Origin of the sequence: Sporofaciens sp. SGI.106 (genome assembly GCF_050314255.1) — a bacterium.
GTDB lineage: Bacteria > Bacillota > Clostridia > Lachnospirales > Lachnospiraceae > Claveliimonas.
Genome location: NZ_JBNPMZ010000026.1, coordinates 1 through 40,436, shown reverse-complemented (window position 1 = coordinate 40,436; position 40,436 = coordinate 1). Strand labels below are relative to the sequence as shown.

The 40,436-nt window shown below is 40.1% G+C and carries 38 protein-coding genes and 1 tRNA gene; 11 read left to right on the top strand and 28 right to left on the bottom strand.

What is annotated here, in order from left to right; all coding sequences use genetic code 11:
* Positions 1 to 386 precede the first annotated feature (386 nt).
* The 7 genes from istA (ACQRCC_RS14180) to ACQRCC_RS14150 all read left to right on the top strand — a co-directional run bounded on the left by istA (ACQRCC_RS14180) (position 387) and on the right by ACQRCC_RS14150 (position 6,003).
* Positions 387 to 1,496, top strand: coding sequence for an IS21 family transposase (gene istA, locus ACQRCC_RS14180; RefSeq protein ID WP_427851414.1), 1,110 nt, complete (start codon positions 387 to 389; stop codon positions 1,494 to 1,496).
* A gap of 159 nt (positions 1,497 to 1,655) precedes the next feature.
* Positions 1,656 to 3,194, top strand: coding sequence for an IS21 family transposase (gene istA, locus ACQRCC_RS14175; protein WP_427851413.1), 1,539 nt, complete (start codon positions 1,656 to 1,658; stop codon positions 3,192 to 3,194).
* A 6-nt stretch (positions 3,195 to 3,200) separates the two neighbouring features.
* Entirely contained in the window at positions 3,201 to 3,977 is a 777-nt protein-coding gene (istB, locus tag ACQRCC_RS14170; RefSeq protein WP_154433269.1) for an IS21-like element helper ATPase IstB, read from the top strand.
* A gap of 88 nt (positions 3,978 to 4,065) precedes the next feature.
* Positions 4,066 to 4,470, top strand: coding sequence for a hypothetical protein (locus ACQRCC_RS14165; RefSeq protein ID WP_427851412.1), 405 nt, complete (start codon positions 4,066 to 4,068; stop codon positions 4,468 to 4,470).
* Positions 4,467 to 5,273, top strand: a complete 807-nt coding sequence (istB, locus tag ACQRCC_RS14160; protein ID WP_427851411.1) for an IS21-like element helper ATPase IstB — start codon at positions 4,467 to 4,469, stop codon at positions 5,271 to 5,273. The genes ACQRCC_RS14165 and istB (ACQRCC_RS14160) overlap by 4 nt, the downstream gene beginning before the upstream one ends.
* Positions 5,266 to 5,520, top strand: a complete 255-nt coding sequence (locus tag ACQRCC_RS14155) for a hypothetical protein (protein WP_427851410.1) — start codon at positions 5,266 to 5,268, stop codon at positions 5,518 to 5,520. Before istB (ACQRCC_RS14160) ends, ACQRCC_RS14155 begins: the two co-directional genes overlap by 8 nt.
* Positions 5,521 to 5,565: 45 nt before the next feature.
* Positions 5,566 to 6,003, top strand: coding sequence for a hypothetical protein (locus tag ACQRCC_RS14150; protein ID WP_427851409.1), 438 nt, complete (start codon positions 5,566 to 5,568; stop codon positions 6,001 to 6,003).
* 589 nt (positions 6,004 to 6,592) lie between these two features.
* On the opposite strand, the gene rfbB is transcribed toward ACQRCC_RS14150, so the two are convergent.
* From rfbB to ACQRCC_RS14065, 17 genes are all read right to left on the bottom strand, one after another.
* Positions 6,593 to 7,618, bottom strand: a complete 1,026-nt coding sequence (gene rfbB / locus ACQRCC_RS14145; RefSeq protein ID WP_427851408.1) for a dTDP-glucose 4,6-dehydratase — start codon at positions 7,616 to 7,618, stop codon at positions 6,593 to 6,595.
* A gap of 15 nt (positions 7,619 to 7,633) precedes the next feature.
* The gene (gene rfbA / locus ACQRCC_RS14140; RefSeq protein ID WP_427851407.1) at positions 7,634 to 8,518 is read right to left on the bottom strand and encodes a glucose-1-phosphate thymidylyltransferase RfbA; all 885 of its coding nucleotides are present in this window, start codon (positions 8,516 to 8,518) and stop codon (positions 7,634 to 7,636) included.
* A gap of 132 nt (positions 8,519 to 8,650) precedes the next feature.
* Entirely contained in the window at positions 8,651 to 9,178 is a 528-nt protein-coding gene (locus ACQRCC_RS14135) for a dTDP-4-dehydrorhamnose 3,5-epimerase family protein (protein WP_427851406.1), read from the bottom strand.
* Between the two features lie 62 nt (positions 9,179 to 9,240).
* Positions 9,241 to 10,158, bottom strand: coding sequence for an NAD-dependent epimerase/dehydratase family protein (locus ACQRCC_RS14130; protein WP_427851405.1), 918 nt, complete (start codon positions 10,156 to 10,158; stop codon positions 9,241 to 9,243).
* A gap of 14 nt (positions 10,159 to 10,172) precedes the next feature.
* Entirely contained in the window at positions 10,173 to 11,573 is a 1,401-nt protein-coding gene (locus ACQRCC_RS14125; protein WP_427851404.1) for an NDP-hexose 2,3-dehydratase family protein, read from the bottom strand.
* Between the two features lie 147 nt (positions 11,574 to 11,720).
* Positions 11,721 to 12,752 (bottom strand): Gfo/Idh/MocA family protein, encoded by a 1,032-nt coding sequence (locus ACQRCC_RS14120; RefSeq protein ID WP_427851403.1) that lies wholly within the window; start codon positions 12,750 to 12,752, stop codon positions 11,721 to 11,723.
* 16 nt (positions 12,753 to 12,768) lie between these two features.
* Positions 12,769 to 13,719 (bottom strand): glycosyltransferase family 2 protein, encoded by a 951-nt coding sequence (locus ACQRCC_RS14115; protein ID WP_427851402.1) that lies wholly within the window; start codon positions 13,717 to 13,719, stop codon positions 12,769 to 12,771.
* A 17-nt stretch (positions 13,720 to 13,736) separates the two neighbouring features.
* The gene (gene murJ, locus ACQRCC_RS14110; protein ID WP_427851401.1) at positions 13,737 to 15,269 is read right to left on the bottom strand and encodes a murein biosynthesis integral membrane protein MurJ; all 1,533 of its coding nucleotides are present in this window, start codon (positions 15,267 to 15,269) and stop codon (positions 13,737 to 13,739) included.
* A 51-nt stretch (positions 15,270 to 15,320) separates the two neighbouring features.
* Positions 15,321 to 16,481 carry a hypothetical protein gene (locus tag ACQRCC_RS14105; protein ID WP_427851400.1) on the bottom strand — a complete coding sequence of 387 codons (1,161 nt, stop codon included), beginning with the start codon at positions 16,479 to 16,481 and terminating at the stop codon, positions 15,321 to 15,323.
* A gap of 4 nt (positions 16,482 to 16,485) precedes the next feature.
* On the bottom strand, positions 16,486 to 17,571 hold the full coding sequence (locus tag ACQRCC_RS14100) for a glycosyltransferase family 4 protein (protein ID WP_427851399.1): 1,086 nt from the start codon (positions 17,569 to 17,571) through the stop codon (positions 16,486 to 16,488).
* 23 nt (positions 17,572 to 17,594) lie between these two features.
* Positions 17,595 to 18,593 carry a glycosyltransferase family 2 protein gene (locus ACQRCC_RS14095; protein ID WP_427851398.1) on the bottom strand — a complete coding sequence of 333 codons (999 nt, stop codon included), beginning with the start codon at positions 18,591 to 18,593 and terminating at the stop codon, positions 17,595 to 17,597.
* A gap of 13 nt (positions 18,594 to 18,606) precedes the next feature.
* A complete protein-coding gene (locus ACQRCC_RS14090) occupies positions 18,607 to 19,701 on the bottom strand; it encodes a polysaccharide pyruvyl transferase family protein (protein ID WP_427851397.1) in 1,095 nt (364 codons plus the stop codon).
* 3 nt (positions 19,702 to 19,704) lie between these two features.
* Positions 19,705 to 21,399 (bottom strand): sugar transferase, encoded by a 1,695-nt coding sequence (locus ACQRCC_RS14085; protein ID WP_427851396.1) that lies wholly within the window; start codon positions 21,397 to 21,399, stop codon positions 19,705 to 19,707.
* 14 nt (positions 21,400 to 21,413) lie between these two features.
* The gene (locus ACQRCC_RS14080) at positions 21,414 to 21,791 is read right to left on the bottom strand and encodes a VOC family protein (RefSeq protein ID WP_427851395.1); all 378 of its coding nucleotides are present in this window, start codon (positions 21,789 to 21,791) and stop codon (positions 21,414 to 21,416) included.
* A gap of 11 nt (positions 21,792 to 21,802) precedes the next feature.
* A complete protein-coding gene (locus ACQRCC_RS14075) occupies positions 21,803 to 23,761 on the bottom strand; it encodes a polysaccharide biosynthesis protein (protein WP_427851394.1) in 1,959 nt (652 codons plus the stop codon).
* Positions 23,762 to 23,802: 41 nt separating this feature from the next.
* Positions 23,803 to 24,300, bottom strand: coding sequence for a VanZ family protein (locus ACQRCC_RS14070; protein WP_427851393.1), 498 nt, complete (start codon positions 24,298 to 24,300; stop codon positions 23,803 to 23,805).
* 496 nt (positions 24,301 to 24,796) lie between these two features.
* Complete coding sequence (locus tag ACQRCC_RS14065) at positions 24,797 to 25,225, bottom strand: helix-turn-helix domain-containing protein (RefSeq protein ID WP_427851392.1); 429 nt, start codon at positions 25,223 to 25,225, stop codon at positions 24,797 to 24,799.
* A 99-nt stretch (positions 25,226 to 25,324) separates the two neighbouring features.
* Between ACQRCC_RS14065 and ACQRCC_RS14060 the strand changes: the two genes are divergently transcribed.
* Both ACQRCC_RS14060 and ACQRCC_RS14055 read left to right on the top strand, forming a co-directional pair.
* Positions 25,325 to 25,582 (top strand): hypothetical protein, encoded by a 258-nt coding sequence (locus ACQRCC_RS14060; RefSeq protein WP_427851391.1) that lies wholly within the window; start codon positions 25,325 to 25,327, stop codon positions 25,580 to 25,582.
* Positions 25,579 to 26,385 (top strand): hypothetical protein, encoded by an 807-nt coding sequence (locus tag ACQRCC_RS14055; RefSeq protein WP_427851390.1) that lies wholly within the window; start codon positions 25,579 to 25,581, stop codon positions 26,383 to 26,385. The genes ACQRCC_RS14060 and ACQRCC_RS14055 overlap by 4 nt, the downstream gene beginning before the upstream one ends.
* A gap of 82 nt (positions 26,386 to 26,467) precedes the next feature.
* Here the strand turns inward: ACQRCC_RS14055 and ACQRCC_RS14050 are convergent, their stop codons facing one another.
* From ACQRCC_RS14050 to ACQRCC_RS14015, 8 genes are all read right to left on the bottom strand, one after another.
* A complete protein-coding gene (locus ACQRCC_RS14050) occupies positions 26,468 to 26,776 on the bottom strand; it encodes a hypothetical protein (RefSeq protein ID WP_427851389.1) in 309 nt (102 codons plus the stop codon).
* 260 nt (positions 26,777 to 27,036) lie between these two features.
* Complete coding sequence (locus tag ACQRCC_RS14045) at positions 27,037 to 27,594, bottom strand: hypothetical protein (protein ID WP_427851388.1); 558 nt, start codon at positions 27,592 to 27,594, stop codon at positions 27,037 to 27,039.
* A 20-nt stretch (positions 27,595 to 27,614) separates the two neighbouring features.
* Positions 27,615 to 28,844 (bottom strand): nucleotide sugar dehydrogenase, encoded by a 1,230-nt coding sequence (locus tag ACQRCC_RS14040; protein WP_427851387.1) that lies wholly within the window; start codon positions 28,842 to 28,844, stop codon positions 27,615 to 27,617.
* A 33-nt stretch (positions 28,845 to 28,877) separates the two neighbouring features.
* A complete protein-coding gene (locus ACQRCC_RS14035) occupies positions 28,878 to 29,963 on the bottom strand; it encodes a GDP-mannose 4,6-dehydratase (protein ID WP_427851386.1) in 1,086 nt (361 codons plus the stop codon).
* A gap of 16 nt (positions 29,964 to 29,979) precedes the next feature.
* Entirely contained in the window at positions 29,980 to 31,857 is a 1,878-nt protein-coding gene (locus ACQRCC_RS14030; protein ID WP_427851385.1) for a polysaccharide biosynthesis protein, read from the bottom strand.
* A 44-nt stretch (positions 31,858 to 31,901) separates the two neighbouring features.
* Positions 31,902 to 32,018 (bottom strand): LPXTG cell wall anchor domain-containing protein, encoded by a 117-nt coding sequence (locus tag ACQRCC_RS14025; RefSeq protein WP_427851384.1) that lies wholly within the window; start codon positions 32,016 to 32,018, stop codon positions 31,902 to 31,904.
* 10 nt (positions 32,019 to 32,028) lie between these two features.
* Positions 32,029 to 32,538: an antiterminator LoaP gene (gene loaP, locus ACQRCC_RS14020; RefSeq protein ID WP_427851383.1), complete on the bottom strand. Its 510-nt coding sequence runs from the start codon at positions 32,536 to 32,538 to the stop codon at positions 32,029 to 32,031.
* 367 nt (positions 32,539 to 32,905) lie between these two features.
* The gene (locus ACQRCC_RS14015) at positions 32,906 to 35,461 is read right to left on the bottom strand and encodes a bifunctional diguanylate cyclase/phosphodiesterase (RefSeq protein WP_427851382.1); all 2,556 of its coding nucleotides are present in this window, start codon (positions 35,459 to 35,461) and stop codon (positions 32,906 to 32,908) included.
* 198 nt (positions 35,462 to 35,659) lie between these two features.
* Here ACQRCC_RS14015 and ACQRCC_RS14010 point away from each other — a divergent pair, with 198 nt between their 5' ends.
* Together ACQRCC_RS14010 and glgD are read left to right on the top strand one after the other, a co-directional pair.
* Entirely contained in the window at positions 35,660 to 36,799 is a 1,140-nt protein-coding gene (locus ACQRCC_RS14010; RefSeq protein WP_427851381.1) for a glucose-1-phosphate adenylyltransferase, read from the top strand.
* A gap of 2 nt (positions 36,800 to 36,801) precedes the next feature.
* Positions 36,802 to 37,917: a glucose-1-phosphate adenylyltransferase subunit GlgD gene (gene glgD / locus ACQRCC_RS14005; RefSeq protein WP_427851380.1), complete on the top strand. Its 1,116-nt coding sequence runs from the start codon at positions 36,802 to 36,804 to the stop codon at positions 37,915 to 37,917.
* Positions 37,918 to 38,574: 657 nt separating this feature from the next.
* Here the strand turns inward: glgD and ACQRCC_RS14000 are convergent.
* The 3 genes from ACQRCC_RS14000 to ACQRCC_RS13990 form a co-directional block, all read right to left on the bottom strand.
* Positions 38,575 to 39,495, bottom strand: coding sequence for a nucleotidyl transferase AbiEii/AbiGii toxin family protein (locus tag ACQRCC_RS14000; RefSeq protein WP_427851379.1), 921 nt, complete (start codon positions 39,493 to 39,495; stop codon positions 38,575 to 38,577).
* Positions 39,482 to 40,105, bottom strand: coding sequence for a DUF6088 family protein (locus tag ACQRCC_RS13995; RefSeq protein WP_427851378.1), 624 nt, complete (start codon positions 40,103 to 40,105; stop codon positions 39,482 to 39,484). Before ACQRCC_RS13995 ends, ACQRCC_RS14000 begins: the two co-directional genes overlap by 14 nt.
* A 167-nt stretch (positions 40,106 to 40,272) precedes the next feature.
* Positions 40,273 to 40,344, bottom strand: a tRNA-Asn gene (locus ACQRCC_RS13990).
* Positions 40,345 to 40,436: the final 92 nt, after the last annotated feature.

Here is a 40,436-nt window from a genome sequence, read left to right as displayed (position 1 = left end):
TGAGATAAATGTCTCATGCCTACCGATAATATATTACCATATTCTTTGACTTTTTTCAAGCCGGGTGCAAGAGTGTGAGAACAGGGTGCACGATATATTCTTCACTGCTGCATGATATATTCTTTAACGCTGCATGATATGTTCTTCACTGCTGTGCTTATTCTGCACTGCCGCACCATATATCAAAACGATACCCACACGCTAATGTAGATTTATAATGAAAACTGATCCACTTTTTCCACTGAAAATTGACCCATCATCTATCCGGAGGATGACCGTCACGGTCATCAATCAGTGAGAAAAATTTACATTGAAAATTGACCCACCCATTGCTGGCAAATATAATCCTTTCGTCGCAAAGCAAGCGGCAGAAAGGAGGAAAGGATGTGTACAAATTGCAACAATGGGCAGCTGTTCAGGAACTGTATCTGAAGCACCAATCGATCCGAAGCATAGCCAGGACGCTAGGTATTTCCCGGAATACAGTAAAAAAACTGATCAAGATGAAAGAACAGCCAAAGTATCATCGCAGCAAGAGCAGCACAAAGATCGATGCGTACAAGGACCAGATGATCGAATGGAGAAGTGCCCCGAACAACTTTAACGGGACAAGGATCTTCCGGGAACTTGAAAAGCGGGGCTATACCGGAAGCATCGGGCCTGTGTATCGGTATCTGGCTATCATAGATGAAGATACGGAAGGACACATATCTTCGAAGGCGACAGTTCGTATCGAAACGCCGCCTGGTGATCAGGCACAATTCGACTGGTCTGAGTATGAAGTTCCGGTCGCCGGAGTATTTACGAAGGTCTACTGCTTTTCGATGATTCTTGCTGCATCCAGAAAGAAAGTGGTCTGCTTTTCACTAAAGCAAGACGCAGACGCCATTTATGAGGCGATTCAGGAACTTTTTGATCAACTTGGAGGTGTTACGCTTGAGCTATTGATCGACAATCCTAAAGCGCTGGTCGAAGAAAACGACCCGAAAAGCGAGGAGGAAATCAAATACAATCCTTACGCATTACTGCTGGCAAAGCACCTTTCCATTGAACTGAATGCGTGTCCGTGCTACTGGCCAAGAAAAAAAGGAAAAATTGAACGACCGTTTAACTACATCGAGGAACAGTTCATAAAGGGTAATTCATTCGCATCAATGGAGGATCTCAACACAAGAGGGAAGAAATTCGTGAATGAATGGTGTGACGATGTTCATACGACAACCAAACGTATCCCGAATGAGGTCTACGCGATGGAGGAGCGTGCAGTTCTGAGGCCTGTACCGGATAAACATTTTCGTATCAAGGAACTTCAGAAGCGTATCATAAGCCCGGATCTGTTCATCAGCGTCGACGGAAGCAAGTACACTGTTCCTGCGAAGTACGCGCTAAAAACCATGTATTTCCGGGTCGTGTATGGATTTCGGATTGAGATCTACGACAAGAATAAAAAACTTGTCCTGACACTGGAAAAGTCCAGGGACAAAGGATCTGAATAATCCGGGGTGAAATCCATCACCTGTCCGGCGTATGGAAATCGCTAATCCGCTTAATTGGAAATCGCGTTTCCGTTAAATAGGAAATCGATTTATCTATAAAAACCTTATAATGAGCTCATGCACCAGTTGGTGTAAATTCATTGTAAGGAGGTCACAATTATGACCAAGTACAGAGAAATCATTCGCCTTACTGGCCTGGGATTCTCACAACGCGATATCATGGCTAGTTGTGGTGTCGCACAAAAAACTGTCGTCAAAGTCCAAAAACGTGCCAGAGAATTAAAACTTTCATGGCCACTTGATGAAGCAATGACTGACACAGAGCTTCAAAAGCTCATGTTCTCTAAAGAGAACAAGGTATCGCCTAATAAACGTATGCCTGACTACGACTACATCCGCAAGGAGCTACTTCGTAACGGAGTAAGTAAAAAGCTCCTGTGGACTGAATACATGGAGGATTGCCGTGCCAATGGCGAAGAACCACTCATGTATTCTCAGTTCTGCTACCACATCCAACAGGATGAGCAGAAACATCGTGCTACCATGCATATCAACCGGAAACCCGGTGAACAGGTTGAAGTTGACTGGGCAGGGGATCCTGCAACAATCATTGATCCGGATACCGGAGAAATCATGAAAGCCTACATATTTGTTGGTGTAATGACTTACAGCCAGTATACATACGTGGAAGCATTTCTGGATATGAAGCAGAAATCATGGATTAATGCTCATGTCCATATGTACGAGTACTTTGGCGGTGTTGCCAGGATTCTCGTACCGGATAACTGCAAAACTGCAGTTGTTCACAATGGTGGACTTAAAGACCAGCAGATTAATGAAACCTATCAGGAAATGGCTGAACACTATGGCACCGCTATTATTCCGGCACGTGTCAGAGCTCCCAAGGATAAGCCGAATGCTGAAGGAACGGTAGGAAATATCTCTACCTGGATAACAGCAGCACTTCGGGATGAACAGTTCTTCTCCCTTGCCGAATTAAATCGTGCAATCAGAGACAAGCTCGAACTGTTCAACCAAAGGCTCTTTCAAAAGAAAGAGGGTAGTCGGCGAATCTTATTTCTTGAGGAAGAAAAACCATTGCTGGCACCATTACCTGCTACCCGTTTTGAACTGAGTGACTGGAAAACAGCCACCGTCCAGTTCAATTATCACATATCTGTGGACGGAATGCTATACTCAGTTCCTTATGAATATATCAAAAAGAAAGTTGATGTGAAGGTAACAGATACCACTATTGAAATTTTCTACAATCATAACCGCATTGCTTCCCATCGTCGTCTGAAAGGACACCCTGGGCAGTACAGCACTATCACGGAACATATGCCGGAAGACCACCAGAAATATCTGGAATGGAACGGTGACCGGTTCCGCAAATGGGCTGAGCGGATTGGCATAAATACATACACTGTGGTTAATGCAATACTGACCTCCAAAAGTGTGGAACAACAGACCTACCGAAGTTGTATGGGACTTCTAAAGCTTGCTGAGAAATACTCAGATGCATTGCTTGAAGCAGCCTGTAAAAAAGCTTTATCCTATACATCCTCACCCAGTTACAAGAGTATTAAAAACATCCTTGTGACAGGTTCTGTAAAACCAGAATCAGAAACAACTGAATCCAAGACCACACATAAAGCACATGGCATCACAAGAGGTGCCGATTACTATCGGAGGTAAGCACATATGACAAATCAGAGTACAATAGACAAATTAATTGAAATGCGCCTTACTACTATGGCAGATGCATTTCGCAACCAGCTGGAGGATCCTAAATTTAATGAAGTACCATTTGAGGACCGCTTTGGTATGCTGGTGGACATCGAATACAGCAATCGCAAAAACAATCGTCAGAAACGACTGATCCGTAACGCTGGATTCGACCAGCCGGAAGCAAATATCATGGATATCAACTACACTTCCGGCCGCAAGCTTAACAAGGATCTTATTAACCGGCTTGCAACTTGCGAGTATATATCTGAACACCGGAATCTGTTTATTACCGGTGCTACAGGCTGTGGTAAGACTTACATGGCGTGCGCCTTTGGCATGGAGGCATGTAAGCGGTATTACAATACCAAGTATGTCCGTCTTCCAGATCTGCTTATTGATCTGGAAATAGCAAGGACAGAAGGTAACTATCGAAAGGTCATGGCTAAATACGCTAACCCGTTGGTTCTCATTCTTGATGAATGGCTTCTTCTAAAACCAACAGAAACCGAGCAGAAAGATATCTTTGAACTTCTTCATCGCAGACGCAAGAAATCATCTACGATTTTCTGCTCTCAGTATGAATTCGAAGAATGGTATGAACAGCTTGGCGGTGATGATAGTCCTCTTGCAGATGCAATCATTGACCGCATTGCCCATGACAGCTATCGCATCAACATTACAAGCATTGATGCTGAACATGATCGATCAATGCGAGAGGTATACGGCTTAGATAAAGCATTACGCGAGTAAACTCGCATGAGATGATTTCCACTTTCCGGACATCTGATTTCCAGATTTCCGGAAGTGCGATTTCATCGCACAAGAATATTCAGGATCGGTGGTAAAGAATCCGGAACACTATGCCGACATTGCGCCAAGGACCAGTACATCTATACCGCAGATACGTAGAGATTTCACCGAAGCATTCAGCAACGGCAAGCTCTATCTTGATGCAGCAGAAAAACAGTTTCAGCAGCCTACGCACTATGCACGGAAGATTCTGGAACTACTCGATGTTTATGATGCAGGTCTTCTGGATGAATACATCGGGATTGCTGTCAAAGAGAATAAGCTTGGCGTGCGGGAGTTCAGACAGCTGGTCAAGGAAAAGACGCGAGGATTACTGGCTGCGAGAAATACTTCTGCTGAAACCTGTCTGATAAGCAATAAAACTGAAGATCCTACCGGTCTGACACGTAATACAAGCTACTATGAAGGGATTGGAAAGGAGCCGGGCAGATGACAGATACCGAAACAGATAACTACATCTACCAGACAATGAAGGCCTTCAAGCTTGTAGATATGCGTGACAGGTATCCGGATGCGATTGAAGCAGCCGAGAAGGAACATCTGTCATACAGAGACTTTCTTAAAAACCTTCTTGATATCGAGGTGGATGGAAAGACACGACGCCGGACGGAACGACTCACGCATCAGGCCAGCTTTGAATCACCCAAGAGTCTCGAGGATATCGATTACAGCTTCAATGCCAGCCTTGACCATGACCAGATCACATCGCTGGGACATCTGGATTTTCTGAAGAGACATGAAAACATCATCATTATCGGACCGCCTGGTGTCGGTAAGAGCATGATTGCGACCGGTATAGGAAGGAAAGCATGCAAAGAGGGATACAGAGTTCTGTTTGTTAATGCCAAGGAACTGATGGATGATCTTTCAGAGGATGTACAGAAAGGGACACTGCGAGACAAGCTGAAGGCACTGGCAAAGGTTGACCTTCTGATCCTCGATGAATTGTCTTATCTAAAGATGGATAAAGAAAAAGAGAGCCTTTTCTTTCAGATCGTGCGACAGCGATACGAAAAGAGCTCCCTCATCATAACAACCAACCTGCCGCTTGGCAGATGGGATGAATTATTTACCGGCCAGCTGGCCGCGACAGCTATCCTGGACCGTCTCGTCCATCACTGTCATGTGATGAGTATAACAGGAGACAGCTACCGCGTCAAAGGGCCAAAAGATAACGTATCAACAAAGAACTGCTCCGATCAGCGGAGCGATATGGGGAATAAAGACCATGGATAACCATAAATACAACGCGGAATATCCTGAGATCACGCAGCCTGATCTTGATGATCAGCTTCAGGACTATGAAGAATCCGTGAAGATGGATGAGGCACTCTCTCAAACGCCGGCTATCGTACGAGAGGAGCTTCGTAGATGTCACAGGGAGATATGTCACCTCCACGATTTTGTCTATGCACAAGGAATTGGTGAAATGGCAGACAAGTATCTGGCGGAAACGGCTGACTCAGAAGTACCGTTTGAATAACTAACAACCATCTCTTTTATTTCTGATAGGCTGGAAGGAGAACAAATGATCACAGTACCAGAAAAGGCATTTCCTGAAATTGTGGATCGATATAACAGCGGAGGGCGTTCCGCAGCTAACGATTACATTCGGGAAGCATACAAAATAAAGCATCCATACTTCGTAATCGACCGCATCAAGAAAAGCGGCAAGTATCAGTATGAAGCATCAAGTGACCGATTTATTGCGCTCGAAAAGACAGAGCACAGTCCAGAAGGTTTGTTCATGAGCCTCGATGACCTGTGTGAAAAGCCATTGGCTGAGGATAAAGGTAATTCTTTCAACAGTCCCGGAACCGAAACTATGGACAAACTGATCCGTAGTCTTCTCAGTGACAGACTTATGCAACTCAGCAAATACATAACCATCGATTCTGCGAGCAGGACTGTCATGATAGACAGAACGACGCTTCTGGCCGATGGCTACCGGATCTCGATGCACTAGGTGGGTCAAGATTCAATGTGAATTTTCTGTTTTACAACAAAAAGTGACCCGCCTTAGCCAGCCAGCTAACGGGGACTAAGGTGGGTCAACTTTCAACGTAAATGTGGGTCAATTTTACTTGACAATCAACAGCTAATATTGGGTTCATAAGAAAGAGGTTCATAAGAAAGAGAAGCCCAAAAGAAAATATTCTAAAGAAACATTCTAATGGGCTTCAATAGTAAGCGGTTTATATCCACACGCTACTTCTCATCCACACTTCAGTACCCCACTCTCTTTTCTTCCCACCATACCACACAAGGAAGTGTATAAGAATAGAATAAAAGCAGGTGTGGAAGAAAAGAAGAAAACACAGGGGATGAGAAGGGATTAAGTACATTTCTACGGCGTGCTAAACACACCATCTTCCTCATTCCAACTCAACTACTCTACCCGCTTCGGCTGCTTTTTTATGCTATTATGGGCGAAAATTGGATGACAGAAACGCTCGAAAATTGAGAGATTACTGACATATCGAAAACACCTTTGTTTACACATATTTACTCGTCAACTTTTTTGCTGTCAGGAAAAATGACACCAGTACGCTTATCTATCTATTCCCGTACATCTGCTCGTAGTAGTTCATGTACTCACCAGATGTACACTCTGCCATCCAATCCATATGGTCCTTATACCACTGGATGGTAAGCTTGATTCCATCTGCAAACATTGTAGTAGGCCCCCATCCAAGTTCTCTGTTTGCCTTTGTTGGATCAATGGCATAGCGTTGGTCATGCCCTTTTCGGTCTGCTACGTATGTAATAAGGCTCTCAGGTTTCCCGAGTTCCTGCAGAATAATCTTCACAATTTCTATGTTTGCCTTCTCGTTGTGGCCACCAAGATTATAGACTTCTCCTACCTTGCCCTTCTCCAAGACTGCAAGAATTCCATGGCAGTGATCCTTTACATACAGCCAGTCACGAACGTTAAGTCCCTCGCCATAAACTGGGAGCTTCTTATCCTGACTTGCATTATTGATCATCAAAGGAATCAGCTTCTCCGGGAACTGATATGGGCCATAGTTATTGGAACAGCGGCTAATAGTAACCGGCAACCCGTAGGTTCTGTGATAAGCCTGGACCAGCAAATCCGCAGATGCCTTAGAAGTTGAATAAGGCGATGATGTGTGGATTGGTGTATCTTCCGTGAAGAAAAGGTCAGGTCTGTCAAGCGGTAGATCACCATAAACCTCATCTGTGCCAACCTGATGGAATCTCTCCACACCATACTTACGGCATGCGTCCATCATTACCTGAGTGCCTAGGATATTCGTCTCAAGGAAGATACCGGGATTCTCAATAGAGCGGTCCACGTGAGACTCTGCAGCAAAGTTGACCACAATGTCGGGATGCTCTTTTTCAAAGATTGCAAATATTCCTTCTCTATTTCTAATATCTTCTTTGTAGAATACAAAGTTTGGGTTAGTAAGTGCATCGTTAAGCGTGTGGATATTCGCGGCATATGTAAGAGCATCCACACAGACTACCTTCCACTCAGGTCTTTCTTCTAGCAGAAGATATACAAAGTTCGATCCAATAAATCCGGCACCACCGGTAACAAGTACTGTTTTATTCATCGTTCTATCCTCTTATCATCTCGGCATCTTACCATCCGCAACCATTCTCAGATGATGGCCATAGGGGGATTTGCCGTATTTCTCAGCAGCACTCAGTAACTGCTCTTTATCAATCATTCCGTATCGATATGCAATTTCTTCAGGAGAAGCCACAATGATTCCCTGCATATTCTGGATTGTCTGAATGAAGCCTGCTGCCTGCATCAAGCTATCCATCGTACCGGTGTCAAGCCACGAGAATCCTCTTCCCATGATGTCGCAATCCAACAAATCCTTCTCCAGATACATTTGGTTAAGAGCAGTAATTTCAAGCTCACCTCGTGCACTAGGCTTTACTTGTTTAGCCATTTCACTTACACCTGATGAGTAGAAGTAAAGACCTGTAACTGCGTAGTTAGATTTAGGCTTGGCAGGTTTCTCTTCAATAGAAAGCGCCTTATAGTTCTCATCAAACTCGACAACGCCAAAGCGCTCCGGATCATTCACATAGAACCCAAAGACAGATGCTCTACCTTCTTCTGCTCTCTTGGCAGCGCTCTTTAGCATATTACCAAGTCCATTACCATAGAAGATGTTATCTCCAAGAATCATCGCACATGCATCAGTACCGATAAACCCTTCACCGATAATAAAAGCCTGTGCCAAACCATCTGGACTTGGCTGGACTGCATATGACAGTTTGATTCCAAACTGATGGCCATCTCCCAGCAAGGACTCAAACCGTGGTGTGTCCTCTGGTGTGGAAATGATTAGAATATCTCGGATATTTGCCATCATGAGAGTTGTCAACGGATAATAAATCATCGGCTTATCGTAGACTGGTAAGAGCTGTTTGCTTGTCACCATTGTTAAAGGATATAATCTTGTTCCTGCTCCACCTGCTAATATGATACCTTTCATTTGTCTTTCCTCCCGTATAACTACGAAACAATTCCAATTAATATAAGCATATTCTATTCTAAATCTCTATTGAGCTACACAGATATCTATTTATTTTTAGATCCAGCGTTTCCAAATAACCAAGAATGAAGGCTATAGCATCGGAGCATATCTATTCTTATTGCTAAGTAAATCTTGCCTAACGACTACCCTACCTCCGACAGTCCAGTCAATGCCAAGACTGTCCCACTTGATAGATTTAGCAGCTTCAAAACAATATTTGTTATCTGTTAGATATTCTAATTCTGTGTCATCTTCTAGAGTGACAAAGCCATGTGCATATCCGCGTGGAATGTACATCACTTCTTTATTATAGGATGATAGTTCATATCCAACCCACTTTCCTTTATCACTTCCGGATAGACATATTCCTACACTATACAAGCTTCCTTTAGTACATCTAATTATCTTTGCTTGCGGAAATGAATCTTGGTAATTAGGACCTCGAACAGTGCCCTTTGAAACAGTAAACGAATGATTCAGTTGAAAAACCCTGTCAAAAGAAAATCCTAATTTAGTCAAGTCTTCTGTAGAAAAAGGTATCAAAAATAACCCTCTATTATCTTTAATTACCTCTGGCATAAGTAATGCACAACCTAATTTAGTATCAACAATCTTCATGTGCATAACCTTTCACGCAAATAATGTAACCATTCAACATTTTCTTATTATTTTTTTCTTTGTTACATTTCTAACTTTTTTACCCATTCAGATGTAATTTTCATTGTTTCCTTAAAGTCCGCTTTGCATTCAAAACCCGTATCTCTATATAAAGCGTCAAGATCTATTTTCGAATAATCTATTTTTTGATTATCTTTGTATTCTCCAAATTTCAGTTCAACATCAGGAGCAATAACATCTCGAATATCAATCATCAATTCTTTGAACGTCTTGAGTTTTCTATGACCAACATAATACTCGTGTTGGTTCTTACCTTTTTCTCCGATTGCAATTAAGGCGTCAACCAAATCACCAATGTAGATTAAATCATAAGTATTTTTTCCTTCCACGAGTTTAGGCGCAATACCTTTGTTCAAGCTATCTACAACAACGTTTACTAATTGTTTGGAATAGTTATTCTCTCCATACGGCATAGGAATTAGACCGGCACTATACTCAATTCCTAAGTTAAATGCCAATGTTCGGCAGATAAGACTCGCTGCAGTCTTTCCTGTCGAATATATGCAAGTATATCTTGGCTCAAATCCAGGAGTAGCCAAGAAGTTCTCAATTTCATATTGGTTATAGGTACCAGCATACACAAATTTTTTTACACCGATATTTTTTGCCGCTACCAACGCGTCTCCAGCATACGCAGCATTACTCATTTGTATTTTGTAATCTTTTATAGCTGAAGTGAAACCACCAGCCCATGCAAAATGATAGAACACATCTATTTCTCTATCTTGGATCCTTGATGGAATCATTTCATACTCTTCAAACGATGCAATTAAAGGAATGAAATTGTCATACTTTTTAAATTCATCCAGTTTTGGTGTTTCTATATCTACACCGTAGACAGTAACTCCCTGGGATAATAGTTTTCTAGCTAAACTTCCACCGATAAAACCTGTAACACCGGTGATTAGTACTTTATTCATCAATTTACTCCTTCCTATAATCTTAATATTGAAAACAAATTTCTCAACTGAATATTCAAACAGTTGTTGAACTGAATAAGAATATTAACTGTTTGGAAGTCTGCCCAAAAGTATCCCTCAGGTAAGGATGGTATTTCCTTCTTATCGATTCGCATAATTACATTCCTATTCTGCTCGTGGTAGAAACGTCCACCTTCTTCAGAAAACAACCCTTGAAATTCTACATTTTCGTTATTATTTAATTTCCGTAAAAAAACATCTTCAACACAATTTTTTGCTGAATCATTAGGTCCCAATTGAACACTTGGCCCGACCTCAATTTTGTCAAAACAACCTATTTCAGATTTTGCTTGAATTAAGAACTCCATAGTATTATTTTCAACGCAATATACTAGACCAAATGTAGACTCACCTATGGCTTCTAACAGCGGCTGCTGCCAACGTCTAACTTCTCTGCCCTCAATTTCAATGTTACAATATACAACCTTAAAATCACCACTAGTAGAAATCAATTCACTATCCACCATCTTCCAAGAAGACAGCGAATGTAAGTCAACCAATTCTATAGTAGATTTATCAAGCATCTTAATCTCATTTATATACTGATATATTTTGTTTATACTTGTCCCTGCTTCCCCAAAAAACATTGAATTAAACAGAGACTCTCTCTTAAAAAGGCTTTTTATATGTGTTAATTCTTTATAAGTAAAGTTTTTCAACGAGAACGGTATACATGATATAACAGTTCTTGTATCCATATTTACTAAATTATCATAGGCCATCAACTGCTTAATCTGTCCCAGCGTCATCCATTTATGTGATGGAAGTACATCAATATCATCATTAATAACAATAATAATATTTCTGTTTCTTTTCCCTAAGAATCTAGATGACTGCTCAGATTGTATTTGATCTACAACTATCTCATAATCATTTTTATTAGAAAAATACTCTAGGTAAGCTGGTGCTTTGCCTCCATGGGCTTGCATAAAATTACTTTTTGTGGCCTGTATCGTAGGCGAAATCTGAATTTTGTTTACATTTCCCGGTTCTATTTTCGCCTGCATTAAAAAATAAAGTGTGCCATCTATTACTTTCCCGATTATACCCAAATATCCAATTTCATTTTGAATTATAATCGGTTGTTCATAAACAGATTCACCATCACGCTTTATTAATCCTTTTATTTGGAAAAAGCTATTGTTCCGATTCTTTATCTCGCCAGTCTCTTTATCATAATACCAAAAGCCATCATATTTATATGGAATCTTTGATATATTAACTTTTGTACTTTCATTTTTTTGTTTAACCCATTCCAAAATATCTTCTGTGGAATTAAAAGGGTTATCAGTTGTTGCCCAAGATTCCATAATTCGTACCAAAGTTAAATTTTGATTTATATTATAATTTCCCATTTAACCACTCCATTTTCTTTATATACAAATTGCGCTATCTTTTTTTAATAACTAACTTAAATACTTTTGATAACTATCTCGCACGTTTACTTAAACACTATTATTTATAAATCCAACAGAGAAGTATCTTCACAAAAAATATCTTTTTTAAATATCATTTTGACTTTTGCTTCTAAATTCATCAACCAACTCAGATTGCTTTATAATTGCTTGGTAATTATCTCTTCTAGTCTTGTCATCTCGTACACAATCATAGAAGAATCTTATTGACTTTTCAAATGCATCATCGCTTGAAAGTGTAATTACATGATCATCATTATTTCGTCTAATAGTTCCTTTTGGCTCAAATCCAGCTGGAGCTGTTAATACTCTGCCTGTTGTAAAGTAAGCCTTGCTTCCCCAAATCTCTAATTCACATTTGTAATCGTTGTCCATTCCAAATGCAACTTGAACAACATCTCCAGAATCATTCACCAATGCACCCGATCCGTATAAATCCACATCAAATTCATTTGTATAATTCATACTCGAATAAGCAACTTTAGCAGATTCCCCTAGTAATCTTGTGGCATACTTTATTGTATATCCCCCTGCATCAATTAGAGCTCCTCCACCTAGCTTGCTGTTATACCGAAAATCATTTTTAGGTCTCATAGGAAATCCGAAATTTATTCTGTAAAGGCGTACATCTCCTAACTCACCTGATAGTATTATTCGTTCAATATCTTCTAGTTGATTATGAAATGTAAACATGTAATTTTCATGCAAAGCCAAATTCCTACTATCCGCAATTTTCACCAACTCATCGGTATGCTCTTTACAAATAGTAGCCGGTTTCTCAACCAAAACATGTTTATTATTCTCCAAAGCTTTTTTTGCCCATTTATAATGTAACGCTGGAGGGAGTGGGATATATATAGCCTCTATTTCATTAGAAGAAACGATTTCTTCATAGCTAGAAAATATCTTACCTCCATAATTCGAAACAAACTGCTGAGCTTTTTCATTACTATTCTTTAATAATAGTTTCACCTCATCTGCAGATGGAAGATCACTTCCAAATCTTTCTTCTACTGAACTTACAGCTACTCCTACAAACTCCAATTCATCAATTTTTTTTAATGCTGGCATGAAACGCCTTATAGCTATATCAGATGGACACAATACACCTATCTTCATAAAAGATCCTCCGCTTTTAAATTATTGATTTCAATCGATAGCAAAGATAATACAAATGTGCATTTTTTTGTTTTAAAATCAACTTCTCAATTGGCGATAAGTTTGACTTTGAAAGATATGATTGAAATTCTCTTGACTTTATAATTTGGGATGCTAGTAAAATCTCATGAATTTTTGTACATTTATTTAAAATACATCTTTCACCATAGAAGCTAATTGATTGTATATCTTCTTCTTGTAAATGTGCGTATTCACTTCTTTTTAGGAATTCAATTGCTGCTTGTAACGAATCATAATTTTTTTTGTATGATTTTGATGACCTAGAAACAGAATTCTCATATTGTATATAGTGATAAAATGCCTTTTTACAAAAATAGATACTTTTTGTATTGTTAAATACCTCAATCATGGTCAACCAATCTTCAAAGTCATGAATCTGGCCTTTATAGGTAGTTTCCACTTGCTTTACCAATATCTCTTTTAGCAAAACTTTTGTAAACTTTGCGTATGGAACGCTACCACCTACTAGTTTTTTTCTAATACTTTCTAGTTTATCTCCAGTATACAAGCCTTCATCGAAAGGGATACCGCAAATCTTACCATCGCCATTTTCTTTTTCAATAATATAAGGACTAAATAAAATCTCCGCGCCTATATTATCAATAAAGTTAAAAATGTAGTCGATATATTCTGTATCAATATAATCATCTTGATCAAGAATCGTGACATATTCCCCTACAGCCCTTTCTAGACCATATTGCCAGGCCCTAAATGTACCACCATTTTGTTTGGTATATAACTTCACACGCGTATCAGATATGTGATTTATTTCTTCAACTGTGTTATCTGTTGAACCATCATTTACACAAATAACTTCAAATTCCAGTTTGGATTTTAAAACAGAATCTAACAATAAATGAATTTTTGATCCTGCGTTATAAATTGGAACAATAATACTTAATTTCATCCTATACCTCTAAAGTGTCAAATTATCTTTCTCATTACCTTCTTTATTTGCAGAATAGAACTCTTGAAGGACTTGATTCCAAGGCAATAAGCTGCTAGACAGTAGATACTCACAACAACTACCCCTAAAAAAAAGAAACCAAATATATATCCAGGTTGAAATACCATCCTAACCAAATAACTAATTACTCCTGTTATTACACCCGCAATAATTACTTTTATATATTCAGGTATCGATTCTTTCAAAGAAAATCCTGCAATGTACTTCTTTATACACGGTAAAAGCAACAGACTAACTAGCAACATAGCAACGCTAGTCGCTAATGCAATTCCACCAACCCCAAAAACCTTCGAAAATACTATGCTCATAAATATATTTGCGATTATTGCAACCAAACCATTTACCATCGGGGTTTTTGCATCTTGAAATGCGTAAAAAACTCTTATTATAATTGATCGCGCAGCCTGAAAGAAAAATCCAAGCGCATATCCTATTACCACACTATAAGTTTTTTGTATTGATTCAATACCAAAACTTCCCCTTCCATATAAAAGCGCTACAATACAATCTCCACCGACAATGTACATTACCATGATTGGCATTATAAGCATAATCAATAATTCAAGTGATTTTTTTAAGGTGCTCTCTATTTTATTAATTTCTCCTTCAGCCACCCAAGTAGCATAGTGAGAGAATAACACGCTAGAAACAGAAGTAATAATCAGTGCACTTACTATCTCATTTATTGATGCACCATATGATAAATAAGAAACTGATCCGCTTCCTATACCTGATGATATTTGCTTATCAACTATATCGTTTATTTCATATATCGCATTACCAAGTAAAAGTGGAATGATCAACACTATCAACTGTTTAAGCTTTTCTTTTTCTGGACTTATTTTTAATTGGAACTTAAAAACATTCCTAGCAGAGATAGTAATAAGAATGCATTGAACTACGCCAGCCAGTAAAAATGCATATAATAATGCCCCTATTCCAAATTGCTTATAAAACAGCAATGCTGCGACAATTATGAATGCATTTTGTAACAAATTTTGCATTCTTCCCGGAAGAAATCTTTTATCAGCTTCCAATACAACATTAATAATTAATGTGTAGCACGAAAACAAAAACATCACCGACATTATACGTATATAACCGGCCAGAACACGTAATTGTTCTCCGTCGTATGATGGTGCAAACGCTTTTGCAAACTGGGTAGAAAATACAAAAAAGATTATCATTATAAAAATAGCAATAGGAAGGAAAAAGCGTAACACAGCGTTTACTAAATTATTCCCTGACTCCATACCTTCATGAACGCATCTCTCCGTGTAAATAGATAAAAAAGACACTGATACTGCAGAAAAAATAACAGAACATAAAGCCACAATTATACCAGACGCAATAAAATAAGCATCAGTCTCCAAAGATGCACCACACACAGCTGCAATAATAGATTGTTTTAAGACTCCTAATATTTTTATCGCAAATGTAATTGCAGTTACCTGAAATGTCATAGCAACAATTCTTTTTTCTTTTGCCAAACTGAGCCGCCTCCTATCCACTTAATTTATTTCAAAACACTACTGTCGTTATTATAAAGCAAAAAATTTAAAGCCACATAGGTTACCTCTCGTGCATGCAAGAATCACAATAAGATAAGAAATTGCTTGAATAAACATGTACTTTCTGCCTTGTACCGCTCCATAACTACTTGCAGTTAACAATTCAGCCACTAACGGAATCATCACAAACGAACATGCTGTGATATATCTATGAAAAATGTTATATTCAAAAAAAAATCCCAAAATAAGCACTATTAAAACTATCGAGAATCTATAATAGTTTGAATTTTCAAAAAGTTTAAAATCCGCAACAATTTTTCTTCTTCCGAATAAAACAAATATAAATATTACGACTTGAAGTCCGCCTATTATATATTCCCACAAATAAGAATACGTACCTCCGCTAGATGTTACAAATGAACTCGCCTTAGTAAACATTTCTGCTAAATAACTTTGTCCTAATACAACTGATATACCAACGAACATTAGTATTGTCAGAATATTCAATATAGTTTTACTTACACCTAATTTTTTGCCAAAGAAAAGGTAATATGACAACCAAATAATGATCAATACAATAGCTGCCGGATGTAACAAAGCAGCTACAATATAAATAAACAAATGTCTGAATATTGTCTTATCAAAATATACCTCATCGAAAATGGCTCTCATTACAATAGAGAAAGCCAGAAAACATCTTACGTCAGAAATCACTTCCAAAAAAGCACCTGAACTCATAAAAACTAACATTGAATACGCTAACGCATTACCAGTATATTTAGAATCCTTAATAAGAACTTTAAATATATGAAACCCGTTAGAATAGTACACTAATGCACAAATGGCCGGAAGAATCCCCTTGATTCCTATTTTTGCAGTAACATAATAAAGCAAATACGCTACAGGGACAGAAGATTTTGTAAGAAAGTTACCTATAAATACATCGACTGGCATATCCCCCCAGCCTTGAATCATGGCTCGAATTCTTGTTAAATCGGCACTATCACCTGGTATATATAAAAAAGCGAGCAGAACTAAGAAAAACAATCCTGTATTCAGCGCCTTATAGGATCTCTTTTCATTTCCTGATTTCAAGGATTTGTACAAGTAGGTAATCACCAGTAAATAAGCAGAGACACCTACTAGTCGTTCTATTAACATTGTTTGCGAAAGCCAGTTTGATAATCCCATAATTTTATTCCTCTATAAGGCCAGAATATGCAGCAAGAGTTTCCTGCGCAACCAAATCCCAAGAAAAATTATCCCTTACAAGCAATCGTGCATTTTCAGATTTGTTTTTAAAATTGCTGCGCTCGCCAACCATCGTATGAAAATTTTCAGCTATTGAGTTAACTGTTGTATCAGCTACAAATCCGCCGTCGTATGAAGAAACGCACTCACCTAAAGTTGTTCCCCAAGTTATGAAACAAGGAATTCCATAACTTAACGCCTCTAATATGCCAAGTGGCATTCCTTCATATCTAGAAGTTTGTATAAAAATATCTGCTGATAACAATTCTTGCTCTTTGTTTGGACCGCTAATTTCTCTATGTAAAGACACTAATTCCGTCAATTCATTCTGCAAAATATAGTTCACAATATAATCTTCCCATTCCTTTACATAAGGTCCATAGAAAGAAAATGTGCACTTATACTCCTTTAGATAAGCCTCTTCTTGTTTGATTGCCTGAAGTAGAAGATCAAGACCTTTATGATAAGGATCTAACCTACCAATATATACAAGTTTGATTGCGTCTTTTGAGAAATCTCTTTTATAAATTTCCGGAATTGTCACTCCATTGGTTCCGATAAATTTATATTTCCCTTTAAAAGTTTTATTAAGTTCTGCATTTGACAAACATTGTATAGCTCTCGCGCCATTTATATATGCTCCAAAAAGCAGCAAGTTAGCCACTGTTTTTTTTAGCCACTTTTGTTTTAACGCGTCATATGTTAAACAACCGTGTGGAATAATAATATATGGAATTTTTTTACTTCTCAACTGTTTAGATATCTCTAGAAATTCCTTATGATATACCTCATGAAATACAATTAAATCTGGATGTTTAAAAATAGAAGTAGCATTTTTAAATATGTCTCCTGGCGAATACTCAAACTGAATTTCAATATCAGGAATATCAATATTATTAACATTAATGAAACCTACGTTTGCATATTGTCCTTGTGCTTTTATATGTTTTGGTACAACAACACTTACACCACTAAATTTACTTATTTTAATATCCGCTATATGGATAATTGTTAATTTACTTCTATTCATATATTTCTCCATCATCTTTGCAATTATTCTACACTATTGTCCGAAATAGCCTTTCTTCGTTTTAAGTCTAAAAATGCCAGAATGTTTGGAGATACACAGCCACCTATTATCATTGTCTTTCTATATAAAGAAATATATGGACTTTTTATAACTTGAAAAACGTTCTTTCTCATATAAGAAACCCAATGTTTATATTTCTCTTGAAATTCTTTCCTTTTACCATTCTCTATTATTTTAGTGACTGCTCCCAAACAGAATATACACATATGCAATAGCCACATATCATCTATTTTTTTTGAAGGAATATCCAATTGTTTTTTTATCTCAACCAGTGCCTTCTCTCCATTAACCATCTTCTCGATGTTAAACTTAGAAGTAGCAGACATTTCATTATTTCTTCTGTAATAATAGACTTTTCGTTCACCTACATTTACATGATTTGCCAACATTGCGGCTTGAGTAATGAAATACAAACCTTCACCGTAAAACAAACTAGACGAAAATCTTAGTTGATGCTCATCAAGAAAACTTTTTTTAAACATCTTATTCCAGCAACCGACGATCACTCGTGGTGATAACAGCAATGCCACCGCATCTTCTGGTGTATATTCTTCAATTCTATCATTCTCAATTTGACCCTCATTTATCCTTGTAAAACAATTCTTTGATAAACAAAAATCCGCATCCGATATATTAGCTAATTGCATCATATACTCAATATAGTCATTTGCCAGGTAATCATCTGCATCAACGAATACAACATATTTACCTTTGGCATATAGCAATCCTGTATTACGCGCTTCACTAACTCCTTCATTCGTTTTGTGAATAACTTTCACTCTCTCATCTTTTTCACCGCATTTATCAGCAATTGCCCCCGTATTATCAGTAGCACCATCGTCAACAATAATGACTTCAATACTTGCATGCGTTTGCTGTAAAATTGAACTAATACATTTTTCCAAGTAATCTTCCACATTATAAGCAGGCACAATCACTGATACTAACATATCATTATTCATATATTACCCCTATCTAGCCTAATGCCTTTTCTAAATAATCTAATGATTCTTTACGTATAGAAACAATAGTTTTATTTACTTCTTCATAATTAATTGGGAGATGACTAATTTCTTCGATTCCAGAAAAATCGTCAACTTTTCTTTCTAATACACCATATTGATCAAGCAAAAAGGAAAGTTTATTCCCGTTTCCACGTATTTTAGCGACAAACTGTGCTCCAGTTACCAAAGATAAAACTGAACCGTGGAATGTATCAGTGAATACCATCTCTGAATTTGCAAACCACGCAAAAATATCTAATGGATCAACATTAACGTTTTCGTCACACCACTTGTGAAAATATGCCAAACTCACTACTTTAAGATTTCTTTTAGCAGCATACTTTTTTATCGCGTTAACTGTATCTGTATCATTCATATTGTAATCATACGAATAAACAATGCAGTATTTTTCATTAATAGGTCTTTTTTTCATATCCAAGTTCTTTTCTGTTTTCCAATCATACAAAAGAACTGGATCGCAAACTATTTTAGCTTCACGACTGGTAAGTTTTTTTACAATTTCAGATGAATTTTTGTCTCTTACAGCTATCTCTTTTAAGCTAGCTAAACCAGCAGATATCATAGAAGACATATTATGTTCTTCAATCATTTCCATCGTTGTCGGACCGAAACTCGCCGCATATGAAATTTGCTTCTTACAAGGCACTCCAATTCCGTAATACCAAGGATTTGGACCAGCTTCAATACTGAAAATTTCATCACTGCCAATAACAACAACATCAAGGTCTTTTGCCTCAGAATAATAAGCGCCTACTATATCAGTTTTTTTTCTAAACGCTGCTAGTCCTTTTCGCTTTTTATAATTATAAACCGTTCTAGAAGCACCGTTTTTTATCAAATATTTGGCATAGACAGGTATAGACTTTAAAGAAATATTATACTTATCGCCTGTTGAAGCCCCTCCCATAAAATCATAGTTTTTTTGGAATTGTAATGCCTTAGCTTCATATCCAAGATTTCTCAGAACACAACTTAATCCATACAACTGTAAATGTGCTCCATGATTATGAACATTATAGTGAGTAATAATTCCAGCTTTTTTCATTTCTCATTTCCTCAACAACTTAGAATACAAAATTTTCTTCAACCAAGAAGGGGTTTTTACAAACGCATTGATGTAAATCATATTCATCATCGCATCCTTCTTAGTAATCATCTTATGCTCAAGCATAAAGTCCTGAAGTACTTTCCATCCATCAATACGCTCTTGAGATCCACGTTTGGAATCAAATCCATTTCCAACACGTACATAAACAAGAGACTCATGAATATTTGCAAGTTTGCATCCGGCAGCTATCATATTCAGCCATAAGTAATAGTCCTCAAGTAACAGCAATGTTTTATATCCACCACATTTTTCAAGTGCACTCTTCTTCATACAAACAGTAACATGATTCATCGGATTTCTTCTTTTACCCATATTCACGATGTCTTCGTGCTTCTCTGGGCATGAACGTACTCTCATATCTTCATTTGGAGTCTGATTAAATTCAGCGATGTCAGTTCCTAATACATCAATTTCCGGATGATTTTCAACGTATAAAATCTGTCTTTCGAATCTATGCTCGTCACTAATATCATCTGAATCCATACGAAGAATATAATCACAAGTACAATATTCTGAACCAATACGAAGAGCTTCTCCTAATCCACGATTTACTTCCTGTGGATAGTACTTTACAACCGCTTCTTTTCCTACTTTGAAAGTGTCAAGAACCGCGTATAACTTTTCGTTCAATGGTCCATCATAGACAACAACAATTTCATCAGGTTTTACAATTTGTTTATCATAAATACTTTCTAATGCAATTTTCAAAAAGTCTGGGTCATCATTTTTATAAACAGACATAAGTACTGAGTATGTGTGCTTTCTCTCTTCTACTGACACTCTATTTTCCTCTTCGTGATCCTTTTTAATCTCGCCGGTTCCGCCTTCAACCACGCTATCATCTCCACCGAAAACTCCAACGCTTCCTAAGAAGCACTTAACATCAAACCCAAAACTCAACTTCTCCACATACTCCCCATCAAGCTTCGCCTTATCCGGTATTTCCAACTCATCTCTACCATTAATCTGAGCCCACCCGGTCAAACCAGGTTTGACATCATTTGCGCCGTACTTATCTCTCTCAGCAGTGAGCAGGTCCTGATTCCACAGGCCAGGGCGAGGTCCAATTACGCTCATATTACCGATGAATATGTCCCAAATTTGAGGCAGCTCATCGAGACTGTGTGCTCTAAGGAATTTGCCCACACGAGTAATGTACTGCTCGGGATTCTCAAGCATATGTGTCGGCTTGTCATGAGGTGTGCTCATCTTCATGGAGCGAAACTTATGAAGCTTGAAGTACTGTTTGTTTTTCCCTGTCCTTTTTTGCGTAAAAAGAATTGGACCTGGGTCGTCAATATATATTGCGACAGCAAGAATAAGGAAAACAGGAGAAAGGATAACAAGTCCACCGAAGGAGAGGATTACATCTAATCCTCTCTTTATGTACTTCTCATACACCCCAGCCTGGTGGGCAGACTCCCCCACAGCCTCAAGGTGTCCTCTCACACCATCGGCATTCTCCGGCTCATTTTCGTTTTCTACGAATACTACCTTTTTGCCTTTTAATTTATTTCTCTGCTCTGGTTCATTTCCGTATACACTACTCTTTTTCTTCGCCAGAGCCAAAATAACCATCAATATAAAAGCCACTGCGAGGATGGCGAGAATAGTTAATATAACTTTAAAAAACATATATCAGTTCCCCCTTATCTATTTTTCTCACCATCTTCTGGTGTGTTCTTTTCTTTCAGTTCTATTGGTTGTCCATCTGGATCCTTTGCGAAGGTAAATCTTCTACCGAACCAATCGGTTCTAATTTCCTCACACACCACATTTCTCATCACTTCTTCTAAATCCTCTACTACCAAACACACATGCCTTAATCCCATGGCTTCCGGTCCACTCACTCTTTCCGGATGGTTTGGATCAATAAAAACCTCGAAAAGAACCCCTTTGTTCTCCATGAACACCACGGTGTCATATCCTCTTTCTATTCTTCTCGTTTCTCTAAATCCCAGCTTTTCGTAAAAGGAGAGATTCTCCTCCTTACTCACAATAAGCGCAATATGATCCAATCCAACCATTACAAACCTCTCTAGACAATCGATAATTCTTTCTTGACACTAATCTCTCTACTGCTATTCCAAACTCCATCAGTCCCATTAACCTCTTCAGGTCTTCTGAAAGTCGGAACAACTCTCCTCATTGCTTCTCTAACTCCATCGTCATCATCGAAATCACAAGCCGTTCTCAATATTCTCAGCTTCTTTTCAAGCTCATTCATACCTAAGGCTTCTTCTCTTTCGATGAAAATCATGTCGTTATCTGTCTTCTCCAGTTCCTCCGTCTTAACCAGCAGCTCTTCGTAAAGCTTCTCACCAGGTCTTAGTCCGGTTTCGATAATCTCGATATCATTCATACCGCTCATGGCAATCATGTTCTGCGCCAGATCATAAATCTTAACTGGCTTACCCATATCCAGCACGAACAGTTCACCGTTCTCTGCCATGGCACCACTTGTGAGCACAAGCTGGCTTGCTTCCGGTATGGTCATGAAATAGCGAATGATCCTTTTATCTGTGACTGTTACTGGACCACCGGCTTGAATTTGTCTCTCGAAAAGAGGTATCACGCTTCCGGCGCTACCCAGCACATTTCCAAATCTTGTGGCGCTGCACTTAACAATTCCTTTTGTGCTATAAGCTTGCATGATCATTTCACACATGCGCTTTGTGGCACCCATGACATTGGTAGGATTAACCGCTTTGTCTGTGCTGACCATCATGAATCTGTTACAACCAAATTCCTCACAGCACTGGATTACATTAAGCGTACCGAATACATTATTCTCGACGGCTTCTATACAGTTCTTCTCCATGAGAGGCACGTGTTTGTGCGCTGCTGCATTGATGCAGATATCGGGACGATATTCTCTGAAAACTCTACTCAGTGCTTTCTTGTCTCTGATACTTGCAATCTCGACCTTAATATCAACTGCACCTTTGTAGGCAAAGAGAATCCCTTGTTGAACGTCATAAGCACAGTTCTCATATACATCGAGAACTATTAGCTGCTTTGGCTCCATTTTTGCAAGCTGTCTGCAAAGTTCAGAACCAATGCTTCCACCTCCACCTGTGATGAGTATGGTTTTGCCTTTATAGTATTCTCTTGTTTTATCGTTAATGATTTCCTTCTGTTCTCTCATCAGAAGGTCTTCGATATTAAACTCTCTGAGCTGTCTCTTCCTGCCAGGAATATCCATAGAAGGATAATCAAACACCTTAATTCGGAATCCAGCCTGTTGATAATAATCATAAAGGTCCAGTTTCCTGCCTCTATCCATATTAGGCACAGCAAAAACAACTTCCTGGATATGATGCTTCTTCAGTTCTTCCAAGGTAGCTTCATCTTCACTCATGACCGAGATTCCATGAATATCTCTGCCAACCTTGCTCTTATCACTATCGATAAAGCACCGGGCCACATATTGCGCCTTTTTATTGTTCAAAAGGTCCTCTGCAAGCCCAACACCAACAGAACCAGCACCAATGATTGCTATCTTGATCTTTTGGCTATCCGGATCAGGCTCGGTCATAACAGTTCCACTGGAGAAGATTTTTAATAACAATCGAAGGATTGAACCTAGTGTGTTATCCTGGTTTCCGCATTTGTACGCATAACGATAAATCATTCGAATTCCTAGCGCACCAAGTGTGTTCATGCAACAGAACGCTAAAAGTTTTGCAAACGCGATATGCTGAAGCGGAAGCAGTCTTTCAATTATCAGATACACACAAAATGCTATTACGTCTGCAGACAATAGCTTTATGTAGCACTGGATCCCGCCGTACCGCCAAATCTGACGATAGGTTTTTCCTATGAATCTTGCCCCGAAAATCGTAATAAAAGCTAAGATGCTCTGAATCATTACACCTGTGGCAGTTAACTCACCTGCTCCTTGGTAAAGGATGAATAGAATCACATCCACAATAATGAATATCAGAAAATCATATAATGCTAAGGGAACCCTTATCCCTGACTTACTTTTTTTCATCCCTATTACTTCCTGCTTATCTTTCCCTTACTTCTATTCACTCACACCGCCTCTGGTGTGGTCTTCTTCTTTTTCTTCCTTATCAACTTCCCAACCACAGCTCCAATCAAACACCCGATTGTGTTTCCGATCATGTCATCGAATTCGAAGACACCTATTTTGAAGGTGAGCTGGATGAGCTCTATTAAGGCTGATAGCAGAAACCCTGCTATAAACACGCGGAGTCCAAGCTTCTCTCCAAAACACAAATAGAGCAAAACTCCAAGCGGAATAAACAACACATAATTCAAGAGAATCTCAATACTCAGCTCCGGGTGACTGTAAGACCAGAACGGAACAAGCTCCACTCTTCCCACACCGGTCTTTCGGCCTATGATGGTTTCCATCAAGATGAAAAGGATGTAAGCTGCCAGTAGTGGTCGAGGAGTAACCCTCCTCCCATCAATCAACCAGACCACCAGAGCCACAACAATTAACCACAGCCACCAGTATGCTGGCAGGGAGTTGTATTCATTTAGCAGCGTTCCGGTAAAGTCCATCTATTTTCCTTTCTCTTCTCAACCTCACCATCTCCACACTTCTACCTTTCCCACGCCGCTTCCACACCGCCCCCACTCAACAAAAGATGAGTAGTAAAAGTAGGTAGAGGGAGTGGTGTGCTCCCCGCTCCTGTGGAGGAGTGGTTTTGTTTTGTAGTAGTGGGGTGAGGTGGGTCGATAGATGATTAGGGATTGGTGTCGATATGCACCTCTCTAAACCTCATTTTCTCCTTCTCCTGTGGTCATCCACCCTTCTTTTCACCTATTTCCCTCTCGCCGCCACTCTCTTTTTCTCCCCAACCCTTTGGTTGGGTTGTTTTTGGTAGAGTGGAGTGATTTTTTTGGTGGTTTTGTGGATTTAGGGTGTTATATGGAAGGTGTGGATTGGTAGTTTTTTAGGTTGATAGATGATTAGGGACTAATTGCGTGCTTTAATCACGCTATATGTCCAGTTCTTACACAGTGTAATAAAAAACACTTACACACTGTAAGAACTTCATCTTACATCTTTCGGCACAATCGTTATCTCAAATGCTTCACCTTTCAACTCACCATCCAATTTCTCCATCTGATATGTTGCGTTGATTAGCGCATCAATCATCTTCTGTGATTTGTTACTGAGCATGCAGTACTTCTTCACGTTGTCATATAACTCATCTGCAAGTGCAGATAAAGCAAGCTGATCAAGCTCATCCTGAGTAGGCTTAACTCTGGCCTCCTCTTTATCGCTGCTTCCAAGGATATACTCAAAAGATACTTCAAAGTAATTACTCAGAAGATTGAGCGCCTCAAAGTCTGGCTTTCTTGTTCCTCTCTCCCAGGTTGATACGGTGTTATTTTTAACACCAATCAGTTCAGCCAGTTCAGACTGACTTATACCTTTTTTCTTTCTTAACTGTTTGATTCTTTCTGCAGTTGTAGCCATAGTTTTTCTCCCTTTTATACACTTGATATTCTTACTCTTGTATGGTATCATACAGTTGTATGATATACTACTTCTGTACGAATTTCAAGGAGGTACTTTATGAAAGCAATCTTAATTGGCGTCAGCAAAAAAGCCAAACGCGTAAACACCTGGCCCGATGTGTATGTTGACCAATACACTGTCGATGATCAGGAATTCATCAAAGTATTTGTGACCGAATACGAACTCAAGCACAAACACTTCAACCTTGAAGGAATCCTCATTGGTAATGAGGCCTACCGGATTGTTGAGAAAACCTTCGCAGACAAGCGCCCAAAATATGCGATCTGCAAAGTTGTAAAGGAGGCAGTCAATTGAGAAGACAAGCATTGGAAGCAACACACTATATTCCCTACAAGCTCATCCAATCCCTATCCAACAACTCTACTATCCTGCAAAACCAATCCACAACCACTGTGGAAGGTAAGGCAAGAGTAGAAAAAGAGGTTCAGATAAGGCTTGAAAATGACATCCTCAAGTACGGCATAAACGACAGCATCCTTGTCAATGCTGCAGTGATTTGGCTTTCACCTGGTAAACTCATCTTCATCTTGGAACCGACAAAGAGCCAATTCCTGCAAAGACAGTTCAAACTTGAAACCGAACTTAAAGTTCATCACAAGGGAAACCTCTTCCTGGTTGATGAAATCAACTATTCATCCAAGCCGATTCACCCTATCCTTTACACTTCATTCCTTTCAGTAGATCCTTCTTACCAGCCACCCGTTACCGGATTCGACTGGGAGATGGAAACACACTGGAACAAACCGGCACAGACTCCTGAAGAGTATGCCGCTCACTTCGCAAATCCTCTTATTGCAAAAGTGAGATGTAGGGATGGATATCTTCCCATGATACTGGACAATGGCGAGAAAGCCATACCAGTAACAGCCAAGCCATTCGATGGTGAAGATTTAAACCATTGGGGTAAACCCAGCAAATTCAATGTCGCAAGCACCAGTCCAATGTATGTCCTGCTTGAAACCAGGTCATACTTTGAGCGCAGATACTTCGACATCGAAAAAGGCTGTGTTCTCAGGGATGATATGAAGGAACTGGTATGTACTGATGTGCAGTACCCATTCTTCCCTTACCATCCGGTCCTTACCGTTTCTGCCTAGTTTTCTTTTCAGCTCCCTTTGGGGCTTTAATCATTACCCACACCCAGGTAATCATTAAAGCCTCAAAGGTTTTTTGTTTTCTCTACTTTTCTATTTCTTTTCTTCTTTTCTCCAGCATCTCTTTTATTTCATCAAGTGCTTCAGAAAGAGGAGTTGTCTTTCCTTGTTCTACATCCTCAAGCCCTTGCTTAAGCTTGGCATATAGCTCTTCTCTATCAATTTCAGATAACATGTCCATCACATCATCTTCAGAGTTTATACCTGCCTCTTTTGCTGCGCCAGACATACCATCCTGCAGATTCTGCATGGCTTGTATAGCAATGTTATCTGAACCGAAGTTATCAGTTTTCATCTTTCCTACTTCCTTGCTTTCGATAATTCTCTCTTCCATGGCTATCTAATTTTCTACACTGAAGTCCTTATGAGGACTGGTGCTATTAAAGGTTGATGAATACTTAGACATTTAAGTCGAGATTATAGGGTTTTTCGGGCTATTTTTGCCCGTTTTTCCTCTATTCACCACCATTTTCCCGGTATTTGCTACCCTTTTATCGGCCACTTAAGCCTTTATAAACAAAGGATTTATATACGAATGTACTTATATATACACATTTTATAAGTGGTCGATGAATGGATAGGGACTAATGTCTATTATTGAATATTCCCAATCTCTTTACATTGCTCCCATGCCTCTGTAGGATCCACAGACACACCCTCTATACCTATCGCATAACCGGTGATTGTAATATTAATATCATCAATAGATGCATATTCTGCATTACTCATTTCGATCATTGTCATTCGTTCAGTCAAAGCAATTGTACTGTCTCCCGGTTGTAATGCTGTCATCTCTGCACTACCATACGCATAGATAATTGTTCCGTCATTATCACTAACAGGAATCCATTCATTATCAACATCAAAGGAGTAAAGTACCCCATCTACAGTTGTCGGCATATCCACTTGAATAAAAATGTACATTTCTTCAGTTGCGTCATTATATACAACTGGCTTTACATCAAAACTACCTCCCGGTCCAACTTCTGTTGCTTTCATATCAGTGGACAGATCGAATTGAAACACCGTCTTTTTTGAAAGTTTTGATGTTTCACTACTTGTAAAAAACAATGACGTTATTGCATATACAATAATTGTTGTCCCCAGTAAAATCCCGGAAGCAATTCCTATCTTAACTGCTTTCTTATTCATATAAGATCACCTTGTGATGCTTAATCTCTTCCATAAAGGTCTCTTGTGTAAACCTTGTCTTTCACATCATCCAAACAGCTATCATATCTGTTAGCAATGATTGCCTGGCTCTGTTTCTTGAATTCATCCAAATTATTAACAACCACTGATCCAAAGAAAGTACTTCCATCTTCCATTGTCGGCTCAAAGATAATGACCTTGGCACCCTTAGCCTTGATACGTTTCATGACACCCTGGATAGAACTCTGACGGAAATTATCCGAATTGCTCTTCATGGTTAACCGATATACGCCAACAACGACTTCCTTTTCTCTGGATTTGTCATACTGACTATTAGCTTCATAAGCACCCGCAATCTCAAGAACCCGATCTGCTATAAAGTCTTTTCTTGTCCTGTTACTTTCAACAATTGCAGACATCATGTTCTGAGGAACATCTGCGTAGTTTGCCAATAACTGCTTTGTGTCCTTCGGCAGACAATATCCGCCATATCCAAAGCTTGGATTATTATAATGAGTTCCAATACGTGGATCTAAGCAAACACCTTCTATGATCTGCTGCGTGTTCAATCCTTTTGTTTCGGCATATGTATCCAGCTCATTGAAGTAACTCACCCTCAATGCAAGATATGTATTCGCAAACAGTTTCACAGCCTCAGCTTCTGTGAATCCCATAAAAAGCACATCGATATCTTCCTTGATGGCTCCCTCCTGAAGTAACTCAGCAAACTCTTTTGCCTTTTCCTCGGTATCCTCATCACAGGATACAATAATGCGGGAAGGATACAGGTTATCATATAAGGCTTTTGACTCCCTCAAAAATTCAGGACTGAAAATAATGTTCCTGCTCTGATACTTCTCCCTGACGCTCTTTGTATAACCAACCGGAATTGTGGACTTGATAACCAGAATCGCATTTGGATTCACACTCATTGCCAATTCAATTACCGCTTCCACAGCTGAACAGTCAAAATAATTCTTTTTACTGTCATAGTTCGTCGGAGCCGCAATGATAATGAAATCAGCATCCTTGTAAGCCGAAGCCCCATCAGTTGTAGCAACCAGATCTAGCTCTTTTTCTGCCAGATATTTTTCAATATACTCATCCTGAATCGGAGAAATCTTATTGTTGATCTTTTCAACCTTCTCCGGAACAATATCTACAGCAGTAACCTGATTATGCTGAGCCAAAAGCGTCGCTAAAGACAAGCCCACATATCCTGTTCCGGCAACTGCGATTTTCTTATTCATAAACTTCTATTTCCCTTTCTGAAAAAATACGAATCACACTCTGTAAAATTCTCTATACCATTCTGCAAACTGTCTCAGTCCGTCTCTCAAACTTGTACTCGGCTTAAACCCGAAGTCTCTCTCCAAAGCGCTGGTATCAGCATAAGTTACCGGCACATCTCCCGGCTGCATGGCCACAAGTTCTTTATGACTTTCAAAATCATAATCCTCAGGCAGTACCTTTGCCCTGACTAACTCTTCGCTCAATATTTGCACAAAATCCAATAAATTCTCCGGATTACTGTTACCGATGTTATAAACAGCATACGGTGGTATAGGCAGACCGTCTTCTCCGTTCTTTCTCTCCGGAGCTCCCTGCATTACTCTCTTTACACCTTCAACAATGTCATCTACATAAGTGAAATCTCTCTTACAATTTCCGTAATTAAATATCTGAATCGTCTCACCTTTCAGCAGTTTATTGGTAAAACCAAAGTATGCCATATCCGGTCTTCCTGCCGGTCCATAAACGGTAAAGAACCGAAGCCCTGTCGAAGGGATGTTATATAACTTGCTATAGGCATGAGCCATCAACTCATTACTCTTCTTTGTCGCTGCATAAAGACTCACCGGATTATCAACCTTATCCTCGGTACTGTACGGAACCTTCTTATTGGTTCCATAGACAGACGATGACGAAGCATACACCAGATGTTCTACCCCCTTCGCTCCGCCATCATAAGAATGACGACAGGCTTCCAGAATATTGTAGAATCCAATCATGTTAGACTGGATATAAGCATCCGGATTGGAAATGCTATAACGAACACCGGCCTGAGCACCTAGATTGACTACAATATCCGGCTTGTAGTCATTAAAAATCTGATCAATCAGAGCTTTATCAGCCAGATCACCTTTAATAAACTGATATTTGGATTCATCATATTCAGATACACATTTTTCAATCTCACTAAGTCTCCACTCTTTAATAGAAACATCATAATAATCATTCATGTTGTCTAAGCCCACGATATGAATCGGAGACTGTGTCCGGAGAAGTTCCAAAACCAGATTACTTCCGATGAATCCCGCAGAACCGGTGATAAACACTGTTTTATTCTTAAGTTCAATGCTTTGCATTTCTCTTCTTCTCCCTCTATCTTTCTGACTTCCTATACTGATACGTCGGCACTACTTCCGCCACGATTGCCTTCATATCCTCACTCTCCTTGTGGCTGGCTTCATCCAGCTGCCTCAGTTTTTTCTCAAACCAATCATCATCCATCTGGATCGGTTTCCCGATATGAATGAGTTCGTTTTCTGTTTCCTGAAGTCCTTCCTCATCCATCAGAAGTTCTTCATATAATTTTTCTCCCGGGCGAAGACCGGTGTATTTGATCATGATATCCACATCCGGTGTGTATCCGGACAGACGGATCAGGTTTCTTGCCATATCATCGATTCTTACCGGGTCTCCCATATCCAGAACGAAGATTTCTCCGCCCTTGGCATAGTAGGATGCCTGCAGTACCAGTGACACTGCCTCCGGTATGGTCATAAAGTAACGAATGATATTTTTATCGGTTACGGTTACCGGACCGCCCTCTGCAATCTGCTTCTTGAAGAGAGGGATAACGCTTCCGTTGCTTCCCAGTACATTTCCGAATCGAACAGCCACAAAGTCCGTGTTTTCACACTGACGGTTCATCATCTGCACTACCATCTCGCAGAGACGCTTGGATGCTCCCATGATATTGGTAGGGTTGACTGCCTTGTCCGTAGAAATCAACACGAACTTTTTCACGCCATGCTGTGCCGCTGCCACTGCAGTCTTATATGTACCCATGACGTTATTTTTGATTGCCTCATTCGGGCTGTCCTCCATCAGCGGCACATGCTTATGGGCTGCCGCATGGAATACCACATCCGGTTTATATTTCTCCATAACAGAATTAATGCGGTTCGTATTTCGCACTGAACCGATGAGCACTGTCAGGTTAAGTTCTTTATATTTCCGCTTCAGTTCCTGCTGTATCTCGTAGGCATTATTTTCATAGATATCGAAGATAATCAGCTGCGCAGGATTTGCACTTGCAATCTGTCGGCACAGCTCACTTCCGATGGAACCGCCGCCTCCGGTAACCAGAATGGTCTTGCCGCGAAGGACATGGAAGATTTCTTCATTATTTACCTTGACCTGAGCGCGACCCAGTAAGTCCGTGATTTCCACATTACGCAGTTTGCTGACGCTGACCTCTCCATTTACAAGCTGGTAGACACCCGGCACCGTCTGCATCCGGCATCCGGCATCTTTGCACAGGTTCAGGATATCCTTGCGGTTCTTTCCGGTTGTCGCAGGAATGGCATAGATAATGTGATTGATATGGTACTTCTTCACCATATTTACGATATCGTAGCGGTTTCCCACAATCGGGACGCCTTCCAGCATTTTCCCGATCTTGGCCGGATTGTCATCGATAATGCAACATACGCGGGTACTCATTTTATCTGTATTCTGAAGCTCTCTGATCAGAACCTGTCCTGCTGCCCCTGCTCCGATGACCATGATTCTGTCCTGTTCTTTCAACGAATCAAATCGTGGATTCCTATTGGAATACGCCCTTACCAGACGGTAAGAAAATCTCATTCCCGTTGTCAGGCAGAAGCTTAAGATATATCCCATGAAGTAATAAGCTCTCGGCATCCGAAGATGCATGAAGAAGATTCCTGCTCCGTATACTGCTGCCAATACGATGTAAGCCGAGATCATGACTCCCACTTCTGTGATACCTGCCAGCCTCCATACGCTGTGGTACAAACGGAATGCATAGAATACAACTATCGTCGCCGCAATCCAGAAAGGCATGGACCAGATATAGCCCTCAATATAGTTTCTTGGTATCTGAGAAAATAAGAGATCGAACCGAAGCATCAGTGCGATCAGATAAGATATTGATATGATTAATGCATCCATAAATGCTAAAAGGACTGCCCTGTTCAGCCACGGCAATCCTTTACTGTGTTTCTTTTCCATTTAGATAACTATCCCCTTGTAACTCTATAACCTTTGAACATTCTTCAAAATGTTCCTTCTTTTTTCTTCCTTATAGTAAATATGATAAGTCCTGCTATAATAACTGCACCCGTTGCTATGATTGCGTTTACCGGATCTACTGCCGTCACACCTTCGAACATTTTCTTCCTCCTACTCCGTCTTTGCCACAACTTCCAGTCCCACCTGTATGGACTGCATGCGCCCGAACATGGATACTTCCAGATAAGCCTTTCTCTTATGTCGGTCAATCTTCCGGATATATCCTTCCATTCCCTGAAGAGGTCCGGTCGTGACATGCACCTGCGCTCCTTCAATAATGCCTTCTGACATATGTACCAGCTGTTCTTCTCCTCCCATTCGTCGGAGGAATGCTTCCTCCCGGGAGCTTATCGGTACAATCTCATCTCCGGTTCCGATAAGTCTGGTGAGTCCTTCCACACATCGAAGCTGAAGATACAGCTCTTCCAGCTCTTCCGTAACCATAAAAACGTATCCGGGAAAAAGTACCTTCTTTAATGTCACCCATTCTCCCCGCATACGCTTCTTTTCTTCATAATATGGAATGAAGCAGCGCTGAAGTATGGTTTCCGGTATTCTTTTCTGACACTGTATTCTGATATTCTCTTCTGTGCCGGTTCGTACCTGTACCACATACCACATAACTGCTGCCTCTGATTTCCGGAAAAATTTCTAACATTCCTTATTTATGATTCATAATGTAATAAACGCAAAAAAGAGAACCTGTCTCCGCGTCAGATTCTCGTCAAATGGGTATGCTTCGCCATTCTGTCTTTACGCAGGCAGATTCTCTTGCACTATTACATCTTAACCCTTCAAACGCGACAAGGCGACGATTTGAATCTGTTAAAAATTTTTCTATTTTTTTACGCGACAAAACTGACTTTCCGGGAAAGTCAGCTTCGACGTCTATATGTATTATACAAGATTCACTATTTATTTACAAGTATTATCTCCTTTTTTCACTTTTTTTGCACTTTTCCATCAATTCCTTGTCGAATTATGGGGGTTATTCGTTATTTTTCATCAACTGCTCCGTGATTTCCTCCGCAGTCTGCGGCTTTCCGAAGTAAAATCCCTGGATATAGTCCGGGACCATGGTTCTGAGCACTTCGTACTCTTCCTTATGCTCCACGCCTTCCACGCACACTTTGATTCCCACATCGTGGCAGATGGCTATGACGAAGCTTATGAAGGTGGCATCGAATCTGCTGGTAGGGATGTCCTTGATAAAAGTCCGGTCGGTTTTCACGATGTCCACCGGAGCTGTCTTTAACATTTCCAGGGAGGAGTATCCGGTTCCGAAGTCGTCCATGGCGATCCGGATGCCCATCAGGCGTATCTGGTCTAATTTTCCCTGTAATATGTTGATGTTTTTTACCGCGCAGCTCTCTGTCAATTCGATGATCAGATTCTGTGGCGGGAATGTTTCTTCTATTATAATGGCCTCCAGATCCGGTAGGAATCTTTCTTCTACAAACTGGAGTGCTGACACATTGATACTGATGCTGAAAAGCGGATCTGTCGCAATCCATTCTCTTCCCTGCTGCATTGCTTTTCTCAGGATCCAGTAACCGGCATCGTAGATCATGCCGAACTCTTCCAGTATGGGAATGAATACCCCCGGTTTTTCTTCTTTGCCCAGAGTGTCCTTCCAGCGCATCAGTGCCTCTACTCCTGTGATTTTTCCGGTCATGGCATCCACCTGGGGCTGATAACGGATTTCGAATCCCCGATAATCTTCTGCCATGGAAAGGCGGAGCTGCCGCCGCATCTGCCATTTCTTCCGCTCTTCTCTCAGGCTGGCTTTGTTGAATATCTCCATCCGCCCTTTTCCCTGATTTTTGGCATAGCGAAGCGCATATTCGGCACACTGATACAGTTCTTCTGCCGCGTCGCTGTCTCCCGGATACATGGCAGAGCCTGCGGACAGCTGAATCTGAAGACGGTATCGGTTCTTTTCCTCCATCTCTGTCACATATCCGCAAATCTGACCATATATTTCTTTCATTTTCTCTGTTGTTCCGTGCTCAACGATGAGTGCAAACTGATCTTTTTCCAGGCGGAAGATTCGTATGTTGTCTGTAAGCCTGTCCTGAATGGTCTGCGCCATCGACCGCAGGAGCCGGTCACCGAGTGCACGGCCATACAGTTCGTTGATCTGATGAAAGTTATCTATATCTACAATCTGAATTGCGAACTGATCTACAATTCCTTCCTGTATCCTGCTCTCAAGTGCATCAAAGAATGCGTTCTGATTCATGAGCTGTGTAAGCGGATCAATCTTATTGCGTTTTCCCAGCAACTCCATGACTCCTACAAATAACGTCGGCACTCCATAATCGTCCCGCACCAGCCGGCCCCGGCATCGCATCCATGCATATTCGCCGCTTCGTTTTCTGACGCGGAATTCCAGAGAACCGTAATCCAGCCTGTTCTCATTGAATTCCACATGTTTCCGATAGAATCTATCCCAGTCGTCAGGATGCACGATCTGCTCCCAGTAGGGCAGCGGATTCTCTATAATCTCTCCCGGCAGAGCCACTTCCCGGAGAAGGGCAGAAGGGTAGCGATATATGCCCGTCTTCATATTAGAGAAGAATACGAAATCATCCGTACACTGGAGCAGTGCCCCGTACAGCATTTTTGACTGATATTCCACATCAATGGGCAGTTCTTTCCGGTCTTCCGCATATATTTCCATCTTTTGAAATGCACGGGTCTTTCTCCTTCGGAGTTTTGCCTCATACATAAATTCATCTGCCTGGGCAATAATGTCGCTGATACTTTGCGGGTGGTCCACCTGGCAGATTCCGTAAGTAAAGGAAAAGTCGTATGGCTTTGCATATTTCTGCCTGATCCCTTCCGCCGACTTGCGCCACTGACGGATCATCTTCCGGCTTTCTTTTGCATCTACATCCTGAAGTACAATGACGAATTCATCACCGCTCAGGCGGAAGATGAAATCCGGCATCTGTATACGTTCTTTCAGATGCTGACAGATATGCTGCAAAAGGAAATCTCCTTCTGCATGGCCGTAATTATCATTCACATATTTTACATTATCCACATCGAAAAGCAGAACTGAATAAAAATGGTTCTCTCTTTCCATATGGTCAATGACGTTCTGGAGCATGTTTTTCCCGGCTGCACGGTTCCACACCTGACACAGGGGATCCCGGGTGGCTTGTTCCTGGAGCTCCACGAATCTCGTCACATCATAGGAATGCTGCATATGTGCCGGTTTTCCATTCCATCGGACGAGACTGTCGTATTTTTCAAATATTTTATTTACCTTTTCACTATATTCACGCCAGTGTATGACGGCTCCCTCTTCCCGTTCCTTCAGCTCAGATATCTTGCAGCTTTTACAGGGAGCATCCTTGCCGATCTGTGTGGCCTTATAGCACAGATTTCCTCCATTATCATCCAGATCGTATGTTTCGCGCATCATTTTATTCATAAAAATGATTTCGTGTGTATCCATGTCTGTCAGATACAAATTCATCTCAAGCGCGTCGAGAATTGCCAATAATTCCTGTTTTTTCTCTCCCTCACCACCCATACTGTTCTCCTTCACTACAAAATATATTAATATTTTACCATTTTGGTGCAATATTGTCACGATTTCACGTTGAAATTTGTCGATTTCGATAACTGGGAATATTTTACACATAATTTTTTATATTTTTTTCAACTTATGTAGAAAATTTTAACAAATAATTGTATAATATATTTAATAAACTGAAAGAGAGGGTTCACTATGAAACAAAACAATATGTTAGCGATGATTCTGGCTGGTGGCCGCGGCTCCCGCCTGCATGAGTTAACGAACAAAGTAGCAAAACCGGCCGTTTCATATGGAGGAAAGTATCGCATAATTGACTTCCCCCTCAGTAACTGTGCAAATAGTGGTATTGATGTTGTTGGTGTTCTTACACAGTATGAATCAATTCTTCTGAACAGCTACGTAGCTGCCGGCCGCCGCTGGGGTCTTGATGCCAAGGACAGTGGTGTATTTGTATTACCGCCGCGTGAAAAAGCTGATGCCAACCTGGATGTTTACCGTGGAACAGCAGATGCTATTTCTCAGAATATCGATTTTATCGATACATATTCTCCGGAGTATCTTCTGGTCCTGTCCGGAGACCATATTTATAAAATGAACTATGATAAGATGCTGGACGAGCATAAGGCTGCAGGTGCTGATGCTACGATCGCCGTTATCGAGGTTCCGATTAAAGAAGCAAGCCGTTTTGGTATTATGAATACAGATGAGACCGGACGCATTGTGGAATTTGAAGAGAAACCGGCGAATCCGAAGAGCAATCTGGCTTCCATGGGTATCTATATTTTCAACTGGAAGCTTCTGCGCAAGATGTTGCTGGCAGATATGAAGAATCCGGATTCCAACCATGACTTTGGCAAGGATATTATCCCGGCTCTTCTGAATGATGGCAAGACTCTCTATGCTTATAAGTTCAAAGGATACTGGAAGGACGTTGGAACCGTTGATTCCCTGTGGGAAGCTAATATGGATCTGCTGGACAAGAACAATGAACTTGACTTAAATGACCGTACATGGAATATTTATACAGAAGATACTGCAGCACTTCCGCAGTACATCGGACCGGATGCAAGCATTAAGCGCGCATTTATTACACAGGGCTGTGTAATCGAAGGTGATGTTCAGAATTCTGTATTATTTACCGGTGTTAAGGTTGGTGCAGGCGCTAAGGTTATCGACAGTGTCCTGATGCCGGGCGTTGTTGTTGAGGATGGCGCTGTTATTACACGTGCACTGGTTGCAGACGGTGTCAAGATTGGTAAGCAGGCTGTTGTAGGTTCTGCTGACAGTGAGCATATCGAGCTCATTGCGAAACGAGTAAAGGGGGTAGAATAGTAATGGCTAAAGCATTTGGAATTGTGTCTTCTTCTGCAAAACACATTTGGGTAGAAGGACTGGAGACCTACCGCACAATCGGAGCTTTCTCTTTCCTCGGAAGATACCGCACCATCGATTTTCCTATTTCTAATATGAGTAACAGCGGCATTGAACGCATTCAGGTATATGTTAGAAGAAAACCTCGTTCCCTGGCTGAGCACCTGGGAACCGGACGTCACTATAGTATCAACTCCAAGCGCGGCAAGGTACAGATGCTTTTCTCTGAGAACAGAACGGAGAATGATATCTATAATACAGATATCGCAGCATTTTCAGAGAACCTGGAGAGCATTGAGAAGATGATTCCTCCATATGTTGTCATCGCTCCGAGTTATATGGTATTCCAGATGGATTTCGATAACCTGCTTCAGCAGCATATCGATTCCGGAGCAGACATTACCATGTTATATCACTCTGTAGATAATGCAAAGGAATCATTCCTGAACTGCGATATAGTGAATCTGAATAAGCAGAAAGGTGTCCTTTCTATCGAGCGCAACCGCGGTAACGCTAAGAACAGAAATATCTTCATGGATACATATGTTATGAAGAAAGAACTCTTTATTGATCTGGTTAAGGCAGCACAGAGTATTTCTTCTATGTACTCTCTCCGTGATATTGTTAATCACAAATGTGAGGAACTGGATATCCGCGGCGTATCCCATCGTGGTTACTTTGCAGCTATCACAGACTTCAAGGCTTACTATGAGGCAAATATGTCTCTGATCGATATTAAGAGTGCAAGAACACTGTTCGATGAGAACTGGCCAATCTATACACGTACCAATGATTCCTGCCCGACACAGTATTTTGAAGATGCTGAGGTTCGCGGTTCCGTAGTTTCCAACGGATGTCTGATCGAAGGTACTGTTGAGAACTCCATCATCGGACGTGGATGCGAGATCAAGAAGGGTGCTGTAATCAAGAACAGCGTTATCCTTCCGGGCGCATACATCGGCGAGAATGTTCATGTTGAGAATATGGTCGTTGACAAACGTGCGAAACTGATCCATGTAAAAGAGGTCGTTGGAACTCCTGAAGAACCGGGATATGTAAAACGCCGCGATGTGATCTAGAATTGAATATATCTCTTGATAATCTATTGAGATGATGCAGGGACGGGGCAATGCCCCGTCCCTGTTGTGTTTTGTTGGGGAGACGGGGTGTTGGGGGAATTGTGCTTGTTGGAATAGAGGTGCCTGTTTCTGGGCGTGAGCTGATTGTGAGCTGGTTGTGATCTGGCCGTGATCTGGTTGCTATTTGGGAAGGCTGGGCTTGATTGTACTTGATTTACGTGGGGGTTTTGATTTTTTTGATGCAGACACGTAGAATTTGGGGGACGCTACGTGGCTGAAAGCTTTTTTGCGCATTTTACACGTAAGACTTACGAAAAACTACGTGGGAATTTCTGTTTTTCTCCTTCTGACACGTAGGACTTGCGAAAAACTACGTGGCAGGAAGCTTTTTTGCTCATTTCACATGTAATTGCATGTATTGAGCTCAAGTTTTCGCCATAACAAATTCAAACAACAAAAAACCTGTAAAAGTTTATCTTCTACAGGTCTTCAAGCTCCCCGAGTTGGGCTCGAACCAACAACCCCACGGTTAACAGCCGTGTGCTCTACCATTGCCAGGAATACGCACCTTACCGACTATTCCTTAATACTGGTGAAGATATATTTCATCATCGGGCTCACGGCCTCATCAATTTCCGATCTCTGAACAATAATTGTTCAATTGTCGAATATCTTTTCTACCAATTGCTTATAATGATTCTTTACCACTTCATATGCTAAAGAATCTGAAGTTAACTTGAGGGTAGTTTCCCTATAATCACCTTTATAGAAATCCTCGTCACATATCTTCTGAGCCAATTCCAATATATCAATATCCAAAGGGGCTGCAGGTGCAATTTTCGTCCCCATTCCTATTCTATGATTACGCACTTCCTTTACAAGTTTCAAAAAATCGTCATCTATTACAATATGTTCAGATAGTTTATATATGTCATACAAATGTCTTGCATTTCTATGCGCTCTTCCTTGCATATAATAATCACATACCGCAAATACTTTATCAATAAGCGTACGATTAAGTGATTGTACTCTCATAGGAAATATTCCTAAATCATATGTTTCAATTAATTCTTTTTCCACATTTCCCAGTGCATCGAAAATATAATTACCTAATTTCTTTTCTTCTGTAGGAAATGCATAAGACATTAACGATGTTTCCAACTTCACATAAGGTGGAATAGCATTAATCACCCTGTCTCCGACAACTGATTCGTAATAGAAATCATAATGATTCAGATTTTTATCGCTCTCCACAAAATTAAAATTACGAATATCCATCCCCAATTCATCAGCAGTTGGTTTTAAAATATTGTATTTTAATTTCTTGCGCCTTGCTTCGCCCAAATGTTCCGTAAATGTGATATCTATATCCTCTGAAAAACGATCTATCACATGAAACGCTTTTGAAAGAGATGTGCCACCTTTAAAAACAACTGGATATTCAATCACAGACAACTTCTTCAAAATCATAGTTACGTAGTAATCTTTCTCAACAATGTCCTCACTTACCTCTAACTTTTGAGAAGTCAATAAGATTACATCACGGAATAATTCCCTATTTTCTTTATGCAAGTACATGATCCAACTCCAATTCATAATAATATTTAAATGTTGACAACGGATACTTCCTAATATAGCAATCCACATCGCTTCTTTTTATCCCATGAAGCGATATATACTCAGCAAATTTTTCTTTTGCCTCTTCGTATGAATAATCAAGGTATGCATCAAGATTTTTTAGCAATTCCAACATCTGCAATACATAAACATTCTCCTTAGTTATTTGAACTATCGGCTTTCTCACGTAGAATCGTCTGTTTCCAATACGCACCTCTCTGTCTGAGGAATTCGTATTATTACTTACAATTTCAACCACTCTGGGAACCTGAGTCGTTATTCCTATCTGGTTAGCAAAAGAATTGCCACCATAAAATCCGTCAATATTGTCCCCTTTAGAAATAAAGCGGTATCTCGCCACCATATCTGCATTCGGTCCAACTACAGAATTCAGCAAAGTCACCTTAGGAATATAATACACCCCAGTATCATATTTCATAAGCAATCCTTTATCGCAAAGCTTTTTTAATTGCTGATTCAACGCAGATTTTGTTATATTCTCTCTTTCCAAATCCGAAAAGAAAATAGGTTCTGCTTCATTATAGTTTTTCTTGATATAATCATATAGCATAATCATTCTCCGTTCTTAATATTTTAGATTTATCTTCTCCATTTTGTTTAGTTCATTATATTCCACAACCAAAATTGTGTCAACTATATTCTTCCACATGCAATTATTTTTCATTCTACAGAACTCAAAAAAAGCCTGTAAAAGCATCACTTTTACAGACTTTCAAGCTCCCCGAGTTGGGCTCGAACCAACAACCCCACGGTTAACAGCCGTGTGCTCTACCATTGAGCTATCGAGGAATATCACTATTTAATTATAGTCCTTTGCAACCTCTTTTGCAAGGACTTTTTTAAGGTTTTTCATGTACCTTCAAAACTGCACACATAAAATA

What these genes read in the sequence shown, in the direction of transcription:
- istA (WP_427851413.1), top strand. Translation starts at nt 1,656, where the DNA reads ATGACCAAGTACAGAGAAATCATTCGCCTTACTGGCCTGGGATTCTCA.
- istB (WP_154433269.1), top strand. Translation starts at nt 3,201, where the DNA reads ATGACAAATCAGAGTACAATAGACAAATTAATTGAAATGCGCCTTACT.
- istB (WP_427851411.1), top strand. Translation starts at nt 4,467, where the DNA reads ATGACAGATACCGAAACAGATAACTACATCTACCAGACAATGAAGGCC.
- ACQRCC_RS14155 (WP_427851410.1), top strand. Translation starts at nt 5,266, where the DNA reads ATGGATAACCATAAATACAACGCGGAATATCCTGAGATCACGCAGCCT.
- ACQRCC_RS14150 (WP_427851409.1), top strand. Translation starts at nt 5,566, where the DNA reads ATGATCACAGTACCAGAAAAGGCATTTCCTGAAATTGTGGATCGATAT.
- rfbB (WP_427851408.1), bottom strand. Translation starts at nt 7,618, where the DNA reads ATGAATAAAACAGTACTTGTTACCGGTGGTGCCGGATTTATTGGATCG.
- rfbA (WP_427851407.1), bottom strand. Translation starts at nt 8,518, where the DNA reads ATGAAAGGTATCATATTAGCAGGTGGAGCAGGAACAAGATTATATCCT.
- ACQRCC_RS14135 (WP_427851406.1), bottom strand. Translation starts at nt 9,178, where the DNA reads ATGAAGATTGTTGATACTAAATTAGGTTGTGCATTACTTATGCCAGAG.
- ACQRCC_RS14130 (WP_427851405.1), bottom strand. Translation starts at nt 10,158, where the DNA reads ATGAATAAAGTACTAATCACCGGTGTTACAGGTTTTATCGGTGGAAGT.
- ACQRCC_RS14125 (WP_427851404.1), bottom strand. Translation starts at nt 11,573, where the DNA reads ATGGGAAATTATAATATAAATCAAAATTTAACTTTGGTACGAATTATG.
- ACQRCC_RS14120 (WP_427851403.1), bottom strand. Translation starts at nt 12,752, where the DNA reads ATGAAGATAGGTGTATTGTGTCCATCTGATATAGCTATAAGGCGTTTC.
- ACQRCC_RS14115 (WP_427851402.1), bottom strand. Translation starts at nt 13,719, where the DNA reads ATGAAATTAAGTATTATTGTTCCAATTTATAACGCAGGATCAAAAATT.
- ACQRCC_RS14105 (WP_427851400.1), bottom strand. Translation starts at nt 16,481, where the DNA reads ATGGGATTATCAAACTGGCTTTCGCAAACAATGTTAATAGAACGACTA.
- ACQRCC_RS14100 (WP_427851399.1), bottom strand. Translation starts at nt 17,571, where the DNA reads ATGAATAGAAGTAAATTAACAATTATCCATATAGCGGATATTAAAATA.
- ACQRCC_RS14095 (WP_427851398.1), bottom strand. Translation starts at nt 18,593, where the DNA reads ATGAATAATGATATGTTAGTATCAGTGATTGTGCCTGCTTATAATGTG.
- ACQRCC_RS14090 (WP_427851397.1), bottom strand. Translation starts at nt 19,701, where the DNA reads ATGAAAAAAGCTGGAATTATTACTCACTATAATGTTCATAATCATGGA.
- ACQRCC_RS14085 (WP_427851396.1), bottom strand. Translation starts at nt 21,399, where the DNA reads ATGTTTTTTAAAGTTATATTAACTATTCTCGCCATCCTCGCAGTGGCT.
- ACQRCC_RS14080 (WP_427851395.1), bottom strand. Translation starts at nt 21,791, where the DNA reads ATGGTTGGATTGGATCATATTGCGCTTATTGTGAGTAAGGAGGAGAAT.
- ACQRCC_RS14075 (WP_427851394.1), bottom strand. Translation starts at nt 23,761, where the DNA reads ATGAAAAAAAGTAAGTCAGGGATAAGGGTTCCCTTAGCATTATATGAT.
- ACQRCC_RS14070 (WP_427851393.1), bottom strand. Translation starts at nt 24,300, where the DNA reads ATGGACTTTACCGGAACGCTGCTAAATGAATACAACTCCCTGCCAGCA.
- ACQRCC_RS14065 (WP_427851392.1), bottom strand. Translation starts at nt 25,225, where the DNA reads ATGGCTACAACTGCAGAAAGAATCAAACAGTTAAGAAAGAAAAAAGGT.
- ACQRCC_RS14060 (WP_427851391.1), top strand. Translation starts at nt 25,325, where the DNA reads ATGAAAGCAATCTTAATTGGCGTCAGCAAAAAAGCCAAACGCGTAAAC.
- ACQRCC_RS14050 (WP_427851389.1), bottom strand. Translation starts at nt 26,776, where the DNA reads ATGGAAGAGAGAATTATCGAAAGCAAGGAAGTAGGAAAGATGAAAACT.
- ACQRCC_RS14045 (WP_427851388.1), bottom strand. Translation starts at nt 27,594, where the DNA reads ATGAATAAGAAAGCAGTTAAGATAGGAATTGCTTCCGGGATTTTACTG.
- ACQRCC_RS14040 (WP_427851387.1), bottom strand. Translation starts at nt 28,844, where the DNA reads ATGAATAAGAAAATCGCAGTTGCCGGAACAGGATATGTGGGCTTGTCT.
- ACQRCC_RS14035 (WP_427851386.1), bottom strand. Translation starts at nt 29,963, where the DNA reads ATGCAAAGCATTGAACTTAAGAATAAAACAGTGTTTATCACCGGTTCT.
- ACQRCC_RS14030 (WP_427851385.1), bottom strand. Translation starts at nt 31,857, where the DNA reads ATGGAAAAGAAACACAGTAAAGGATTGCCGTGGCTGAACAGGGCAGTC.
- ACQRCC_RS14025 (WP_427851384.1), bottom strand. Translation starts at nt 32,018, where the DNA reads ATGTTCGAAGGTGTGACGGCAGTAGATCCGGTAAACGCAATCATAGCA.
- loaP (WP_427851383.1), bottom strand. Translation starts at nt 32,538, where the DNA reads ATGTGGTATGTGGTACAGGTACGAACCGGCACAGAAGAGAATATCAGA.
- ACQRCC_RS14015 (WP_427851382.1), bottom strand. Translation starts at nt 35,461, where the DNA reads ATGGGTGGTGAGGGAGAGAAAAAACAGGAATTATTGGCAATTCTCGAC.
- ACQRCC_RS14010 (WP_427851381.1), top strand. Translation starts at nt 35,660, where the DNA reads ATGAAACAAAACAATATGTTAGCGATGATTCTGGCTGGTGGCCGCGGC.
- glgD (WP_427851380.1), top strand. Translation starts at nt 36,802, where the DNA reads ATGGCTAAAGCATTTGGAATTGTGTCTTCTTCTGCAAAACACATTTGG.
- ACQRCC_RS14000 (WP_427851379.1), bottom strand. Translation starts at nt 39,495, where the DNA reads ATGTACTTGCATAAAGAAAATAGGGAATTATTCCGTGATGTAATCTTA.
- ACQRCC_RS13995 (WP_427851378.1), bottom strand. Translation starts at nt 40,105, where the DNA reads ATGCTATATGATTATATCAAGAAAAACTATAATGAAGCAGAACCTATT.